The 57671-nt window shown below is 38.5% G+C and carries 54 protein-coding genes and 3 pseudogenes (2 of these 57 running past the window's edge); 16 read left to right on the top strand and 41 right to left on the bottom strand.

Annotated elements, in window-relative coordinates; translation table 11 throughout:
- Both A6754_RS03335 and A6754_RS03330 read right to left on the bottom strand, forming a co-directional pair.
- Positions 1-779: the 5' portion of an alkaline phosphatase gene (locus A6754_RS03335; RefSeq protein WP_066442502.1), read on the bottom strand. It extends 913 nt beyond the left edge of the window; 779 of the gene's 1692 nt are visible here — the first part of the coding sequence; it begins with the start codon at positions 777-779; the stop codon falls past the left edge of the window.
- Positions 780-1097: 318 nt separating this feature from the next.
- Positions 1098-1661: a DUF7686 domain-containing protein gene (locus tag A6754_RS03330; protein WP_066442501.1), complete on the bottom strand. Its 564-nt coding sequence runs from the start codon at positions 1659-1661 to the stop codon at positions 1098-1100.
- A 431-nt stretch (positions 1662-2092) separates the two neighbouring features.
- Between A6754_RS03330 and A6754_RS03325 the strand changes: the two genes are divergently transcribed.
- The 6 genes from A6754_RS03325 to A6754_RS03300 all read left to right on the top strand — a co-directional run bounded on the left by A6754_RS03325 (position 2093) and on the right by A6754_RS03300 (position 8084).
- Entirely contained in the window at positions 2093-3106 is a 1014-nt protein-coding gene (locus A6754_RS03325; protein ID WP_257297396.1) for an SIS domain-containing protein, read from the top strand.
- Positions 3107-3241: 135 nt separating this feature from the next.
- A complete protein-coding gene (locus tag A6754_RS03320) occupies positions 3242-4507 on the top strand; it encodes an ABC transporter substrate-binding protein (protein ID WP_066442500.1) in 1266 nt (421 codons plus the stop codon).
- A gap of 130 nt (positions 4508-4637) precedes the next feature.
- Entirely contained in the window at positions 4638-5522 is an 885-nt protein-coding gene (locus A6754_RS03315) for a carbohydrate ABC transporter permease (protein ID WP_066442499.1), read from the top strand.
- Between the two features lie 2 nt (positions 5523-5524).
- Positions 5525-6376, top strand: a complete 852-nt coding sequence (locus tag A6754_RS03310; RefSeq protein ID WP_066442498.1) for a carbohydrate ABC transporter permease — start codon at positions 5525-5527, stop codon at positions 6374-6376.
- 55 nt (positions 6377-6431) lie between these two features.
- Positions 6432-7244, top strand: a complete 813-nt coding sequence (locus A6754_RS03305) for a PfkB family carbohydrate kinase (RefSeq protein WP_066442497.1) — start codon at positions 6432-6434, stop codon at positions 7242-7244.
- An 81-nt stretch (positions 7245-7325) separates the two neighbouring features.
- On the top strand, positions 7326-8084 hold the full coding sequence (locus A6754_RS03300) for a GntR family transcriptional regulator (protein ID WP_066442496.1): 759 nt from the start codon (positions 7326-7328) through the stop codon (positions 8082-8084).
- Positions 8085-8182: 98 nt separating this feature from the next.
- Here A6754_RS03300 and A6754_RS03295 read toward each other — a convergent pair whose 3' ends face one another.
- Together A6754_RS03295 and A6754_RS03290 are read right to left on the bottom strand one after the other, a co-directional pair.
- Entirely contained in the window at positions 8183-8746 is a 564-nt protein-coding gene (locus A6754_RS03295; protein WP_066442495.1) for a DUF7686 domain-containing protein, read from the bottom strand.
- An 83-nt stretch (positions 8747-8829) separates the two neighbouring features.
- Entirely contained in the window at positions 8830-9393 is a 564-nt protein-coding gene (locus tag A6754_RS03290; protein ID WP_066442494.1) for a transposase, read from the bottom strand.
- A gap of 276 nt (positions 9394-9669) precedes the next feature.
- Between A6754_RS03290 and A6754_RS03285 the strand changes: the two genes are divergently transcribed.
- The 3 genes from A6754_RS03285 to A6754_RS03275 all read left to right on the top strand — a co-directional run bounded on the left by A6754_RS03285 (position 9670) and on the right by A6754_RS03275 (position 14981).
- A complete protein-coding gene (locus A6754_RS03285) occupies positions 9670-11025 on the top strand; it encodes a sodium/glutamate symporter (RefSeq protein ID WP_082851594.1) in 1356 nt (451 codons plus the stop codon).
- Positions 11026-11238: 213 nt separating this feature from the next.
- On the top strand, positions 11239-12240 hold the full coding sequence (locus A6754_RS03280) for a GTPase (protein ID WP_066442493.1): 1002 nt from the start codon (positions 11239-11241) through the stop codon (positions 12238-12240).
- Positions 12241-12536: 296 nt separating this feature from the next.
- Positions 12537-14981 carry an EAL domain-containing protein gene (locus A6754_RS03275; protein WP_066442492.1) on the top strand — a complete coding sequence of 815 codons (2445 nt, stop codon included), beginning with the start codon at positions 12537-12539 and terminating at the stop codon, positions 14979-14981.
- Between the two features lie 122 nt (positions 14982-15103).
- On the opposite strand, the gene araB is transcribed toward A6754_RS03275, so the two are convergent.
- The 18 genes from araB to A6754_RS03180 form a co-directional block, all read right to left on the bottom strand.
- A complete protein-coding gene (gene araB / locus A6754_RS03270) occupies positions 15104-16780 on the bottom strand; it encodes a ribulokinase (protein WP_066442491.1) in 1677 nt (558 codons plus the stop codon).
- 2 nt (positions 16781-16782) lie between these two features.
- Positions 16783-17388 carry a KpsF/GutQ family sugar-phosphate isomerase gene (locus tag A6754_RS03265; RefSeq protein ID WP_156495677.1) on the bottom strand — a complete coding sequence of 202 codons (606 nt, stop codon included), beginning with the start codon at positions 17386-17388 and terminating at the stop codon, positions 16783-16785.
- A 17-nt stretch (positions 17389-17405) separates the two neighbouring features.
- Positions 17406-18092, bottom strand: a complete 687-nt coding sequence (locus A6754_RS03260; protein WP_066442490.1) for a fructose-6-phosphate aldolase — start codon at positions 18090-18092, stop codon at positions 17406-17408.
- A 17-nt stretch (positions 18093-18109) separates the two neighbouring features.
- Entirely contained in the window at positions 18110-18787 is a 678-nt protein-coding gene (alsE, locus tag A6754_RS03255) for a D-allulose 6-phosphate 3-epimerase (protein ID WP_066442489.1), read from the bottom strand.
- Between the two features lie 31 nt (positions 18788-18818).
- Positions 18819-19385 (bottom strand): 6-phospho-3-hexuloisomerase, encoded by a 567-nt coding sequence (gene hxlB / locus A6754_RS03250; RefSeq protein WP_066442488.1) that lies wholly within the window; start codon positions 19383-19385, stop codon positions 18819-18821.
- Between the two features lie 14 nt (positions 19386-19399).
- Positions 19400-20026, bottom strand: coding sequence for a 3-hexulose-6-phosphate synthase (gene hxlA, locus A6754_RS03245; protein WP_066442487.1), 627 nt, complete (start codon positions 20024-20026; stop codon positions 19400-19402).
- Between the two features lie 56 nt (positions 20027-20082).
- On the bottom strand, positions 20083-20754 hold the full coding sequence (gene rpe / locus A6754_RS03240) for a ribulose-phosphate 3-epimerase (RefSeq protein WP_066442486.1): 672 nt from the start codon (positions 20752-20754) through the stop codon (positions 20083-20085).
- A 19-nt stretch (positions 20755-20773) separates the two neighbouring features.
- Entirely contained in the window at positions 20774-21712 is a 939-nt protein-coding gene (locus tag A6754_RS03235; RefSeq protein WP_082851593.1) for a PfkB family carbohydrate kinase, read from the bottom strand.
- A 16-nt stretch (positions 21713-21728) separates the two neighbouring features.
- Complete coding sequence (locus tag A6754_RS03230; protein ID WP_066442485.1) at positions 21729-22781, bottom strand: ABC transporter permease; 1053 nt, start codon at positions 22779-22781, stop codon at positions 21729-21731.
- Positions 22782-23819, bottom strand: a complete 1038-nt coding sequence (locus tag A6754_RS03225; RefSeq protein WP_066442484.1) for an ABC transporter permease — start codon at positions 23817-23819, stop codon at positions 22782-22784.
- 18 nt (positions 23820-23837) lie between these two features.
- A complete protein-coding gene (locus A6754_RS03220) occupies positions 23838-25316 on the bottom strand; it encodes a sugar ABC transporter ATP-binding protein (RefSeq protein ID WP_066442483.1) in 1479 nt (492 codons plus the stop codon).
- A gap of 137 nt (positions 25317-25453) precedes the next feature.
- Entirely contained in the window at positions 25454-26536 is a 1083-nt protein-coding gene (locus A6754_RS03215; RefSeq protein ID WP_066442482.1) for an autoinducer 2 ABC transporter substrate-binding protein, read from the bottom strand.
- 72 nt (positions 26537-26608) lie between these two features.
- Positions 26609-27166 carry a 6-phospho-3-hexuloisomerase gene (gene hxlB / locus A6754_RS03210; protein WP_066442481.1) on the bottom strand — a complete coding sequence of 186 codons (558 nt, stop codon included), beginning with the start codon at positions 27164-27166 and terminating at the stop codon, positions 26609-26611.
- Between the two features lie 200 nt (positions 27167-27366).
- Positions 27367-29028 (bottom strand): helix-turn-helix domain-containing protein, encoded by a 1662-nt coding sequence (locus tag A6754_RS03205; RefSeq protein ID WP_066442480.1) that lies wholly within the window; start codon positions 29026-29028, stop codon positions 27367-27369.
- Positions 29015-30886 carry a sensor histidine kinase gene (locus A6754_RS03200; RefSeq protein WP_156495675.1) on the bottom strand — a complete coding sequence of 624 codons (1872 nt, stop codon included), beginning with the start codon at positions 30884-30886 and terminating at the stop codon, positions 29015-29017. The genes A6754_RS03205 and A6754_RS03200 overlap by 14 nt, the downstream gene beginning before the upstream one ends.
- Complete coding sequence (locus A6754_RS03195) at positions 30846-31877, bottom strand: autoinducer 2 ABC transporter substrate-binding protein (protein WP_066442478.1); 1032 nt, start codon at positions 31875-31877, stop codon at positions 30846-30848. Before A6754_RS03195 ends, A6754_RS03200 begins: the two co-directional genes overlap by 41 nt.
- Before the next feature lie 337 nt (positions 31878-32214).
- Positions 32215-33525 carry a PD-(D/E)XK nuclease family protein gene (locus A6754_RS03185; RefSeq protein WP_180320186.1) on the bottom strand — a complete coding sequence of 437 codons (1311 nt, stop codon included), beginning with the start codon at positions 33523-33525 and terminating at the stop codon, positions 32215-32217.
- Between the two features lie 70 nt (positions 33526-33595).
- On the bottom strand, positions 33596-34126 hold the full coding sequence (locus A6754_RS03180; protein WP_257297395.1) for a restriction endonuclease: 531 nt from the start codon (positions 34124-34126) through the stop codon (positions 33596-33598).
- A 614-nt stretch (positions 34127-34740) separates the two neighbouring features.
- Between A6754_RS03180 and A6754_RS03175 the strand changes: the two genes are divergently transcribed.
- On the top strand, positions 34741-35322 hold the full coding sequence (locus A6754_RS03175; RefSeq protein ID WP_066442476.1) for a competence protein ComK: 582 nt from the start codon (positions 34741-34743) through the stop codon (positions 35320-35322).
- A gap of 139 nt (positions 35323-35461) precedes the next feature.
- Positions 35462-35884: a VanZ family protein gene (locus A6754_RS03170; protein ID WP_066442475.1), complete on the top strand. Its 423-nt coding sequence runs from the start codon at positions 35462-35464 to the stop codon at positions 35882-35884.
- A gap of 122 nt (positions 35885-36006) precedes the next feature.
- On the opposite strand, the gene A6754_RS03165 is transcribed toward A6754_RS03170, so the two are convergent.
- From A6754_RS03165 to A6754_RS03140, 6 genes and pseudogenes are all read right to left on the bottom strand, one after another.
- A complete protein-coding gene (locus A6754_RS03165; protein WP_066442474.1) occupies positions 36007-36246 on the bottom strand; it encodes a hemoblobin-interacting domain-containing protein in 240 nt (79 codons plus the stop codon).
- Between the two features lie 332 nt (positions 36247-36578).
- Positions 36579-37682, bottom strand: coding sequence for a plasmid pRiA4b ORF-3 family protein (locus tag A6754_RS03160; protein ID WP_066442473.1), 1104 nt, complete (start codon positions 37680-37682; stop codon positions 36579-36581).
- A gap of 276 nt (positions 37683-37958) precedes the next feature.
- Positions 37959-38156, bottom strand: coding sequence for a hypothetical protein (locus tag A6754_RS03155; protein WP_066442472.1), 198 nt, complete (start codon positions 38154-38156; stop codon positions 37959-37961).
- A 107-nt stretch (positions 38157-38263) separates the two neighbouring features.
- Positions 38264-40636, bottom strand: a pseudogene (locus tag A6754_RS03150) (Tn3 family transposase); the annotation flags it as partial.
- On the bottom strand, positions 40618-40848 hold the full coding sequence (locus A6754_RS03145) for a universal stress protein (RefSeq protein WP_066442471.1): 231 nt from the start codon (positions 40846-40848) through the stop codon (positions 40618-40620). The gene A6754_RS03145 and the pseudogene A6754_RS03150, both read right to left, overlap by 19 nt.
- Positions 40849-40871: 23 nt before the next feature.
- Positions 40872-42337, bottom strand: a pseudogene (locus A6754_RS03140) (SulP family inorganic anion transporter).
- Positions 42338-42515: 178 nt separating this feature from the next.
- Between A6754_RS03140 and A6754_RS03135 the strand changes: the two are divergent.
- Complete coding sequence (locus A6754_RS03135; RefSeq protein ID WP_066442470.1) at positions 42516-43064, top strand: recombinase family protein; 549 nt, start codon at positions 42516-42518, stop codon at positions 43062-43064.
- Positions 43065-43314: 250 nt separating this feature from the next.
- On the opposite strand, the gene A6754_RS03130 is transcribed toward A6754_RS03135, so the two are convergent.
- Genes A6754_RS03130 through A6754_RS03110 form a run of 5 tightly spaced genes read right to left on the bottom strand, consistent with a single transcriptional unit; the run spans position 43315 to position 47064 of the window.
- The gene (locus A6754_RS03130; RefSeq protein ID WP_066442469.1) at positions 43315-43494 is read right to left on the bottom strand and encodes a hypothetical protein; all 180 of its coding nucleotides are present in this window, start codon (positions 43492-43494) and stop codon (positions 43315-43317) included.
- A complete protein-coding gene (locus A6754_RS03125; RefSeq protein ID WP_066442468.1) occupies positions 43494-44210 on the bottom strand; it encodes an ATP-binding cassette domain-containing protein in 717 nt (238 codons plus the stop codon). Before A6754_RS03125 ends, A6754_RS03130 begins: the two co-directional genes overlap by 1 nt.
- Positions 44211-44221: 11 nt before the next feature.
- A complete protein-coding gene (locus A6754_RS03120; RefSeq protein WP_066442467.1) occupies positions 44222-46012 on the bottom strand; it encodes a hypothetical protein in 1791 nt (596 codons plus the stop codon).
- Between the two features lie 49 nt (positions 46013-46061).
- Positions 46062-46736, bottom strand: coding sequence for a DUF1129 family protein (locus tag A6754_RS03115; protein ID WP_061794358.1), 675 nt, complete (start codon positions 46734-46736; stop codon positions 46062-46064).
- Positions 46708-47064, bottom strand: a complete 357-nt coding sequence (locus A6754_RS03110; protein ID WP_061794357.1) for a PadR family transcriptional regulator — start codon at positions 47062-47064, stop codon at positions 46708-46710. Before A6754_RS03110 ends, A6754_RS03115 begins: the two co-directional genes overlap by 29 nt.
- Before the next feature lie 339 nt (positions 47065-47403).
- Between A6754_RS03110 and A6754_RS03105 the strand changes: the two are divergent.
- Positions 47404-47859 (top strand): annotated as a pseudogene (locus A6754_RS03105) (Tn3 family transposase); the annotation flags it as partial.
- Positions 47860-47903: 44 nt separating this feature from the next.
- Here the strand turns inward: A6754_RS03105 and A6754_RS03100 are convergent.
- Both A6754_RS03100 and A6754_RS03095 read right to left on the bottom strand, forming a co-directional pair.
- Positions 47904-48320 (bottom strand): hypothetical protein, encoded by a 417-nt coding sequence (locus tag A6754_RS03100; RefSeq protein WP_066442465.1) that lies wholly within the window; start codon positions 48318-48320, stop codon positions 47904-47906.
- Positions 48321-48627: 307 nt separating this feature from the next.
- A complete protein-coding gene (locus A6754_RS03095; protein WP_066442464.1) occupies positions 48628-48930 on the bottom strand; it encodes a hypothetical protein in 303 nt (100 codons plus the stop codon).
- A 392-nt stretch (positions 48931-49322) separates the two neighbouring features.
- Between A6754_RS03095 and A6754_RS03090 the strand changes: the two genes are divergently transcribed.
- Both A6754_RS03090 and A6754_RS03085 read left to right on the top strand, forming a co-directional pair.
- Entirely contained in the window at positions 49323-50369 is a 1047-nt protein-coding gene (locus A6754_RS03090; RefSeq protein ID WP_066442463.1) for a tetratricopeptide repeat protein, read from the top strand.
- A 15-nt stretch (positions 50370-50384) separates the two neighbouring features.
- Complete coding sequence (locus tag A6754_RS03085; protein WP_066442462.1) at positions 50385-51275, top strand: hypothetical protein; 891 nt, start codon at positions 50385-50387, stop codon at positions 51273-51275.
- A gap of 119 nt (positions 51276-51394) precedes the next feature.
- Here the strand turns inward: A6754_RS03085 and A6754_RS03080 are convergent, their stop codons facing one another.
- Positions 51395-51847: a helix-turn-helix domain-containing protein gene (locus A6754_RS03080; RefSeq protein ID WP_066442461.1), complete on the bottom strand. Its 453-nt coding sequence runs from the start codon at positions 51845-51847 to the stop codon at positions 51395-51397.
- 295 nt (positions 51848-52142) lie between these two features.
- The gene (locus A6754_RS03075) at positions 52143-52880 is read right to left on the bottom strand and encodes a hypothetical protein (RefSeq protein WP_066442460.1); all 738 of its coding nucleotides are present in this window, start codon (positions 52878-52880) and stop codon (positions 52143-52145) included.
- Between the two features lie 539 nt (positions 52881-53419).
- Between A6754_RS03075 and A6754_RS03070 the strand changes: the two genes are divergently transcribed.
- Positions 53420-54100: a nuclease-related domain-containing protein gene (locus A6754_RS03070; RefSeq protein ID WP_066442459.1), complete on the top strand. Its 681-nt coding sequence runs from the start codon at positions 53420-53422 to the stop codon at positions 54098-54100.
- A 43-nt stretch (positions 54101-54143) separates the two neighbouring features.
- Here A6754_RS03070 and A6754_RS03065 read toward each other — a convergent pair whose 3' ends face one another.
- The 4 genes from A6754_RS03065 to A6754_RS03050 form a co-directional block, all read right to left on the bottom strand.
- Positions 54144-54980, bottom strand: a complete 837-nt coding sequence (locus A6754_RS03065; RefSeq protein WP_066442458.1) for an NERD domain-containing protein — start codon at positions 54978-54980, stop codon at positions 54144-54146.
- Positions 54981-55278: 298 nt separating this feature from the next.
- Positions 55279-56271, bottom strand: coding sequence for a carbohydrate kinase family protein (locus A6754_RS03060; RefSeq protein ID WP_066442457.1), 993 nt, complete (start codon positions 56269-56271; stop codon positions 55279-55281).
- Between the two features lie 14 nt (positions 56272-56285).
- Positions 56286-56924, bottom strand: coding sequence for a DUF624 domain-containing protein (locus A6754_RS03055; protein ID WP_066442456.1), 639 nt, complete (start codon positions 56922-56924; stop codon positions 56286-56288).
- Positions 56925-56942: 18 nt separating this feature from the next.
- A protein-coding gene (locus tag A6754_RS03050) for a glycoside hydrolase family 32 protein (protein ID WP_082851797.1) crosses the window boundary here: on the bottom strand, positions 56943-57671 show its 3' portion. The gene runs 654 nt beyond the window's last position; 729 of the gene's 1383 nt are visible here — the last part of the coding sequence; its start codon lies off the right edge, out of view; its stop codon occupies positions 56943-56945.

The following is a 57671-nucleotide window of genomic DNA, read 5'->3' as shown; positions in this document are numbered from 1 at the left end:
ATTAAGAAAAACCCATCTTGATCTTTGCTTAGTGTATCAATCGCAAACTCAGTCATATCGGTTAAACTAGGCTCTTCTTGATTAACTCTATCAATATCGTAAGTTAGTGCTGCATCTGCAAATAAACCTAGAACTTTGTTGCCAGTCACAGAATCTAATTCGGATTTTTTTGTTACATATTCATAACCAGCTTCTTTTGCTTCTGCTACTAAATCGCGATCTGTTTGATTGCCGCCGTCTTTTTCAAGCGTAAACATGTCGCGTCCGCCGCCAAGGATCACATCTACATTATTAATATACTGCTGTGCAAGAACTGCTTCGTTTCCTCTTGATGGATCATGAGAAGTGAAAACCGCCGGAGTTGCATGAGTAATACGTGAAGTTGCTATTAACCCAGTCGCTTTATCTTTATTGCGGGCAGCATCTAAAATGGAATCCGGCTCTTTTCCATCTGGAGTTACCGCAATCTTGCCGTTATCTGTCTTATATCCTGTTGCCATTGCCGTACCTGCTGCAGCTGAATCCGTTACACTTGTATCTGCAGAGTACGTTTTCATCATACCTTTCATATAACGTTCAAAGCTAAGCTCTTCCCCTTTGAAAATACGAGATGCTGTCAAATAGCTCGCACCCATTCCATCCGGGATCATTAAAATAACATTCTTAGCTGTACCTTTCTCTGCAGCACTTGCTGCTGATGTTGGGATGCCTGCTGAAAGAACAACAGATGTTGCTACTAAAGCTCCTACCGCTTTCTTCCAAGAAAAGTTCTTCTTCATTTCTCAACACTCCCTACTATGTATTAGTTATACATTCCAATCCTAGCAATTATTTGTAAATAATAGATTTCAGAATTGTAAGCGTTTGTGGATAAATCGTAAAGGTTTTGTTTAGTCGGGACTTTGGGCGGGGGTTGGTTCGGGGGCCTGTTCGGGGCGTTGTGCGGGGCGTTGCGGAGCGTCACTGTGACGCCCCGAAAAATCCCGATTTTTGTCGATTTATTCAAGAACAAAAAAAAGAAACTAGCATAATAGCATGCGCTATTGCTAGTTTCTTCTATATAAATGTTTATCTTAGTCATATTTCCAAACAGAATACTAGTCAATTTCATCTGTCTGATCATACATTTTTACTTTTATCTGAAATCCTTCGTAAGACATAATTAGTCTGCCCACTTCTTCCCATGTGTAGGCTCTTCCATCAATAATAATGAGCGGAAGACCTTCTGCGATTTCATCATACTCAATTCTTCCAGCAAAATGATCTTTCGTCAATGTCTCATATGGCTGGCCGCTTAGAAAAACTTTAGATACAATATATTTCTCTTTAATTCCTTTTTTTGTTTTCTCAATTAATCTATTGAGCAATTGCTGCTGATCATCCTCCAGTTCACCGTGGACAGCAAATGTATAACCAAACTCAATATTCTCCTTTGCCTCCATGAAGATTCCAATGGGGTGTAATCGAGTCTCTACAAGAAAAGTTCGAACAAATCCTTCAGAATCCTTTAACGAAAATGATTCCAGCAACTCCTCTAGCTCAACCTCCAGTTCACCAGCCATGTATTCGTTATAACAATCATTACATAAACTCAACTGATCATCTTCTATTGATAGATGTATTTTAACCTCTCTCAATCCACAAGCATCACACTTAGCCATAGAATTCACCTGCTTTTTTTAACTACATTTTATCATATATGCATTTATCTAATTCCGACATAATTCGATGAATTTCGGGTCGTCACTGTGACGCCCCTAGACGAAGAAGGCCGCAAAGAAGTTATGGGTTAAAATTAAACATTAATTATCGACAAAAAATGATGAAAAAGGAGATATATTTATTTTGTTAATTATCGTTTTAAAACGTATGTGATTCCATTGAATTTTTATTAAAATTGCCTGCTGACTCTATATTGAAACCTAAAACCCTGACCTTTGTCTTGCGGATGGCGTCATAAAGATCGACAATTATCGCCAAAATGCGGGGCGTCACTGTGACGAATAAAGATATTGACAATTAACAATATTCAGTTTTATGATACTAATTAATATAACGTCATATGATGTTATAAATTTTCGGAGGTGGAATGATGAAACAAGAAAGTGGAGTATTGGTGAGTAATAAGTCTATGAAGCCGGAACATGTGGAGCAGCTCGAGAATGTGATTGAGGCTGTGAAGAGCAGACAGATTAAGAATGTTTTCTTTATCGCTTGTGGAGGTTCGATGGCTTCTCTGTCACTGGGTGATTACTTTTTTACGAAAGAAACAAGTGTCGCATCCTTTGTCTACACATCAAATGAATTCATCCATCGTAATCCAAAGTCTTTAGGCCAGAACAGCCTAGTTATTCTCAGATCTCATTCTGGAACAACTCCTGAAACCGTGAAGGCTGCAAGCTTTGCCAGACAAAAAGGTGCCTTAACGGTTGCCATCTCAATGGAAACAGATTCTCCTCTTTGTCAGTCTTCTGAATACATTGTTCACTACAACTATAAGGATGGCTCAGATGCGATCGACGGAGAAACAGGAATGTTCTATAGCCTAATCTTCCAGCTTTTAAATGTATTTGCACCAAATGAAAAATTTGCTCGTGTTGTTGAAAAATTAGCCCTCCTCGAAGACCTATACACAAAAAACAGAGAAAAATTCGCCGAAGTAGCAGATACCTTTGGTAAAAAGAACAAGCGTGAAAATATCATCTACACAATGGCCAGCGGAGCCTACATCCACCAGGCATATTCGTTTACAAGCTGCCTGTTGATGGAAATGCTTTGGATTCATTCCAACGCCATTCATTCCGGTGAATATTTCCACGGTCCTTTTGAAGTGACAGATTTTGATGTGCCATTCCTTTTAATACTAGGTGAAGGACCAAGCCGTCCACTCGATGAGCGCGCTTTAAGCTTTGCGAAGAAGTTCAGTGAAAAAGTCGAGGTTGTGGATGTAGAAACGTTAATATATGAAGGAATTGACGAGGACCTTAAAGAATATTTTGGTCCAGCGATCATCGGTGTTGTGCTCCGTTTATATGCGGATGCTTTAGCAGAGCATACAGGCCACCCGCTGTCGGTCAGACGGTATATGTGGAAAATGGACTATTAATCTCTTAAAACTTCATGGATGAAGGGTTTTTTTAAAAAAAGTGCGTAATAGGCAGGGAAAACATCACGGAATCCGCCTATGAGATCTAGACAGTCACTCGCTGCCGAAAACCGCCATATTTGGGGGAGGCTTATCATGAGAGGGAGAAAATATTGGGTCTTACTGCTCGTAATCGTATCAATATTGTCCGCCTGCAATTCCAGCGATGGAGCCAGTTCAAGTGAAGGAAAAACGGAAATTGACTTTTTCCACCGGTGGCCAAATGAACCTAGAAAGTCCTTTTACGATCAAAAAATTGAAGAGTTTATGGAGCAAAATCCTGATGTCCATATTAACGTTGATTATGTGTTAAATGATTCCTACAAAGAAAAAATTAAAGTGCTTGTCTCCAACGACAACCTGCCTGACATCTTTTCATCCTGGTCTGATTCATTTGCGAAGAACCTGGTATCCTCAGGGAAAATCTTGTCTGTCGATGATATTTTAAAAGAAGATACCGAATGGTCATCCAAAATTGTAGAGTCCCAGTTTGAAGGATTTACTTTTGATGATGTAACATACGGTGTTCCATTTACAGTTGACGGAAAAGCTTTCTTCTATAATAAGAAGGTTTTTGAAGAGCATGGCATTGAGATTCCAAAAACTTATGATGAATTTATTGCTGTTTTAGATGACTTACAAAAGGCTGGCTATGAGCAGCCATTAGTAGAAGGACTAACAAATACATGGGCCATCTCCCATTACTTAGGCACGATCTTTCAAAGATTAGTAGACCCTGAAGTGCTAGCAAAAGATTACAGCTTGGAAAATGCCGAATTTACAGATGAAGGTTATATCAAAGGACTTGAGGTATTCCAAGAATTAACCACTTATATGGGCGATGTCTCGACTGCAATCGATCATGAAGCTGCCCGAAATATGTTCGGCAGCGGTGAGGTTCCGATCCTGTACATGCAATTTGCTGAGATTAAACTTGTAGAAGAAATTGGAGATGTAGAGTTTGGTTTCTTCGACTTCCCTTCTTTTAAAGATGGCAAAGGCGATCAAACCGCTTTAACTGGTGCACCTGAAGGCTGGATGTTAAGTAAAAATGCCCCTGAGGAAGCAGTTGAATTCTTGAAATTCTTAACTTCTGATGAAACCGCTTTCGACTTTACTGAAACGGACGGACAGCTTAATGCAATTGAAGGATCAGTAACAGCTGAAAATGCAAATGAAACGAGTTTGGAAGCTTATGATCTAGTTCTAAATGCCACATCGGTTTCACCGTGGTTCGATAATGCTCTAGATATCAATGTAGCAGATGTATTTATGCGAGGCAGTCAAGGCCTTGCCACAGGCCAATCGACTCCAGCTGATATCTTGAGCGAGGTGCAGCAGACTGTAGAAGGCATGAAATAGAAAATTTAGCTTGATCGATAGAGATACACACATATATAATATCTTAAAAATTCAAACAAGCTCCTTTCTTCTCCGGAAGATTGGAGCTCTTCCTCAAATATTACATTATATCCGAAAGTAGGTGTAAAGGGTGGTCAGCAGAAAAAACAAATGGATTCCTTTCCTATTTCTTTTACCAAGCCTCTTATTTTTAGGAATTTTCATCTATATCCCACTTATTCAAAATTTCTATAATAGTCTCTTTGAATTTAGCGTTTTTTCTCAAACAAAGGAATTTGTCGGATTGAAGGCTTTTAAAAACCTTTTCGAAGATCAGATTGTAACAACCGCGTTTATCAACAACATTAAATATGCTGTCATCTCCGTGCTGTTTCAAGTCTTTTTTGCACTAGTATTAGCAGCTATACTAGAAGATAAACTCTTTCGTAGAGCAGCTCCAGTATTGCGGATTATTTACTTTGTCCCTGTTATGATTTCCATTTCTGTTATCGCCCTTTTGTTTGGTTTCATATATAACCCGCAGATCGGAATCTTGAATAGCTTCTTGGAATTAATTGGTCTTGAGAATTTGGCCAAGCCGTGGCTAGGCAATAGCACCACTTCTATTTATGCCGTCATAGCGATGTCGCAATGGCAAAGCATCGGCTTCATTACAATGCTCTTTATCGTTGCGATTCAGAAAATTCCAAAAGAATTATATGAAGCAGCCGATATTGATGGTGCAGGCAAAATCAGAAAGTTTTTCAACATTACGGTTCCACAAGTAAAAGAAACGATGTTTGTTAACCTGCTCATAACCGTAACCGGCTCTATGCTCGTTTTTAATGAGCCGTATATTTTAACAAATGGCGGACCTGGCTTTAGTTCTATGACTCTAGCAGTTCATATGTATCAGGAAGGCTTTGTAAAGGATAATATGGGCTATGCCTCAGCAATTGCAACACTCATTTTCATCTTAACAGCTATTTTTGCTGTCATTCAAATCAAAGTCTCTGGCACCGGAAAGGAGGAATAATGATGTTTAAACGGAGAAATCATTTTGGCAATGCTGCCTCATCCTTTTCCCGGAACATCACATTTCTAGGTCTTATCATATTCTCGATAATCATACTCTATCCTCTTTACTGGATGGTGATCTCTTCTTTAAAAAGTTATGACGAGATTTATAACAATGTATGGGGATTGCCTGATGTATGGCATTTCGAAAATTATGCTACCGCTTGGTCTTTAGGAATTTCAAGCTATTTTCTCAACAGTGTATTTGTAACAGGTGCAACGATCATTTTAGTCGTACTAATTGGTTCTATGGCTGCATTTGCGTTATCAAGATATAGATCCAAATGGATTGATGTCTCCTTATATATGATTATCGGCGGATTAATGATGAATCCGCAGGTTGCATTGATTCCCCTATTCGAACTGCTGACATGGATGGACTTGATTAATACAAGATGGGCGCTGATTTTAATCTATGTAGCTTATCGTTTGCCGCTAACAATTATCTTAATTCGCGCCTTCTTCTTAAGCATTCCGCGAGAGCTTGAGGAATCGGCGATTATCGATGGATGCAGTGAATTTAAAATTTATACGAAAATTTATCTTCCATTATCCATTCCAATTCTTATTACGACAGTCGTTTTAACAGCTTACTTTGCTTGGAATGAGTTTTTATTTGCAACCGTTTTTATTGATTCAAATGATTTAAAAACAATTCCTTCTGGGCTGATGAACTTCAGAGATGCTCTCCGCACAGATTGGGGCGTACTCCTTTCGGGCATGGTGATCGCATCGATCCCGATGATCATTCTGCTGATTTTTCTGCAGAAGTATTTGGTTAGAGGTTTGTCTGAGGGGTCTGTTAAAGGATAGCACACACATATAATCTGTTAAAGGATAGCACACACATATAATAGGAGGAAACACGATGAAACTGATTGCGATTGGTGATAATGTAGTAGATTGTTATTTGGACCAGGATATTTATTATCCTGGCGGAAATTGTGTGAATGTAGCTGTCAATGCCCGGCGTAATGGCGCAGAACAGGTTTCCTATATTGGAATTTTCGGGAATGATGAGAAAGCAGACCATATAAAATATGCCTTGAAACAGGAGGAAGTAGATTTTCAGCATGCCAGAACCGTAATGGGCATTAGCGGCCAGCCTCGGGTTACACTCAAGCATGGAGACCGTATTTTTATCGGCGGTCCAAAAAACACGGTACAGCGGATGTTTAAGCTTCAGCTTACAGATGATGAATTAGATTATATTTCGAAATTTGATCTTTGCCATGTGAGCTGTTATTCTTCGATGGAAAGTGAGCTTGAAAAGCTTTCAAAGGTTATTAAGATCTCATATGACTTTTCCAGTCGAAAGGAATTAGATTATATACGTTCGATCGCTCCCTATATACAATACGCCTTCTTTTCAGCAGCAGAATTAACGGAAGCAGAGTTAACTGTTTTTATCGAGGAATTAACAGCGTTGCCATTTGAGATTTTTGCAATAACGCGAGGCAGTGAGCCGGCATTATTTTTTCAAAATGGAGTTCAATATGAACAGAAGATAAACCCTATTTCAATTGTGGATACGATGGGTGCAGGTGATAGTCTCATTGCAGGCTTTCTTGTAAACTATATCAACGGAGACAGTATGGCATCTGCTATTGATAAAGCCACTCTTTCTGCTGAGAAGACGTGCGGGATGTATGGCGGATTCGGATACCCTAAAAAAATGTAAAATTATTGTATTCAATCCTCTCCTCATGTAGAGTAAAATTACAAAGTAATAGAAGAAAAAACAGCTATAGGAGAGTATGAAATGAGCCATGAAAAACCGGATGTACAAATAGACGGCCCAGTCCCCCTATACGAGCAAATTAAGGCTGGAATTAAAGAATATGTGAAAAAACACGACCTTAAGGCCGGACAAAAAATACCGAATGAAGCAGAGCTTTGTGACCTATTCGACGTTAGCCGCATTACCATTCGAAGAGCGATCAAAGAACTCGTTGAAGAAGGATTTATTGAGATTATTCGCGGCAAGGGCACCTTTGTTAAAATTGCAAAAAAGGATCTTCATCTTTTAAACCTTAAAGGATTTACAGAAGGATTATCAACCGGGGAAAAGGAGAACAATATTCAAAAAGAGATAAAATATAAAGAAATCATTGAAGATACGTCGGAGATTGCCAAAGCATTCGGCACTGGACACACTTCCTTCTTAAAACTGATTCGGGTGGTAAAGGATTCCCACGGCCCTTTCAGTGTTGATTTCGCCTACTTCCCCACCAACCTATACCCTGGCATAGAAAGCAAAATCACAGACGATACATCCACCTTTGCTATCATCAGAGAACATTATCACATCAAATTCACCAAAGTAGAAAAAGAAATAGAATACAACCTGCCCACCCAAGAAATATGCACATACCTGGGCATAAGCAAAACCACCCCCGTCATCCTAGTAAAAAAAGTCATCTACGGAACCTACGGAACACCTGTGCACTACTCCAGATACTACCTAATTGGAGAACGAGTTAAATTTTATATTGATGCAGAATACGACGTGTCACAGTGACGCCCCGAGTTTTGTCGAATTTTCGCAAACAAAAAAACTAGCAGTATAGCATATGCTACTGCTAGTTTTTTTGTTTAGTCATACTCCCCAACAAAATACTAGTCAATCTCATCTGTCTGATCATACATTTTTACTTTTATCTGAAATCCTTCGTAAGACATAATTAGTCTGCCCACTTCTTCCCATGTGTAGGCTCTCCCATCAATTATAATGAGCGGAAGACCTTCTGCGAATTCATCATACTCAATTCGTCCAGCAAAATGATCGTTGGTCAATGATTCATATGGCTGACCGCTTAGAAAAACCTTAGATTCAATATATTTCTCTTTGATTCCTTTTTTTGTTTTCTCAATTAATCTATTGAGCAATTGCTGCTGATCATCCTCCAGTTCACCGTGGACAGCAAAAGTATAACCAAACTCAATATTCTCCTTTGCCTCCATGAAGATTCCAATGGGGTATAATCGAGTCTCTACAAGAAAAGTTCGAACAACTCCTTCAGAATCCTTTAACGAAAAGGATTCCAGCAACTCCTCTAGCTCAACCTCCAGTTCACCAGCCATGTATTCGTTATAACAATCATTACATAAACTCAACTGATCATCTTCTATTGATAGATGTATTTTAGCCTCTCTCAATCCACAAGCATCACACTTAGCCATGGAATTCACCTGCTTTTTTTAACTACATTTTATCATATATGTCATTTATCTATTTTCGACATGGTTCGAGGAATTTCGGGGCGTCACTGTGACGCCGGCCAAGGTTTTTCTTTCAAAAACTGAAAATACTGCTCCCGCCTTTCTTCTTTTGTTCCCTCAAAACAATCTAGAATGCAGTCAATGTTTAGGTAGCGTGGTGTTTCCATATCAGTTATAAAGTATTGCATGCTGCTCCATGGGTATTGATCAGGACTTTTCACCATAAGGGCTTCTACTGGATTCAGGTGAATATAGCGGCTAACCGCTAACAGCGATCTTTGGTCAACCAGGATGTCATCAAAAAATCTTTTTTCATAGACATGACCAGTCAGTTTATATTTCGTATTGTAGTAGTTTGCGTATTTTTTATTAATCAGGGCCATTAATTTGCTGATGGAAATGATTTGAGAACGGAGCTGCAGGTGGTAGTGGTTGTTCATGAGGCAATAAGAGGTGATTTCGAAGGGGTATTTGTCGTAAATGTCTTCCAGATTGTAAAAAAAGACATCATAATCTTCCCAGTCCATAAACAAAGGATCCCGGCGGTTTCCTCTGCTCACAACATGATAATGACATTCTGGTACGTATATTCTTTTTTTGTACGGCATTAAACTGTTTCCACATCCTTTTTGAAATGTTAAATTTGATTAACTTGCTGGGAATTTTTTTAGCATGAAACATATTAAAGAGGAAACAACTAATTGGGGAGCATAGCTTATACATTCAACAGCAACGTTTTAACTCCTCTATTGCTTTGCATAAATCTTCATTACATGGAGGAATATCGACAAAAACCACGATTTTTCGGGTGGTCACTGTGACGCCCCGAATAAAATAATGTATACTTAAAAGTGAATCTAGTTTACATAAAAGGGGGAGTCAGGTTGACAGAATTCACAATTTGGGGTTTTTTGGTTGATTTCAGTTTGATGTCCGGGTTGATTTTACTTGGAACAATTTTAAGAGCGAAGGTTAAATTCCTGCAGGCGTTGTTCTTGCCAGCCAGTATTATTGGAGGATTTATCGGGCTAGCTCTTGGTCCATTCGGCGCAGATCTTCTGCCATTTTCCGATCAATTTTCTTCATACCCAGGATTATTAATTGCCTTTATTTTTGCAGCCATTCCAATTGGCGCAGCGAAAGTACAAATTAGAGAGATTATCCATCGGGTTCGGGAAATGTGGTCTTACTCCATGCTTCTGACTACATTAATGTGGGGCGGCGGTGCTCTATTTGGTCTAGTTGTCATTAATCAAGTATTCCAAGACTTGCCTAGCGGATTTGGGATTATTTTAGGAGCCGGCTTTGTGGGCGGGCACGGAACAGCCGCAGCCATTGGAGATGGCTTTGCACAATATGGCTGGGACGAAGCCATGACGCTTGGCATGACATCTGCAACGATCGGTCTATTAGTAGCTGTCATCGGCGGACTTATTCTTGTTAAAAGAGGAACTCAAAAAGGACATACACAATTTATATCCAGCTTCAAAGACCTTCCAACTGAACTGCGTACAGGGCTAATCCCCGCTTCAAAACGCGTACATATGGGTACAGAAACCATTTCTCCTAGTGCTATTGATCCTTTAGTTCTGCATATTTCGATCATGTTTTTTGTAGTTGGGGCAGCTTACTGGCTGACAGAAAGACTGGGCGAGCTTATTCCGGTCATTTCGATTCCATTGCTAAGTGTTGCCTTTGTGGTCGGGCTCATCTTCCAATTTATTATGCGTAAAACAAAAGCAGATTCCTACATCGACCAGCGAGTGATGGATCGGATCGGCGGAAGTGCTACAGATTATTTAGTTGTGAGCGGTATTGCTTCAATTAATTTAACGGTCGTTCTTGATTATGCTGTTCCACTGATTTTACTTTTTGTATTCGGTATCATTTGGGCTTACCTCATGTTCCGCTTTCTTGGACCGAACATTTTTAGAAACTACTGGTTTGAGAAATCTTTATTTGGATGGGGCTGGAGCACGGGAACGGTCGCAATGGGCTTAGCATTATTGCGCATCGTTGATCCTGAATTAAAAAGCAAAACCATTGATGATTATGCCTTGGCCTATATCGGCATGGTTCCGGTAGAAGTCGCCATCATCACCTTTGCACCAATACTGGCATTCTCTGGCTTGCCATGGGTCACACCGATTGTCCTTCTGATTACCGCAGCTATAATTGTTGTAGTTCATAAACGAGCTGGGGTTTGGGGCAGGAGAGTGTTGGATTCGAAGCAGGAATAAGTGGGTTTTGGGTGGGTTTTGGGGACAGGTTCCTCGACCCATTTTCTCTGTGGGTTTAAGGGACAGGTTCCTTGACCCAAATTTCTCGCATGGTTGAAAAACAGCCTTCCCACTAGATGGAAGGGCTGTTTTTTCGACAAATTCCGGGGCGTCACTGTGACAAGTGCAAATTCCGAGCAAATTTGCTAAAATTTTGTAAAAGGAGTGACGAATATGACAGATTTTAAATTCAATGAAAATGATTTCAATAAAGCCTATGATGATGAGATGAAAAAAGTAAATGAACAGCTTGAGAAAGAAATTGTTTTTGCCATGATTGGTGATGTTAATGCAGGGAAATCTTCTACATTAAACCGATTAATTGGGGAAGAAGTCGCTTCTGTTGGTGCCGAGCCAGGAGAAACTGTCATTGTGAAGAAGTATCCATACAAAGACAAAATCATATTTGCGGACACACCTGGACTTGATGATATAAATCATAAAAATTCCGAAGAAACTTTGAAGTTTTATAAAGAGGCAGATGTCATCTTATTTTTCCTAAATGCTGCAGGAACGGTATTTTCCGAAGGTGAAAAGAAGCATTTTGACAATATAAGAAAAGTTAACAAGAACATCATCTTTGTTTTGAATAAAATAGATGCTGCTGAGGATATTCCTAATCTTGTAAAATATGTACAAGATAAAACAAACTACGATTTTAAAGTGACACCGATTTCCTCAAGAACTGGGCAAAACGTGGATATGCTCAGAAATGCTATTTTGGACATCCTCAAAGAGAAAAATAAAGACATTCTCTTTGCCAGGCAAATCAAAGAAAAGTCTTCGACTGCGAACAAATGGATTCTAGCAGCTGCTTCATCTGCCGCCGCTGTAGGTGCGGTGCCACTTCCTGGGTCAGATATTATTCCGCTCACCAGTATTCAAGTGGGGCTAATGGTAAAATTAGCAACATTATACGAAAAGCCCCTCTCTAAAGATCGGGCAAAAGAACTGGCCATCGCAACATTCGCAGGCAATATTGGCAAAAGCTTATTCAGACAAGCAGTGAAATTTGTTCCTGGCGCAGGCTCTGTGGCAGGTGCAGGCATAGCCGGCAGTATGACACTCGGATTAGGATATGCCATTAAATATGCGTATGAACATGACATTGAACTGAATGCCGAAATCTTAAAAACTCTTTCCAAGTCTTTTATGAAGGATAAGGTTGAATCTTAAAAAAGCTAACAGATGTTAGCTTTTTTATTTTGAAGGTGGGTTTCGGGCCAGGTTCCTTGGCCCAGTTTGCGGTGGTTTTTTAGGGACAGGTTGGTTCCTCAATCCATTCGGTCTTGCATTTCTTTTCTTTTATTCATACCATTTAGACCCCAACACCGTTCGACAAATTCCGGGGCGTCACTGTGACGCCCAAACCAAACAGGAACAATCTTCCACCCCATATTCTACTAAATTAATTATATAATGTGCTAAGGACAAAAGTACCACTTACGCATCTAAGATCAGGAGGATCGTCCATGGTGAATTTACTATTTTATTTACTTGTTTGCTGTGTGATTTGTGTTTCTATATTGAATATAAATATATATGTAGCAAGTGCGAGTGCTGGGAAGAAGTTGCAAGAGGTATTTTATATGCTATTTTTAGCTCTCCAATGCAGCGTAATTATTTCCTTTATTCCATACATATCTCTTTTAAGTATGAAAGTCATTAAATTATCAGAAGAAAGTATATTTCTTACTTTACAGAGTAGTATTTATACATATACTTCTAGCTTCATTATCTTCTTGCTATTGAATACACTTGGAAAATTTACGATATATCCATCAAGAGTCGTAACCAATCAAAGGAAGGGAATCCTCGGCTATCTTTTATTAAGTGGGATGGTTGCCTCTTTTATTTTACTTTATATACATTATTTGCTGGGGAGCGTTTATTCTATCTCCATTCATATGAACGGCAAAATAATTACTTACTCTTTGGTACTCTTATCAGCAGCAATTTATAATATTGCAAGGATTTTCGAGCACCTTCATATAGACAGATTAATGCTCAATCGAACAAACACTTATGCAAAGAGTTCTGTTTTCTTTATCATATTTAGTATTTCTTACTCTTCTATTATTTATCTTTTTATAGAAAGTCTAGTTTATGGATTAAACTACTCTATGACAATCATTTCTTTAAGCAGCTTGCTTATATTGTTTATTATCACCATCAATTATATTGAAAACCAGATGATCTATCAGCATGGCCTTGTAGAGAAACAAAATATGAAATTAAAAATAAAGGAACAGCAATATCGATCATTATTTCAATACAATCCTGATGCTATTTTCATTTTAGATTTGGAAGGGAATCTGAAAGATGTGAACCCCTCTGTTTTCTCTTTAACAGGCTACACCTCAGAGGAAATTCTGCAGTTCAAAATAAGTGAGATATTGTATAAAGATGAAACAGAGAGAATAAGAACACTCCTTCATGAGATAAAAAAAGGAAGCAGCATTGGTTTTGAGACCTTTATCATTGCTAAAAATAGAGAGATCGTAAATCTCAAAGCGACAGCAACACAAATCAACATAGATGATTCTGTTACAGGCATATATGTCATTGCCCAGGATGTTACAGAACAAAATAAAGTTCAAAAAAGGGTGAACTTCTTGGCGTACCATGATGAACTCACCGGTCTACTGAACCGGCGGGCAATATATAAAGAAGTAGACGAGCAGATTAAAAAAGACAGCTTTTTTGCGACCATCCTAATTGATGTTGATTTGTTCAAAGATATTAACGACCATCTCGGTCATGCTGCCGGGGATACGTTATTGAAATTAATTACCATGAGATTAAAATATGCCGTCCAGAAAAATGGTCTAATTGCCAGACTTGGCGGGGACGAATTTCTAGTCTGCTTAACCGAGGTCACAAATGCTAACGAAGTAAAAAAAATAATAGAAGAGATTCAGCTAGAGATGCAGAAAACCTTTTATCTAGAAGGACAGCAGAAGGAAATTACGTTAAGTATGGGCATTTCCTATTATCCGAAAGATGGACAAGACTATCATAAATTAATAAAACATGCAGATATGGCCATGTATGCTGCAAAAAGAGCTGGCCGCAATAATTACTCAGAGTATAAAGAATCTCTAGAGAAAAATATGCTCTCCAAAATTACAATGTATGAGGAATTGAAAGTTGCGATTGAAGAAGAACAATTTGAACTATATTATCAGCCTAAACACAGTGCTAAAGATAAGAAAATCGTTGGTGCAGAAGCATTGATACGCTGGCAGCATCCTACTAAAGGCTTCATCAGTCCTGGCGACTTTATCCCATTAGCAGAAGAAACAGACTTAATCATTCAATTAGGCAAATGGATTATCAGACAAGCGCTTAAGCAATATAGTGATTGGGTAAAAGGAGCTGCAACCGAGTGTCATATATCCATAAATATATCTCCCAAGCAATTCCTTGATCCTAACTTTGTTCCTTATCTTATGAAAAGCTTGAAAGAATTCTCTGTTTCTCCATGCAAAATAGATATCGAGATCACCGAAAGTTTGGCGATTGAGAACACTGAACTCACGATTGAAAAAATCAAAATTCTCAAAGATCTAGGTGTGCAAATTACGATGGATGACTTTGGCACAGGCTATACATCCTTAACGATCTTATCAAAATTCCCATTAGATCGAATTAAGATTGATCAATCCTTTATTCGAGACCTGCCAAACCATCAAAGGCATGCAGCTATTGTCCAATCTTTGATATCAATAGCAAGAAACCTTGGAATCCAAGTAACAGCAGAAGGAGTAGAAAACGAAGATCAACTGCAATGTCTTCGTGAGTGGGAGTGCGATGAAATTCAAGGCTTTTTCTATAGCAGACCATTGCCGGCTAGTGCGTTTATTGAATATTGGGTGGAGCATAATAAGGATCTTAAATCCGGGGCGTCACAGTGACGCCCCGAAACGCCCCGAAATTTGTCGATGAATCTGTATCTACTATATAGAAACAGCACAAACCACTGTTTGGTTTGTGCTGTTAATGCTAGTTTTTTCTTATTTATGGCAATATCAAAGGTTTAAACAACCCCTGCAGCTTCATTGGAACGCAGTCCCTTCAATCTCTTCATAATCCCCTTAAACTCAACTCCAAAATAATGATAGAGAGTTTCATATTCCCTGTATAAGCTGTCATAGACTTTTGTGTTTTCTGGGATAGGATAGTATACTTTGTCATTTAGTTTGCCCATTGCCTGGCCGGCTTCGAAAACATCGTCATATCCCCCGCGTTCTGATCCGGCAGCTACCGCGCCAAAAATCGCGCTTGCTAGAGCGGGTCCCTGTGAGCCGCCTCCCACTTTAACTGGCATATTAATGACATCAGCGTATACTTGCATAACAAGCGGATTTTTCTGTGCAATTCCTCCTGAAGCAAAAAATTCATTAACAGGAACGCCATTGTTTCTAAATGTTTCAATGATTTTTCTTGTTCCATAGGCGGTGCCTTCAATAAGCGCACGGTAGATATCCTCTGGTCTTGTTTGAAGAGTCAGACCAACAATCATGCCTGTTAAATCAACATCAACAAGTGTCGAACGGTTGCCATTCCACCAGTCAAGAGCGATTAGCCCATTTTCACCCGCTCTCAGCTTTTCAGCCTTCTTGGTTAAGAACTCATGGATACTAACTCCTTCATTCTTCGCTTGTTCATGGTACTCTGCAGGAACACAGTGGTCTATAAACCATCCGAAAATATCACCGACACAATTTTGCCCTGCTTCATAACTGAAGAAGCCAGGAACAATTCCATCCTCTACAACACCGCAAATGCCTGGCACTTGGTGTTCTTCTTCACTTAAAATTAAATGACAGCTGGATGTTCCAATGATATCGAGCATTTTTCCGGGACCATCAATTTTCACCGCTGGAAAGCACACATGGGCATCAGCATGCGCGATTGCAACAGCAGTTCCTTCTTTTAAGCCCGTTAATTCTGCCGCTTTTTTCGTTATTTCTCCTGCTTTTTGTCCAATTGGCGTAATATCCGTGCTCAGTTTATCTTCTACTACATTTTCCAAACGAGGATCTAACGATTTAAAAAATTCCTGATCCGGATATCCGTCTTGTTTATGCCAAATTGCCTTAAATCCGGCAGTACAGGCATTTCTCGTATGAACACCAGTTAGCTGCCACACCGTCCAGTCAGACGCTTCAATGAAGTAATCAGCTTCGTCATAAATATGCGGCGCTTCATCTAATACCTGCCAAATCTTCGGGAAAATCCACTCAGAGGATATCTTTCCGCCATAGCGGCTGAGCCATTTTTCTCCTCTTTGTTCAGCCATTTCATTTAATTTATTTGCTTTATCCTGTGCGGCATGATGCTTCCATAGCTTTAAATAAGCATGTGGCTCATCTTTATATTTATCCATAAAACATAACGGAGTGCCATCTGCTTTAATTGGTAAAACAGAACAAGCAGTAAAGTCTAAACCAACGCCGATAACATCCACCGCTGAAACGCCAGATTGCTTCAGAACTGCTGGAATAACGGTTGACAGGACCTCTAAATAATCCTGCGGATGCTGAAGGGCCCAATCTAACGGCAATTTTTTCCCGCTCGGAAGTTCTCGGTCGATCACTCCATGCGCATAGTCATGTGAAACTGACGCTAATTCTTCACCTGTTACTACATCTACTAAAACAGCACGTCCTGAAAGGGTGCCGAAATCCAGTCCAATTGTATACTTTGACATCCTTATTCCCCCTTCTGGGTGAGAGCTTCTCCCACTTTTCCGCCAGGATGGATGACTGCAAACTGCTCTTTCGTAAAGCCTCTAAACCGTGTCATTGCAATAGCGATTGCGTCAAAAAGGGCAATAGTTGCAATCGTACTTGAAGTGGCCAGCATGTTAAAATCATCCGGTTCCTTTGAGACCTTTACTTTTAATAGGTAGTGAGATTGCCGGGCAATGTACGAGTCTTCCACTTCCGTTACAGCAATTATCGTCGCACCTTTTGTTAGGCATCCTGGAATCAGATTGTTGATCTCATGGGTTGCGCCGCCTTTAGAAAAGGCAATAACAATGTCCTCTTTTTGGACAACACCAAGTGCACCATGTACGGCATCTGATGGTGTTAAAAATAATGATGGGCACTCTACACAGCTAAGTGTATGTGCAATTTTTTTCGCAGCTGCCCCTGAGGTCCCGCAGCCTGTTGTAATGATTTTCCCTTGGCAATTCTTGATCAGTTCAAAAACCGTTTCAACCTGTTTATGATCAAATGTATTTTTCACTTCAAGAATCGCTTCGGCTTCTTTTGTTAACGTATCATTAACTGAATCTATCACATTAGCAAACAACCTAAACACACTCCTCTCTAGTCCAGCAAATTCAGAAAAGTATTTCCCTGTCCGTAAACTGCTTCCCAGTCCTTTTTGAAGTCACTTACTGCTGTTTCAATAAATGGTAGTTTAAGAGAATCTCCGAGAAGCATAGGGTCAACAGTTGCACAATGCGCTCCACAGTTAAACGCTTTCATAACTTGCCCGATATTTTTAAAACTGGCCGCCAATATCTTCGTCTGATAGCCGCCCTTTTCGATTCTGTCAGCAAAATGGCTAATTACATTTTCAGCATTTATATTTGTATTTTCCATTCGATTGTAATACGGTGCAAGATAGTCTGCGCCCGCCATGATCGCGTAGTCCCCTTGTGCCATAGTATAGATCGCAGTTGCTGTTATTTTAAACTGATCTTGTTTTAACTGTTTAATCGCTTTTAATCCCTCTTCATTGATTGGAATTTTAATATAAACTTCTTTGTTCAGTTTTTCCGTTATTTTATTGGCTTCCTCGATCATTTTTTCGGACGTCCTTGCTGTTAATTGAATATGCAGAGAGCGTTCCTCGCCAATAATGCTCTGAATCTCCTTAAAATGTTGAACCAGGTCACGTTTGCCTTCCTTTTTCAGAATGCTGGGATTAGAAGTAATTCCAACATAGGGAAAGATTCCGTTAAAATAGCGGATGTTATCTAGATTGGCTGTATCAAACATCAATTCCATTGGAAATACCCCCATTTCTATCGCTGAGTTGCTTCAGCAAAGTTTTGGTGCATTTTTTCACAGGCTAGTTCAATATTTTCGTCCAAATTGAATAACCCGGAGGATCCGAGAACATATACATCGGCACCCGCTCTGTTTAACTCTTTAAAGGTGCTTTTGTTTACTGCTCCATCTACTTGTATCTTGTATTTATAGCCTTTTTCTTCTCTTAATTTTGCTGCTTCTTTTATTTTTCCGATCATCTCATGAATGAATGGCTGTCCGGGAAAACCGGGATCCACCGTCATAATGGTTAATAAGTCGACTCTTCCTAAATAGGATTCGATATACTGAAGTGGGGTTGCCGGGTTAAGAACAATGCCGATCTTACAGCCAGCCTGCTGAATCATATTCAGGATCCGGAAAGCATGATGATTAATGGTTTCCGCCTGCGGAGAAATATAGGCTGCCCCGGCATTTGCACAAACCTCAATCCAATCTTCAGGATTTGTTGTTGCTAAATGTACATCCATCGGTTTTGTCACTACTTTTCTGAAAGCCTTCATGAGATCAGGTGAAAGAGAGAGATTCTTGCTGTAGTGGCCATCAATAATATCGATATGGTAATAATCCACAGCATTGTTTAATACCTTTAACTGATTTTCCACCTGTAAAAAATCCATACACATAAGAGATGCGGAGAACGCTGGCTGCATCATATCCCTCTTTTCAAAAGCACTCATAGTTCTATTCTAAATTGGCATGATATTGCCATAAGTCTTCGATTTCACTGTTTCCTTCTTCGAGCAGCATCATGGCTGTTATATCTCCAAACAGCAATAAGGTTTGTTCAAATAAGGATGTCATCGGTTGAAGAGACTGAATTTCGTCCGCTCTTTTCAACTTGCTGGCAACAGGGATTCGGACAAATAATTCTGTACATTCCGTCATGCTACTTTCCGGGTTGCTTCCGATATGGATAACGGTCGCCCCGATTTGTTTGGCTTTTTTCGCAATGGCTACAGGAAATAAGGTGTTGCCGCTCCCTGATCCAACAATCAAAACATCTTTATCTGTCATGGCGGGCTCTGTAATATCACCGACCACCACAGCATGAATGCCGAGATGTGCATATCGTTTACAGATGGCCTTTAAGGAAAGAAGGACGCGACCTACTCCGACAAAAAATACTTTTTCCGCGTTTTTCAATAGTTCGATATAATCCGAGACAATAACGGGGTCAACCGCCTGTAAAGCTTTTGTACATTCGCCCAGCACAATATTACACTTATCGTAGTAAACAGAGTGATTCATAAATATCCCCTCCTTTATCCCCGTAATAAATCTTTGATTTGTTTTGCTGCTTGTGATTTATTTTCCTGACCTGTTATACCATTTCCGACAATGATAATTTCGGGGCTGTATTCCAGCACCCTATGAACAGATTCCTTATTAAGTCCGCCGGCAATGGCACATCGCTCCGAACCCACACTGTCTTGAACCTTAGCCAACGAAGCGAACGGGCTTTGTGTACCTTGAACATCATGTGCCGTATGGACACAAATATAATCAACACCAAGTTCGACCAATTCTTTTGCCCGCTCTTCTAAATTGACCACACACATCATATCGGCTAACACTTTTCCATTCGCTTTTCTGGCAGATCTGACCGCACCTTGAATCGTTTCATTATGGGTAATGCCCATTACAGATACAATGGATGCTCCCGCATTAAAAGCAATATCCGCTTCAAACTCCCCGGCATCCATAATTTTTAGATCAGCAATAATCCTCTTGTCAGGGTATTGCTCTGACACTTTTTGAACCGGCTCCATTCCGTAGTGCATAATCATTGGTGTACCGATTTCAACGATGTCTATGAAGCTTTCCACTTCCCTTACTATTTGCAATGCCTCTTCTGTATTACATGTATCTAATGCCAGCTGCAGCTTCATAACTTACCTCCTTTGTTTCACTATACTTTTTAAAAAATGCATTTCCCTAATTAAAATTAAGATCTTATGATCTCCCGAAACCTCTTACAATTCTCCACAATCGAGTTCTCTTTACTAAACACGCTTGATGAGCCGCCTACATAAATATCTGCACCTTTTTCATACATGAGCTTGGCATGATCAAAGCTCACATTGCCATCAACCTCTATTTCAATTTCCGAGTAACCCTTTTCGTTCAAAAGTGCTCTCAATTTTTCAATTTTATCTAGCATGCTTGGAATTAGCTTCTGGCCAGCAAACCCTGGGTTAACGGTCATGATTAACACCATATCCAGATCAGGAAGCAAGTTCTCAATAACACCAATAGGTGTGCCCGGATTCAGCGCTAAGCCTACTTTCACGCCTAAATCTTTGATCATTCCAATCGCACGATGAATGTGGATAGTAGATTCGTAATGAATACATACAATATCCCCGGCTGTCAGCATATCCAAATATTGAAGACTTTCTTCTGGCTGATTAATCATCAGATGAACATCCAGAGGAATGTCTGTAATCCTTTTTATCGACTTGATAAAATCGAAGCTCAGTGTAATATTCGGCACAAAGTGGTTATCCATAATATCAACGTGTAAATAATCGACCCCTGCTTCTTCAAGCAGTTTTATATCTCTTTCAACATTCAAAAGATCCACACACATGAGTGAAGGTGCTATTTTGCCCACCATTTGGTTTCCTCCCATTCTATTAATCTGTAATGAGTTGGTTTTGTAAAAATTTCTCCACTTCTTCTGCTGTTGGAATCGAGATCTGTGCTCCTTTTCGTGTTACACAAAAAGCGGCTGCCGCGGACGCATACTGAATCGCCTCATCAAGACTTTCTCCCAGACAGATTTTGTTCACTAATGCAGCATTGAATGTATCGCCTGCACCTGTGGAATCAATGGCGTTCACTTTATAAGCCGGATACATTCTGGCCGTTTTCCCATCATATAAAAAAGCACCGCGGCTTCCCATTTTCAAAATGACATACTGAGGATTTGCTCTTTCATATAATTGTTTTGCTGCTTCCATTGCATCTGCCTCATTTTCGACAGCTATGCCTGTCAAAGCTTCTGTTTCCGCTTCATTTGGTGAAATGATATAAATTCCTTTTAGTCGATCCAATGAAATGTTCATAGCCGGACCGGCATCTAAAAATACAGGAATATTGCGTTCACTTGCTAGTTCATACGTTCTATAGACTGTTTCTAACGGCATCTCCAACTGCATAAGGGCCATGTCAAAACTCATCTCGCTGAGTGCTTTTTCAACGTCCTCGGGACTCAGTTTGTTATTTGCGCCAAGCGATACATATGAGAAATATCGCCCAAGGTCATCAACCATAATGGTCGCTAAACCTGTTTGATCATTCTTGTCTGCTACAACATAGCCGGTGTGAATTCCGACTCTTTCTAGCTCTGTAATAAGGGAATGACCATTATGATCATTGCCGACTCTGCCAACCATCGTGACATTCGCTCCCTGCAGGGCGGCCGCATAGGCCTGATTCGCACCTTTGCCGCCAGTTGCATATTTGTAAGCTTCACAGCCTACGGACTCTCCAAATTGAGAAATCCTCGGAATGCCATACAAATTTAAATCCATATTCATGCTTCCAACTACTAAAATATTAGGTTGCTTCAAGTGGATATCCCCCCAGCTATTGCGATGTCAGCCGCATTAATTTAGCTTCGCTTTTCTTATTTAATACATGGTTAACAATCAGTACTAGAATAAGAGCAATTCCCCAAATCATATCGCGATAGAAGTTACTAATCTCCGGAAACATATTTAAGTAGGATGACATAAGCTGGACGGTAATAGTAGCTAAGAAGATACCTAATATCTTACCTGCACCGCCATCTGGGTTAATTCCTCCTAATACAGCGATCAGAATGGTCAGCATGACAAAGCTTGAACCAAAGTCTGCTTTTGCCGAGTTAATGCGCGCAAGGCTTAATAATCCAGCAGATGCTGCAATAACGCCCGACAGCATATAGGCTCTAATGATAATCTGATTATTTTTTATGCCTGCAAATTTAGATGCCTTTTCATTTGTGCCTAACAAATATAATTTCAAGCCATATTTCGTTTTACCAATGTAATAGGCAACAATGGCAACAATTACGATATAAACGATGAAGGACATAGTGAAGATTCCAAATACATTTGTACGGCCGATTATCGCAAATGGCTCCGGCAGTCCGCTTACGATGCTTCCCCCTGTCACAATAATGGCGATTCCCATATACAGCTGCATCGTTCCCAGTGTTGCCAGCATCGCAGGAATACGCAATTTTGCAATTAAAAAACCGTTAAACAGACCACAAACAATTCCTGTTAATAACCCTAGTAAAATACCAAGTACAATAAAGAAGATTTGTTCAGGACCTGACACTGCTACAGCAAACTTCTGCATAAACAAACCTGCAACAATGGCACTGAGGTTGGCGATATACACAACGGAAAGATCAATTCCGCCTGCAATCATGGCAATTCCTACGCCAATCGCCATCAGTCCATATTCCACCATCTGCTTTTCCATCGAAAGAAAGTTAGCGACCGACAAAAAGGTACTCGGCTTGGTGATACTCGCGATGATGAAGATGGTCAGCATGATGATTAATAAACGCAGGATATTGCCATCCATTTTGATAAAAGAAAGTCTGGTTTTTGGAGCAGCTGGTTCATTTGTCTTTAGCGCAGTCTTCATTTAGGCCACCTCCACCTTTTTCCGCTTACTTCTTCTGAACCCTTTTAATTCGGCAATCTGGATCACAGATATGGCTGTACCGACGATGATGATGGCTCCAATAATGAATTTTTGCCAATAGATCGGAACACCAACGAGAATTAAACTATTTGTTACGATCGTTAAGAGCAATGTCCCTAATACGCATCCTGTCAGGGTGCCCACACCGCCCATTAATCGAGTACCACCGAGAATAACTGCAGCAATGACGATCATTTCCATGCCTGCAAATTCAGTCGGCAGGAAATACGTCGATTCAACGGAATAACATACACCAGCAATGGCTGCCAAACCGCCGTTTACCGTAAATACACCAAAGCGGATTTTCTTTACATTAAAACCTGCTCTTTCGGCTGAGGTTTCATCTCCGCCTACTGCAAATACTCCGCGTCCAGCCATCGTAAAGTTAAGGAATAAGTAAGTCAGAATATACAAACCGATGGCAATTAAGAAGGTCATCGGCAGAGAAGATCCTAAGCCTGTTTCTGCATTCGTTACTTTAATGAGTGATTGCTGGCCAAATTCGATCATAGATTCCGGAAGCTTAATACGGCCTGCTTCAAAAACACCAAGGAGGATGCCGCTGAAAATCGAGGTCGTTCCCAGGGTCACAATCAAACTTGGAAAGTTATATTTAGCAATAATAAAACCATTAATGGCACCCATGACGAGCCCGCAGGCAATGGCAACTAAAAATACGACAATAATGGATCCGGAATAGCCTGTTACCATCACGAATTGTGTTGCTAAATACCCGCTTAAGGCAGCGATCAACGGAAAGGAAACATCTGGCCCAGTACTGATGAAACCTAAGTAGGCACAGATGGCATAAATCAGCGGAACTGTCATCGAACGCAACAAATCCACGATGTTATTATTCGTAAAGAAAAGTCCTGACTTCGCCTGAATAAAAAGGCTCAGCAGCAAAATGATGATGAAAACATAAAACTCAGGACGCACAGCCAGCTTTTTAAATGACTTTGCTGTTAATAGATTCATCCTTCACACCCCTATCTTTTAAACATAGTTCGCTAAAGTCTTTACATTCAGATCTTCTTCTTTCACTTCAGCTGTAATTTGACCCTTTTGCATCACAAGCACGCGGTCACAAGTATTCACGATTTCAGTTGCATCATCTGATTCGATGATAATGCCCATCCCTGCACTCGCAAGCTTACGCAATAGATTGTGAATATCATATTTAGCACCGATATCGACCCCAACAGTTGGTCCATTTAGTATCAAAACCTTTGGGTTGGAAGCAATCCATCTGGCCAAAAGAACCTTCTGCTGATTTCCGCCCGAAAGAGTTGATACTGGAAACTCATCATTCTTTGTAGCAACCCCAATATCCCGAACCCATTTGGCAGATTCATCATCCAGCAGCTCACTGTTGACGACTCCAAGCTTGTTCGATAATTCATCTAATCTGGTAATCGCAATATTTCTTTTGATGGACTGTGGCAGGAACAACCCCTCTGTTAGTCGATCCTCCGGCACAAGCGCAATGCCTAACTCCTGTGCTTTTGTCGGATTAGGAATATTTACTTTCTGATCTTCTATTAATATCTCACCTTCATCTGGTCTTAATAGGCCAAATAGCGCAAGTGATAACTCCGTCCGTCCAGATCCAAGCTGACCGGTAATCCCTAGAATCTCGCCTTTTCTTAATGTAAAACTCACATCATTAAAGCCTCGTGCAGATAATTGTTTAGTCTCCAGGACTGTTTCACCCAGGTTCCTCTTCTTGCCTTCTGTCACCTCTGCAAAATGGCGCCCTGTCATATGAAAACTAAACTTCTTCTCATCCATCTCTGATACAGGACAAGAAATAACATTCTCTCCGTTTCGGAAAATGGTAACCGTATCACATATCTCAAAAACCTCTTCCAATTTGTGTGATACAAAAAGAATCGTTACACCTTCATCTTTCAGTTTGTTAATGATTTCAAACATTCTTTTTACTTCTTTTTTAGTTAATGCGGTTGTGGGCTCATCCATAATAATTAACTTCGCATTATCCAAAAGGGCTCTTGAAATGGCGATTAACTGCTTATCTGCAACTGGCAGCGTTTCTACTAAAGCATCCAGATCCACATCAAAGTTAATTTTCTTGATGGCCTCCTCAGCAATTCTTCTAAACTCTTTCCTGTTCACGAACTTCTTTTTACTTGCCAGCACTTTATTAAAAGCCAGGTTTTCAATGACAGTAAGATTAGGAAAAACAGAAAAATCCTGGTAGATGATTTGAATGCCTTGTTTAATCGATTCTGACGGGGTCATGTGGTCCACTTTTACTCCATTTACTTCAATCTCTCCGCCATCCGGCTTATGCACACCAGATATCACCTTAATAATGGTCGATTTACCGCAGCCATTTTCGCCGGCTAAACAATGCACTTCGCCTTTTTTAATCTGCAGTTCTACCCCTTTTAAGGCATGGACTCCTCCAAAATATTTATGTATTCCTTTAACAGAGATCATATTTTCAGACAATGTAATCCCTCCTCGAATCTGAGCTTGAATATTTTTATAAAATTTAATGAATGAAAGAAATACCGCATCACTGTCCTCTATTAGAATTTTGCGATACGGTATTCCATAGTTTTCAATTAGGTTAATGCCAGAAAATTTTAGAAATCGTAATCATCAATATTGCTATCATCCAGTTTCAGTGGAGCATTACCAACTAGCATTTTATTTGTTCCTTCTATAACCTGAATACTTTCATATCCATCAATTCCCAGGTCAGTGCCTTCAGCAACTTCTTCACCAGCTAAGATCTTAGCTGCGACTGAAACCATCGCATAACCGGCAGCAGCAGGATCCCATAGCTGAAGCTCATTGATAGTTCCAGCTTTGATATAATCAGAGAATTCGTTAGGAGTACCTACCCCAACAATGCTTACTTTTCCAGATAGCCCCAGCTCTTGAACCGCGTTTGCGATTCCCGGGCTATCCGTTGACGCTACTCCTGTAAACCCTTTCAAATCTGGGTATGCTTTTAAAAGCTCTTTCGCTTTTTCATAGGCTACGTCTACACTTTCTTCTGATTCAGCACTCGGCACTTCTCCGCCATTGATTAATTCCATATTGGGATAGGATTCTTCCTGGCGTGCTTTTTGAGCTTCAGCATATTCCATGTGCGTTGTACTTGTCGTGTAGCCAACCATCATGGCATATTTCCCTTCTTCACCCATTGCAGCTGCAAGTGAATCCATCATGCTTGCACCAAAATCTTCTGATGTAAAGGCTTCGATATCAAACAATGTGTTCTTTTGGTTCGATGCTTCATGTGTTACTACTGCAATCCCTTGTGATAAAGCATTCTGCAAAGAAGCTTCGATTGCACCAGGATCGATTGGCACTACTGCAAGAGCATCTACACCTTGAGCGATTAAATCTTCAATTACTTGTACTTGTGAAGCAGCATCAGCATTTGCTGGTCCTTTTTGAATCACATTGATATTCATTTCTTCGCCAAACTCATTTACGCCAACTTCCATTCGCTTGAACCATGCCGCCGTATTATCTTTTGTAACAACACCAATTGTCCACTCAGATTGCTCTTTGTCAGACTTATAGCTTGCAGGATTCAGAAGGTTTTCATTTGCCGCTCCGCCTGATCCTGAATCACCTGATCCGCCGCTTTCTGTCGAACAAGCTGCCAGAAATAAACTCATAATCACAAATAATGCAAAATACTTTCTCTTCACCCTTAACCCCTCCTGATACTTGGTTTATATATGAATTCAGCTGTGAAAAAACAAAACAGCTGCCCGTGAAGGCTATTCAAGATTGGCATGATTGCCAAACATCTGATCCGAATGAGCTGATTTATATTCCATAAGCTCGAGTATTAAAATATCCAGACAGATCAATAAGGATTGTTCAAAAAGTGTGCCCATTGGCTGAATCGATGTGACCTCACTCGTCTTTTCTGATTTAGGTGTAGGACTCGAAATCTGAATGACTTCATCAGCCATTTCACCTAAAGTAGAGTCCACAAAAGATGTTAGCGTTATCATTTTTAAGCCAATCTTTTTGGCTTTTTGCGCATATGTAATCAGACTGCCCGTCTCCCCAGAACCAGTACCCACCATGAGTAGATCTCCTTCGCTCGCTCCTGGTGTGGTAGCGTTTCCAATTACATGTACTTCAAACCCTAAATGCATCAGCCTCATCGCAAATGCTTCCATCATAAAACCGGATCGGCCGACCCCTTTGACATAAATCCGAGGTGCTTTAACAATACACTGAAGAACTGCCTTCAATTCATCATCTTTGATGCTTCTGATAACAGTAGCCAGCTCAGCTGCAACTGCCTCCAATTTGCCTGTTCCCATTTCACCCTCTCCTTCCGCTTCAGAGCTTTATCTGCTTTCGATACTTACACTATATAAGCCGCAGAGTTTATTTTGTAGGAGATAAACGTCAGATTGGGAGGTCATTCTTCGGGAGTGAAAAAAACCTTGCCGATCGGCAAGGTTTCAATAAAAAAAGGATGATTCAAAGGCTGGGTACTCCCTTCAAATCATCCTTACTATTAGATAATCTCCTTCATCGTGGAGATGCGTTTAAAAAATGCTTCACGGTATTGTGATGGTGTATTGCCATGCCACTTTTTGAATAGTTTGCTGAAATATTTCGTATCATGATATCCGACTGCATCTGAAATATCATAGATCTTCAGATCAGGAATCTCCAGCAATTCCTTCGCCTTTTCAAGACGCTTTTGTGTTACATAATCCAATACGGTGATTCCTGTATTATTCTTAAAATATTCACAGAAATAAGTAGGATTCATATAAACCAGATCTGCAATTCTTTTAACCGTAATATTTTCTCCAAGATGCTCATCAATCCACTTTTTAACCTGCTGGATGGAATCAGGCTGCTTATTCGATAATGATTGAATTTTATTCATCATGCCAATAATCCAGCATGCTGTTTCTTCTTTAAGGTGATCAAAACTTGTGGCATATTTCATCATATTCATTGCTTCTGTGAGAATATAAGGTTCTACACAGTACCCGTCCTTATCCATCCACAAGTTTGTAATTTTAATAAATAAATAGTGAAGCGCTTCTTCCACCAAGCTAGGTGAAGAGAGATGATCCAGTTCATCAAAAAATGTCTGCAATGCTTCGTCAGCTTTTTTGTTATTCTCCTGCTCGATCCAGTGCATAATTTGCTGGGCGCGTATATAAATAGATGGAGGTATTCCTTTTGAGCTTTTTTCTAACTCATTTTTTATTAAGTCTGATCTGAAGATATGATTTCCGCCCTGGATGATGCGAAATTGTAATAGGGACAGCAATTTATTTTTATTGCTCAATAGTTGCCTTATATCCTCAAACTCATTTCCCACTGCTATTGAAACAGTATATGGTGTATAAATATTTATATTTTCCTGCACAATGTTCAATACTTGATAAGCTGTTTCCGAGAAAGAAAAATCACTTTCTTTGCTATTTTCATTGAGCAACAGCCAGTAATTATACTTGCCATTATGCCACCACCATCTTCGCACTTGATCATCCTGCAGTTGATGCATTAACGTTTCTTCAATTATATTTTCAATCGCAAAATTCCACACATCATATTCCCTTGATTGTAACTGTTTATTTTTCGCTTCAGCTTGGTCCACACTTATATAAGCTAATCTATATTTTCCATTCGGAAACTCATTATCCCAATTCAGCATCGAGACATCGGTATGATCCATCCACGTCATCTCACTTAATAATTGCACCTGCTTCGTATAGGTGACGAGTGATGCCTTTTTATATACAACTTCCAGTTCATGCTGCTCTTTTCTTTTGTTCATGATTTTCTCTTTTACCTTATCTAATTCAGAACGGAATTGCTTTCGGTCAATGGGCTTTAAGATATAATTCACAGCACCTTCACGAATGGCACTCTGCAAGTATTGAAAATCATCAAAACCGCTAATAAAAAAAGCAAAGAAAGAATGTGATTTCTTTAATTCTCTGATAAAAGATAACCCATCCATTTCAGGCATTTTCACGTCCGTAATCACAAGGTCTACATGAATGTGATTATTGATAATATTTTCATAGGCTTCTCTTCCATCTGAATAAGTTCCAACAATTTCCCATTCCTCGCCAAATGACTTTACTAAACGTTCAATTCCCCGGCGAATCCGTGCCTCATCATCAACAACAATGGTTCTAATGTTTTGCATCTCCGTATACCTCCCCGCTATCCGAATACTCCGCAACCTCACGTTGCTCCACTACCTTTGTACGTATCATCACTTCTGTCCCATTTCCCTCGGTACTATTTATACTGACACCATATGGATCACCAAACATGGTTACAAGTCTTGCGTGAACATTGGTAATGCCAAATCCAGAATCACGCTTAATCATCGGTTCAGATTGCAGCAGTTTTCGAATTCGAGTCAATTCTTCATGACTCATTCCTGGTCCATTATCCCTTATTACATAGACAATACCTTCTTCATTATGATGAATAGATTCCTTCCTAACACTCAGCTCAATGGTCAATTCTCTGCGTTTCTCTAATCCATACTTTATGGCGTTTTCCACAATAGGCTGCAGGATAAATTTAGGTGTATAATACCTCTCACTATCGATAGTTTCGTTAATTTGAAAAGACAGGCGCTCTTCAAACCGAAATGTCTGCAGACTTAAATAGTCTCGGATATGGGCAACCTCTTTTGTAATGGGAATAATTCGTTCTTTATTGCTTAAAGAAAAGCGCAGCATTCTTCCTAAGATGGTTACCATATCAACCACAACCTCTGAATCTCCATCCTCAACGGCCATACCGATCGTCTCTAAGGTGTTGTACATAAAATGGGGATTGATTTGGGACTGCAGCGCATAAAGCTCCGCATTCTTCTGCCGGATCTCTTTTTCATAGTTCTTCTGAATCAGTTCTCTTACTTGTGTGATCATCGAATCAAAGCTTTGCGCTAAGTAGCCTACTTCATCATGAGAGTTAATGGGAATCTGAACCTGAAAGTTTCCCTTTTCAACCTCTTTCATCAAGTTTCCCAAGGTCTTTATAGGCCGTACTACTGTTAATGCTAAATATATGGAGATTAAGGTAGCGACTAGAACGAGAATGATAAACATAACAATAATCACATTTGTTACAATATCGGTTCTCTCCGTTAAAAATTTCGTCTCAATACTGTGAGCAAGAATCCAGCCCATATTGGCTGATTCATCTACGCTGGTTAATGTGTTATCACCGTAGTCGGTATGAAAACTCCCACTCAAAGTTGGAAATCCTTTAATCTCATTATATGTTTGTCCAATTCTATCTATATCGGTATGGTAAATAATCCTGCCTTCGCTGTTCATCAGCCAAATATCCGCTTTATCTTCATGATCCAAGTTTGCAAATACCCGCTCTATAAAAGCAGTTTCAACCGCAAATACTAAAGTTCCAATCGTCCTGCGATTATCAACATCAATGATGTCTTTTTTTAATAAAAAATAGGGTGTATTGTCCTGAAAAACTAAATTACTTTGATAGGGAAGCAGGATCTCCATATCCCCTTGGAACATGATCCCGTCCTGTTCGTTTATATTTTCAATATCGAATCCTTTGTAAGACGTACGAGAATGTTCAAATATATGATGATTTGAGACTAAAAAAACACCTAAAATTTCATTGCTGTTATTGCCCAAAAAGGTTCTTGAAAAGAAACTTCGAATAATATAGCTGTCTCTATTTAACTCTGCCTGACTTTCATAATTTTCTTTTCTAAGAATGCCCATTACATTATCTGAGTTGTAAATCAAGTCAGGAAGTGAGGCTAACTCTTTGAAATTATTTTCGATGTTCTCATTCGACTGATGCAATAATCTAGGAATATATTCGCCGATCTGCTCCTCAATAGACTCCGTATACTGCACATACGCAATGGATCCTAAAAATGCCATTGGCAATACAGTAAGCAATATGTAAGTAATGAGCAGTTTGGTGGATAAGTGAAAATTTTTAAATTTAAAATGGCTAAATCGTTTAAAAGTCATATTGATCGATATTTTCCTTTGTAAAGTCAATTGGAAGCCCCATAATAATCATCTCTTCATTCACCTTTATTGTGCCTACATCTGGAATAACCTGCCCATCATATGGAAGGATATCTTCACACAGGTCCTTGGCTAAGCTAACCGTTAAATAGCCAAGTTTTTGAGGACTCCATAAGGTATTCACCTGCACGGTTCCATCTTTAATATCCTCTTTAATTAAATTGGGTGTTGTTGTTCCGATGATCACAATTTCCCCTTTTTTATTCAGCGTTTTTACTGCTTCTGCTGCAGCGGGAGGATTAAGCGTTGAAATAGCAAGGATCCCTGCTAAATCGGGGTATTTTTCGATCATCTGAACGGACGAGTTGTAAGCCTTTTCATAATTTTCATCAGTCGCAATCGTTTCTAATAGATGCAGGTTAGGGTAATACTCTTCATTCTGAACCTTTATCCATTTAATCCAGTCATTTAAATTGGCTGATGTTTCGGATCCTGTCAGGATGATATAATTTCCTGACTCATTTGTTCTCAAAGCTAATGAATCCATAAGATGCCTCCCCAAAATTTCAGGATCCAGCATATTAATATAGAACTCTCTAAATTCAGGATTGGTATCTGAATCCCATGTAATCACCCGAATGCCCTTTTCCTTTGCTTTTTGTAAGACAGGACCAAGCTTTTCGGGATCATTTGCTGAAATGGCCAGCACATCCACTTCACTCAAAATCATTTCCTCAATGATCTTTTCCTGCCCTTCCCAGGTAGCATCCACAGGCGCCTCGATCATGACCTCTATCCCCAAGTCATCTGCCGCTTCCTGCACCCCTTCCCGTACAGCATGATAATAGGAAATTCCACTAATTTTTGAAACAATTCCGATTGTATAAGACCCGTGCTGCTCCTTTTCCTGTTCTTCTTCTAACAGTTTATTATCACTACTATAGATGACCTCAAATTGCTGCTTCCCACTGCAGCCAGCACTAATCATAACTACAAGAACAGTGATAAAAATCCTTAACATATTGACCCTCCTTACTATTTCTAATTTACAACTGTTATGGAAGTATAAAAATTTAGGTACAAATACTCTTTTTATATACTTATATGGTAAACGTTTTCAAAATATTAATCTTAACCCTATAGTATAACAATCTCTTTACAATGAACAGATTATTTGGAATATTGGGTGGGTTTTTGGGGACAGGTTCTTTGTCCCATTTTTGGGGTGGGGTTTGGGTGGGTTCTCGCCCACTTTTCTCTTTTCGTTGAAAAACAGCCTTCCCAATAGATGGGAAGGCTGTTTTTTCGACATGTTTCGGGGCGTCACTGCGACGCCCCGAACCCAATGGACAGATTGCTTAAAATCGCTTCAACTCTCCAATCGTTCTCTCCAAGTCAATCGTTCCATCGCTTTTAGTCCAGAGATAGTCATTCCGCTCAGCCACCGTTACTGTTTTACCAACCCCTAATCTAGCTGGTTTCCGCAACTGTAAACAGCTTTCTTCTGATTTTTCAAGAATGCCTTTTAATGCCTTCTTAGCTGTTGGATGTGAAACTCGGCCTTCTTCTTCTGTTGCTTTCAATTTTACACATAGTCGCTTTTGTTCAAGCTGCAACAGATAAGGTGCAAAGGATGCTGATCTCCACCAGAATCCCCAGAATCCGCCTTGCTTATTTGAGACATATCCCCAATTCCCATTTATTTCTTTTTGAAGCTCTTGGTAAAATCCTTGCCAGGCAAAAGCGTCCCACTCTTCTATCCGTTTTGTTCTAAATGCAGCCACACTGTTTTCGATATGCTGCAGGTGTATTTGATAGTCTGTAAAAATAGAATTGCTCACCCTATTAGCGATTCCTCTATTTAAAACTTCCAGCATCATACTTCTTGTAAATGACTTATACCCTGCCCCTTCAGGTGAACGATAGTGACTTTGATCCGCTATTTTAAAATAAATCGGCAGCTGTATCAGCTCAGGGTATGCTGCTTTAACAGCCTCCCGATAGCGCAAAAGCTGATTAGAGTGATCTTTAGTATATGTTTTATCTTCTATTAAAATCGCAAACTTATTGTTTACAATCGCAAGAATATCGAGCGATTTAAATTGACGTTCAAGTTTAACCGAGTCTATGACTGGCACAGGAAGACCATGCAGGTTAAAAATGGCGGTCATAAAGTCTAAAGATGCTTTGTGCAGAGCATGATCCAATGTTCTATAAGGCTGTTCACACCAGCTCATCAGCCAGCATAAAAAAGCATCCTGAGAAAGCTCACTTGTTGCAAACTGAAATAAATTCGGCTGTTCTAAATGAGCTGCCCGGGTGTCCCTTGCCTTTTCAAGCAGTGACTGAACATCGTGATTACCAGCATAGTCTTCCCAGCCGCCACGCGACAATAAAGACATATAATGCATCGGCGGCCACAAAACAGAGTCAATTACTTCCAATATTCTCCCCTGTTCATTGGGATACAAAAGCAGTAATCGATCTTCCCCTTGCTGAGCGATTATAGTGGGACCGTCCACCGCTTCACGCATATAGCCACACTTCTGTTGACAGACCATAACCGGCAGTACATCCACCGTAACACCGCCGTCGTTGTTTTCCTGTATATCTTCCCATGAACCTTCCATTAAATCCGCATTACATCTTGGACATTTGGTTTGCTGCATTGATGTACCTCCATTCCCATTATTCATTCGACAAAAATCACCAAATTCCGGGGCGTCACTGTGACCGCTATTACGCACCCTTCTTCATCTCTAGCATCCACCCCATCAACTCTTTCCGGTCTATCAATTTAACCTGATTAGAGTTTGCCAGTTTTTTAGCTTGCTCGGTAAAGAAGCTATTCGTCATAACCCAGCATTCATCTGCTCTATAGTGTGATTTGGCGGAAGCAATTTCTTGTACAGCTTTAACACCCACATTTTTCTTATACCTTTTAGCTTGAACTATAATTCTCTTCTCTTTTGTTGTTAACACTAGGTCTGCACCATAGTCTCCAGTGGCAGGTGTTAGTTGCACCTGATATCCTTTTGTCCTTAGCAGCGTTTGAAGATATTCTTCAAACATTCTTCCTGACATAGTATCAACATCTAAAATACCTGACTTTCTTAACTTTTGTTCTCTAAGGAAGTTAACGAGTAGAGCAAAGATAAACAAGCCTCCAAATAATACGGCTAGTCCAATTGATAACAAAGGTTCAGCAGTAAGCATAGCCCACATGAACTCTAAGCCCATTTTAAATCCATCAAAAAAATTCAGATCCATTTCTTCTCTCCTTTACAGTTAAATATTACATTTTCACTTCTATAAAATACCAATTTAAACATATTTACCTATTTCTATTTTACTATATCAATTCAATCAATTCCCTATATCTTCTAGACATAATTCGACACTTCTTATTGATTGAATACTATTGCCTAAGTTTAAATAAAAATAGGCGCCCACGGCTCTATATAAAGTTTGCACATAATCGACAAACTTCGAGCAATTCCGGGGCGTCACTGTGACCAGTCAGACCGCACAACACTACACAACCACAACATCCCCAAACAAACCGCACAATCCCCCTCTCAATCCGTCTATATTTTCACAAAATTGTAACTAATTAACGAGGTAAAATTTGGTATGTTAGACATAAGACATTTAGACTAGCTTATTCATATAGCAAGGAACACAATCTTACATATATTTGCCTTATCCATTCATAGAACAAAAGAAAGCTAGTCCAGATGCAATGCAGTTAATAAGGTGGTGGAATGTATACAAGAAATGATCCAATCATGAAAACGCAGTTGATGACCGCAGCCTAGGATGTAGTTGGCTTACAAGCCTTTAGAGACTTTTCAAAGGTTTTATACTAAATAGGAGAGTGAAAAATGAACATTCTTGATCGTTACGCAGTTAATCACCTTACTAGCTTAATTAAAGGTGAGCACTACATGTACGGACATTTATACACTCGAGTGATAGAAGGTAATCAGACCTTCTTAGTTCGTATGACACCTTTAGAAGTCCTCGAATACACCCTCACCTCTGTCGGCTCAGATTTGAAAGGCGCAACAAAGAGTGCCCGCATCATTCTTGGAAAAGGGTATATGACACCCATCATCGTGAACGCATACCAGGAAGTTTGTATGTTTCCTACTCACTCGCCAAAAAGCGAACACTGCATGTGGTTTAACCCTAAGCAAATTATCGACATTGAGAATAGCGGAAACAATGCCAATGTCATACTCAACTACCATTTCACAATTCTGGTGGAAGTTAATTATAATTCTCTTAAAAACAGAAGGTATGATGGATTTATCTTATTGGATTCCACCAAAAAGAATGGCATTAAAGTAAGAGATATCAGCACTGACGAAAAAACTAAACAGTACCCAATTATTCGTGAAAAAAGCGGCAAGTATAATTTCGACGTGTTTAAGAAAATGGATGACAACGAAGACGATAAATAATTTATAAGCAAAAAGTGAACCAGTTATCGGTTCACTTTTTGGTTTAAGATAAAAACTGCACTTGCGACTAATACGTCTAAATCCGTTCAATTATGTTCATAATGGGTATTTATAAAAAGGCAGGAGTTGACGGATTAAGATGAAACAACTAGGTTTAGCACTTTGGATAATCGTGATGTGCATAGGACTTTTCATAAATAACGTAGCAGCATTCTTTTTAGAGGGGCACCTCTCATTTCATATCAACCCCAATCCCTCCGCCGATCTGTATTTCCCTGTTTACCCTTTTATGCAAGCGAGCGCTTTTGAGCTTACTGGGCATGCGCTAATGTTTGCAACTTTTACATATCTATTATTCAAAAATATCCCGCGATTCACATTAACTTTTGGTTTCGCAATTCTTTTTGCGCTCATCACAGAGTTACTGCAGCCTTTTTTTGGCCGGGGAGCGGATTGGTATGATTTAGGTGCTGATTTTGTTGGGATCAGCAGTGTTTTGATTTTCCTTAAAATTGAAAAATCAATGGCTGGAGTGCAGCATATCACACCGAAAAATCACTAAGGGAAAAAGACTGAAGCCTACATTAGACGTAGCATGCTTTATGCTCCACGCTTCACTCATTAACACTAGTTTGTCAAAAAGAAAAACCCCACCAAAAAAGTGAGGTTCTTTCTTAAGACTGCTTATCTAGTTAACACTACATCTTCGTAGCCTTCAGCAGAGATGGTAATTGTATATTTAACACTTTCAATTGGCCATGTTCCTCCCAGATCTATTTGACCAGGAGTAACTATGCTGCTGTTAAGGAAGTTTTCTTCTAGTTCTTCATCATCTACAACTAGTGTGATTGATGTAAGAGCATTTCTCCAAGTTTCATCATCTGTAAATGTAAAAAGACATCTGCTGCCTAGATTTGGATCCACTATGGTAACGTTTGGCGCATCTAATAATATCGGTGTTAATTCAGGAACACTATTCTCGCTTTATGAATTATAACGAGCCTTCACCGCACGGGCGACTTTTATCGCATACGGCGATCCGTCAACTGTAGTTCTTTTTCCTTATTCCCCTAAGCTAATTATATTCACTTTGAGAGAAAAGTCACTACAAATTTCGACAAATTACGGGAGTATTTTTTTCTCGTCTTAATTTTGTTCACAAAGTTTAACTAGCCTGTTAATAAAACTATTAGAAAACCTCTATCGAATGACATTCAAAAAATCTTCCATCGCAAGATATCTGATAGTGCCCTCTCTCATCTCCTCCGCAACAACCAATTCACCCGCTCCAACTCAAACTCCCCATATCCCTGCTCTCTCCCCCACTGAAGCATATGCTGATAATCAGGATCGTCGGGATTCGCTAAGATAGATAGGAAATGTTCATATCCAAATGATCCGCCGACATCTTCTGGCGGAGTGTTGCCTTGCCCATCAAGACAGATTGGATATGGTGCATCATAGTCTTCAATCGTCTTCTCCACCTCTATTTCATGCTTCCAATCATCACCGAAGTCATAAGTGTAGGTATGGAATTGATGCTCAGGCAGGTACTCTGACAGCTTGATGTCTGTTTCCATCTTCATTTCATGCTGACTGGGGTTATAAAATGCCACTTCATCACAAGCAAGCGTCAGGACAGGTTTTGGAAAAGGTGACGCTTGGCCCGACTTCCCTCCCTCATAAAAAGTAAATTCATGAAGGTGATAGTCCTTCCATCCGAAGGCGGCTTGAAGAATCTCATGCAAGTCGGGAAATGTCCGATGCAACGGAACAACCAACCGACGCCAAACGGTGTGTCCCTCTAGCTGCAGGCTGACTTTTAATTGAACCGCTCTTAGTCGAAAGATCGATTCTCCTGCAAAAGTCGCAAGGTGTTGAAACAATTCTTCGTGTGGATAAAGGTAACCATTTTTTCCATCACTCACTAGAAACATACTAGCCAGTTTCCCCGCTTTTGGATTAGAGATCTTCTGATCATCCAATTCATCCTCATAAACCTGGACATACTCGCACCCTTTATTCAGACGTGCTACGTGAGTACGGTCCTTTGTCTTCGTATACGTAACCTTCCGAGCATGATTGAAATACCGCTCAATCACCTCTTCTTTAATTCCTTCTTCATGAAGGGCGTCAGAAATGGCTTCTTTCATCAGTTCGTCTATTCTTTTAAAATCCTTACTCTTTAATCCATATAAAACAACTGTATACCTTGTTAAATTATTGACCAATACAATCGTTTTCTTGCGATTAATGGTTAGCAAATTGGCATGCCAGGAAAAAAACGGCTCTTCTTCAACTGCTGCTTCTGCTTTAATATTCAGTTGGTCTAATAATTTTTTTGTGCATTGGATCAGCATATTTTTAACTCCTTAGTGACGGTTCTATTCTAATTTCTTGAATGATTACCAAAATTAAGGTGAATTGAAGAATCCATAGTTATGACTCCCTGTGATAAAGAATCCAGCTCCCTGCTGACTTTTGATTTAACCATACCACACAATTGGTGCCAAACCCGCATAAAAAAACCCCACCAAAAGGTGAGGTCAATTGAACTCAGTTTGTAACTAATACTGTTAAATCTTCTACATTATCTTGAACAGTTGATGTAAATGTAATAGTCCCATTACCGTTATTTACTGCGTATAACCATTAACACCGTTCACACCAATTTCTCCAAATACTTTGTCAGCCACTTCTTCAGCTGTATCTCCACCTTCAACTGCAACAATGAATGTTCGGAATCCAACTTGAACATAAATGGTACCTGTTCCAGTCGTTCCACTTAATTCAAGGGTTGCCATTTCAACGTTGCCGTTGCTGCCATCATGCACTTTCTTAAAAGGGGTCCTACCAACAAAACGCGGAAAACATACGCTAAGCAAAATTCGACATGAATAAAGCCGATTTTTCCTACGCTAAGGAATCATCGGCCTTTATTTTATCGGATAAGGGGACGGAGTGAATTTAAACTTGCTACTTTACTCGCATCAAAGTTGTATTCACCAAGAAAATTAATGTGTTCCCATCCTAACGGAGAAATATGTTTAAGTAAATCTTCTCTCAAATTTCCCTTTTCCTTCAATAATTTTGTTGCCTCTGTAAGATAAACGGTATTCCATACGCTTATAGCGTTTATTAGAATGTTTAAAGCACTTGCACGTTGTAGCTGGTCTTGTATTCCTCGTTCCCGTAATTCACCACGTTTTCCAAAGAATAAGGCTCTCGCTAAACCATTCATAGCTTCCCCTTTATTTAGTCCTCGTTGAATTCGACGGCGTAGTGTTTCGTTAGATATGTAATCCAAAATAAAAATGGTCTTTTCGATTCTCCCCATTTCTCGCAAAGTAGTTGCAAGTTTATTTTGTCTCGCATACGACCCTAATTTTCCCATAATAAGTGAACCGGACACTTTTCCTTCTCGAATAGAATGAGCTACACGTAATACGTCATCGAAATTCTCTTGAATCATTTTAGTATTAATACGACCACGGAGTATATTTTCTAATTTGGGGAATTCATTTGGCGTTTGGATGGTGAATAGCTTAGAGTCAGCTAAATCACGTAGCCTTGGTGCAAAACGAAATCCTAGTAAATGACTCAATCCAAATACTGAGTCGGCGTAGCCAGCTGTGTCTGTAAAATGCTCTTCAATATTTAAATCTGTCTCATGATGAAGTAATCCATCAATAACGTGTACAGCATCACGAGCATTGGTATTAATGACTTTCGTATAAAAACTTGAAAATTGATCACTAGTAAATCGATAAATTGTTGCTCCTTTTCCAGACCCATAGTGTGGATTGGCATCGGCATGTAACGATGAAACAACAACCTGTACACGCATTCCATCAGAAGAAGAGGTACTTCCATCTCCCCAATATGAAGCTAGTTTAAGCTTATGTTGAAAATTTACTAATGTAGCTTGTGCACGACTTATAGCATCATCGAATAAACGCCACTGCGCTGCATTAGCCATTTGATGATAGGTAACTCCTGGTGTGGCTTCTGCCATTTTAGTAAGTCCTATGTTAGTTCCCATTGCCATGAGAGCAGCCATGAGAACTACTTTTTCCTCTCCCTTTGGTGGACCATTGGTTGAGGCATGTATCAACATTTCGTCAAATCCTGTCCAGTGTGCTACCTCCATTAAAAGATCAGTGAGCTTTATTCTCGGCAACATATTATATAAAGACAGGCTAAACGCTCTTGCTTCTTCGGGTGTATTCTTCTCCAAACGGTCCACTCGGATCTTAGCCTTTTCGATATTTACTCCTTCCAGAGAATCAAGATTATTTGAAACCCATGTAAGGCGTTGAGCTAGTGACTTTCTTCTTTCTTCAAGATATTCATCTGCCGATGAATGAACGGCTAGTTTAGTTTCCGTGAGACGAGTTGTTGTCCACTCTTCTTTAGGAACAAGATACTCTTCAAAATCTTTATGAAGTCTACTACCGACTACAGATATATCGCCGGATCGAATATGATTTTTTAGCTCTGTTAGTGCAGCCATCTCATAATAGTGTCGATTAATTACTCCATCTTCACCATAAACATGCTTCTTCCAACGTTTAGGAATAAAATCTACTGGGGCATCATTTGGAATTTTCCTTTTACCAGATTCATTTATTTCATTTAGGGTCTTCAAGGCTTGCAATAGTGGATCTGTACCTTGTGTAGAACGAAATTCAAAAGATTTAAGAAAAGTAGGAGTATATTTTCTTAGGTAAGAAAAACGATTTTCTAACAAATCTAGATAATCGTAATCCATCGGTCGGGCTAATTTTTGTGCTTCTTCGACGGAAGAAACAATTTTATCCCATGGCATAATCATTTCAATAGCATTAAATGGATCAAGCCCTTCATTTCTTGCTTGAATAAGTGCTGCACCAATATCTGCAAAATGCACGACTTTTTCATTCACTGCTTTTCCATTTTCTTTTTGCATTTCCTCTTGTGTTTTACGGCCCTTTGATTGTAAAATCATCATTTGTCGATCGTGAATTTCAATTGCTTGGTCAATTAGATCTTGGCTTAGTGTTACTAGATAGGCAACTAGAATTGCATATTTCTTCTTTTCTTTAAACCTTCGAAATGAGTGTGGTTCATACCGTGCTCCAATTCGAGATAATTGAAGTAACCGATTGGGATGGATTTGTTCTGTATTTATTTCTAATTTTAAATCTCGAATATATTCTAAGCGCTTTATTACTTTTAAAAAGGCTTCAGGTGAAGATTGGCCGGGAAGTTCCCTCAGCCATGCAAAAGGGGTTTTTCTATTGTCTACAAAGGGATCTATAAGTTTATCAATTTTTCTTCAATAGGAAGGAGTTTTTTTCGCCGTGACAGTTCTATTTCTTCTTTTCCTTGAGAATGAAGAACTTCGTTTTTCGATTTTGAAAAATCAGCTACATATACAACCTCAATCCTACATTCGTTGACTAATGAAGCGATTTTTATTACTTCTTGCGTTGCTCGTAATGAATGTTCCGATCCATCGACAGCTAATAGGATATTTTTATACACAATTTTTCACTCCTCCTGAAAAATTAATGTGTCGATAATTTTGCATTTGCATCATTATATATAGCTAATCTTTCCACGAGTTTTTTACTAGAAGAATTTAAACCTTGAATCGTTACTTTATTATTATTCTCATAAAATTTAATGACTACTTTATCAATAGCTCCCACAGCTGAATCATCCCAAACATTTGTATTGGAGAAATCAATAATAATATTTGTATTTTTTAAAGTGAAATCAAATGATTCTACAAAGCCTTCAACAGATGCAAAGAATAATGGACCTTTTACATTAAATATCATATTTTGATTTTCTTTTCGTTCAGTAACTTGTATCTTTGAAGTTTTAGCAACAAAGAATAATGCGCTTAATATGACACCTGCAATAACTCCTTGCGATAAATCATGCGTTGCAACAACAATACCAACTGACACCAACATAACGACTGCATCACTTTTTGGTGCTTTTCTTAAATAAGTGAAGGAAGACCAATCAAATGTACCAATGGATACCATGATCATAATACCCACAAGAACAGGCATCGGGATCTGAACAACTAAATCACCTAATACAATAATAAGGAACATCAAAAATACACCTGCAACTAAGGTAGACAATCTCCCGCGTCTTCCTGATTTTACATTAATCACAGACTGTCCAATCATTGCACAACCAGCCATTCCTCCAAAGAAACCTGTAATCATATTCGCGATTCCTTGTCCTCTCGACTCTTTATTTTTATCACTTTCAGTCCCTGTCATATCATCCACAATGGATGCTGTTAGTAAGCTTTCTAATAGACCTACAATGGCTAAGGCAAACGAATATGGAAAAATAATGGCAAGCGTTTCAAACGTAAATGGAACGTCTGGAATAAAAAATGCTGGCAATGACTGTGTAATAGCTCCCAAGTCTCCAACTGTACCTAATTCAACACCTGAATATATCGCAATAGCTGTTAGCACAACAATTGCTATCAATGGTGAAGGGATAGACTTAATAAATTTAGGTACTACAAAAAGAATGACCAGTGTAATTGCGACAAAAATATACGTCATGTTAGAAATTCCGATAAAGTGAGGCACCTGAGCCATGAAAATCATAATGGCTAATGCGTTAACAAAGCCAATCATGACTGCTCTCGGGATAAATTTCATTACTTTTGCTACTTTAAATACACCAAAAATCACTTGGAATACACCTGTTAATATGGTTGCTGCCAATAAATAATTCAATCCATGTTCTTTCACTAAAGGAACCATAAGTTACGCCATGGCACCCGTTGCAGCTGAAATCATCCCTGGGCGACCACCTACAAATGAAATAATAACACGGCTATACAAAAAGATGCATATAGGCCGACCATTGGGTCTACTCCTGCAATGATGGAAAAGGCAATTGCTTCAGGGATTAAGGCCAGTGCTACAACAATTCCAGCAAGGACATCTGCCCTTACGTTTGAAAACCATTCTTTTTTTAACTTTTCTACCACTATGTCTACACCTCATCTAAGTTATTTTTTGACTTTTAACTCTCATAAAAGTCGGGGCGATATTCAATAAAAAGAGTGTAACACCATTCGTCCCAAAAATGAACCTTTTTGGGACTATTTTTGTTAAGAAAATTTATGGTATCATAAGTAAAAGCAGGAATAGTTAGGAGAGCATGTAATGTTAATTGGTTATATGAGACCTTATCAGGACGATCTCAACTGTAAAATTCAGCTCGGAAATTTAACAAAAATGAATTGTGAAACGATCATTAAAGAAGACCATTCATCCGCCAAAAAAAGAATACAGCTTAAAAATATGATAAGTAATCTCAGCCAAGGTGATAAAATAGTTGTTACAAAACTTTTTACACTAGCTGATTCAACACGTCATCTAGTGGAGTTATTAGAAATAATCGATAGTAAAGGTGCCTTTATTTTTTCTTTATCTGAGGGAATCGATACAAGTAATAGGGCTGGATATTATTTCAGTGACATCGTGAAACACCTTGTTGATTTTCAAAGCGATGTAATAAGCGAAAAAACAAAAAAAGGATTGTATGAAGCAAAACAAAAAGGAATCATTTCAGGACGACCAAGAAAACCTGACGAAAATGTAAAACGTGCAATTGTTATGTATCAAAGTAAGAACTATAGTCTGACTGAAATAAAAGATGAAACAGGAATTAGTAAATCTACGTTATATAGATATTTGGAAAGTGAAAGTTAAATATTCTGTATTAATCGCAAAATAAAAAAGCCGATGATTCCTTAGCGTAGGAAAAGTCGGCTTTTCATTTCCATGAATTGTCTTAGCGTATGTTTTCCGCGTTTTGCTGGTAGGACCCCATCGCCATCAAGCTAACAATAACGAGTTACCCCAAAACGATAAAAACGAGTAAGATACACAAAATTTTCGTTCTGGGGTATTATGATCTCTTACCTTGATGGGCATGTGACGCTACCCCTAAATATAAAGATTATTTTACTCTCTTGTTTTTTGAACCCTTATATTCAATAAATGTGAAAGCTAATACGCCAATAAGAATACAAGAAATAACAATAGAATCTTTAGCATTACCATTATAAATTGAGAAAATTAATGGAATAATGGCAAATAAAGAAAATACTATAGTTCCTAAAATAAAAATTTTTTTCATTATTTCCCCCCATTAGTCTTCAATGTAGATATAAAATAATCTTCTAAAGTAGAATGATTTTCAGTTACCGAAGTGATTGATAGATTATCTTCTAGTATTTCACCATTATTAATCAATATGAGCGTATCGCAAAAATGCTGGGCTACTTCTAATTGATGCGTAGATAAAAGAATGGCATTCCCATTATTAACGTAATCCAGAAGAATTGCTTTGATTATCTTCATATTAATAGGATCAATACCTGAAGTAAATTCATCCAGCAATAAAAGTGATGGATTACTTAATAAGGTTGTAAATAAAGCAATCTTTTTCTTATTCCCCAAAGATAAATCCTTCACTTTTTTGTGCAGCTCGTCATCCATATCGTAACGATAGAGGCTTTCATATGGATTTTTCTTCTTTATTTGAAACATGTCAATCATCATCTCTACATACTCAAAACCTGTTAATTCTTCATATAGCAAGGGATAGTCAGGGATAAACATAACTGGATTGGTTGACTTATAAAGTGATTTTTCATTTTCATTTATAATGATTTGACCTGATTCATGTTCTAATAGACCCGCAGCTATTTTAAGTGTAGTAGTCTTACCTGCTCCATTTGGTCCTAAAAAGGCAACAATTTTCCTTTCCGGTACTACAAAACTTATATTTTTTAAGATTGGTTTCCCTTCAATTATTTTTTTTACGTTTTGAAACTCCAAAATACTATTCAATATAATCCCTCCTATAAAGAAAAGTCATCCAAACACTTAAGCCTTACTAATTTATGCTTAATAATTGTAACTAAGCTTCCCGAAAGTATTAAAAACAATACAGTGATTCCAATTGCGTTTATATGTAAATACTGTGAGATACTAATGAAATCGGACATTAAAAGTGCTATAGGTAACATTAAACAAGGGATAAAAATACCTACTGTTAAGTACCTGATAAGGTTCCGTACTGCTTTTTGATCTGGATAATCTTCTAATTGTTCAATATTTAAAAAGTTGTAATGCGGACTAATCACTGATGGTAAAAATATTATGATAGTTAATAAAAAATAAAATAATAGGTGAGATACCCCAACTATAATCGAAATATTTAAAGGAACTTGATTGATAATCATAAAAAGAATGTCACACACAATAAATAACGGAAGTGTAGTAATTAAAAATAATCGAAATTTATAAAGAAAAATTGACCAAGCATTTTTTTTAGACAAAAGATGCAAAATGATATGTTTGCCAACACTATCCATTGAGAACATTCCATTTAAGCCCCAGAACATTGTAAATACATAAAAAAATACAAAAAAGAAGAAATAAAAAGCTAGAATAAAATGATACATTTTATCGAATGGCTCAAAGACTTGAATAAAACTCGTAAATATGCCCAATTGAATCCAGAAAGACAATGGCCCTAGAAGTATAGGAAATCTATGAAAGAAATAGGTAGTACGAATATCATTTCTAATTAAAAAGGTTATATATGATTGTCTATTCACAATAGCACTTAGAGAAACAATCCACTTTTCATAAAAAGAAAATGGATAATAAATACCTTTAGATGGCTTACTTTTAGAAAAGGCAAGAAGGACTGTAAATCCAACAAATATAGTCAATATTACACTGAAAATTAGTAAGTCCTTTAAATCCAGTTCCCCCATGGCATAAGTTGCTAAGATACTATTCGGTAATAGAGAGAATGTAATTACATCTTTTATCGGTTCAAATAATTTTGCTAGAGAACTGGTGCCAAGTTGCATCCATTGGTAATATTTTTCAATATCAATTTCATTTGATGTTAGTGGGAAGTTTTTAATCCAAGGCACTAATCGATTACTCATATTTAAGGCTAGAACAAATAGAAAGCACCTTATCAGAATATTTGTAACTAGTCGTAATAAAAAATGATTTCGCTTCCTTTGTAAACACATATATTTATTATGGAAAATAGAACTTATTATTCCCAAAACTATAAAAAGCAAAAAAGTAATGAACAAAATTAAGATTATTTTTATTGGTGTTAGATTTAGTAAATACCCAAGTGATAATATGATTGGAACGTATGCCATTAGAAAAACTTTTGAATTCCAAGTTAAAGATTCTAAATAAATATAGATATTAGATTTATGTTCGCTAGTCTTTAGATTTATCATTAACCAGTCTCTATCTACAGCCTGTAGCTGCCATTTAGATGAAGCGATTCCGGAAATTATTGCATTTATAAATATAATGAAAAAAAGTAATGACCATAATAGATAATGATTTTCCCTTAAAGAATACAGAATTTGAAGAGCAAGGGTTGATAAGATTCCTGATGGTTGATCACTTACAGTTAATTTTTCATTTAGGATAGTTGTTTTAAAAAGTAAGTAACTCCCTCCTAGAAGGGTACTAAAGCTTATCAAACTCCATAATACTACCCAAACCCAAATATTTTCTACCTGTTTTATTTTTTTAAAAAAAATGAAATTGTTCATTTGACTTTTCCATCTAATTTTTAATTTCCATTTAATCCAATTAATTAACAAAAAAAGCCCACCTTTTTCTTTGCTTGAAAAGTACTAGATAAAACGTATTTTATGTAGTTATGCTTCTAACCAATTTACTAATAATAACCAACACGGCACCTATAACTAGATAAACCCACCATTCAAAATTAACCTCTGGTCCAAAGTCAGGCATTATCCTAGTTAAGAACATAATAAGTGCAAACGAACCTGCTCCAAAAAAACCGGCCTTCCAGAAGGCTCGTCTTCTTTGCTTTTTATTAACGAAAAGTGTCGAACGAATAAGTTTGAAAATAACGAACACTCCGAAAGCAGTAACAATCATAATTACAGTTAATAGCACAATACTATTACCAAGTGAAATAGTTTCATCTACTTTTGTAAACCTTTGTAAAACAAGGTTTACCATTCCATAAATTAAACTGAACCACCCTAGTAAATTGAACACTAGAGAAAACACATAAGGAATGACATTTCGTTTCTTCTCGTGCGGAAGTCCTGCTATTAGCTCATCTGCGTATTTTCGTGGGTGAGACCCAAATAAGTTAGTCGCTGTCTTTCCGTCTTCCTGTCCTTCTAAAAGATGATCAAGTAAATCCATTAGAAGTTCCTCACTTTCGTGCTCGGCTACTCGTAAATCGGTTCTGATATATAGTGAAAAATCCTCATATAATAATTCATTCTCGGCATTTAATAGCTTACGTTTTTCATTATTTTCATTGATTAATTGTTTTGTGCTTCGCATTGTTTTCACCTCTTTTTAATAAATTGCTAACTGGACTTGCAATCAGCATCCACTCTTTTGCAATCCGTTCAAGCTCCTCTGTTCCATTATCCGTTAAAAAATAGTATTTTCGGTTAGGACCTGAATCAGAAGGCCTCATTTCACTACGAATAAATCCGTTTTTCTGCAATCTCAGTAACACTGGATAAATCGTCCCATCACTTATATCAGGCAGTCCAGCTTTTTGTAGCTTTTGTGATAATTCATATCCATAAATGGCCTGCTCTTCTACGATCGCCATAACACATGCATCTAGAATTCCTTTTAACAATTGACTTCTTATCGTCAAGCTCTTCCCCCCATTACTTTGTAATACAAGATAGCGTTTTATAGCTAATTTGCATTACAAGATAGCTAATTACAATATATATAGATACTTTTTTATTGTCAAACAAAACCTCTATACTTTTTTTAATTTACACATTTAACATGCCAAATGAATTTTCCCTTTTAGCCCAGATAACATGCATTTTCCGTATTTTTTTGATACGACTCTTAAATGTTTTAATCAGTCTAACTGTACATTTTAAACCATAATCTTATATTTTCACACTACGGTTAGAACAACTTGTTTAGTTGTAGCTTTGAAAAAAGTTTGATCAAGAATGTCCCTTGATTCTTTTCTTTTATGGGGAAATTAGGGTCATATGCAAGACAAAATAAATTAGCTACTGCTTTACGAGAAATGGGAAGAATTGAAAAGACCATTTTTATTTTGGATTACATATCTAACGAAGCCCTACGTCGTCGCATTCAACGAGGATTAAATAAAGGTGAAGCGATGAACGCTCTTGCAAGAGCTTTATTCTTTAGGAAACGAGGCGAATTACGGAAAAGAGGATTGCAAGATCAGCTTCAACGCGCCAGTGCATTAAACATTTTAATTAACGCCATTAGCATATGGAACACTGTATATCTTACTGAAGCCGCAAAATTTCTGAAAGAAAAAGGAGCTTTACGAGAAGAAGACTTACTAAAACATATTTCCCCATTGGGATGGGAACATATTAATTTTCTTGGGGAATACACGTTTGATATGAACAAAGTAGCAAGTTTAAATTCACTCCGTCCCCTTATCCGATAAAATATAGGCCGATGATTCCTTAGCGTAGGAAAAATCGACTTTATTCATGTCGAATTTTGCTTAGCGTATGTTTTCCGCGTTTTGTTGGTAGGACCCCTAAAAGAAGCAGGATCTAAAATAGCTTGTGGTGTTACACCATCAAGTGCTGTTGTACCTGATTCTGTCCAAGAGAAAGACAGATCCGATTGATCTCCGCTAAGTGTTGATGTGATCATAATATCACTCTTAGCAGTTGAACTGTTGTATTTGCTAGTCACAACATAATTATCCAACACAAGTTGATTTGCGAATTCAGATGCCATCACAGTAGACATGCCATTGGCAACATCAAATGTTTGTGTTGTTGCTGGATTCGCAGTGATTACATTAAAAGTCGCATTCCCTTTAACAAGTTTTATGCTATTCGAAGTAAGCATGTAAGTCTCATTTTCAGCTTTTACACCTTGCTGTGCTACTGTCATGATACCTGTTACATTTGGACCGCTATTCTCGTCTTATACATTTTCTATATTGCTTTATAACGAGCCTTCACCATACAGGCGACTTTCATCGCATACGGCGATCCATCAACCGTAGTACTTTCTTCTTATTCCCCTAGCTTTATTATATTGATTATTGAAGAAAAGTCACTGACATATTTCTACAATTCTGGAGGTAGGTGTCACAAAATCAACAATCTTATTTCACATCACACATCGCCGTTACCGTACAATCCTCTCCAAATATGCATGAAAAAACCCCACCTTAAAGGTGAGGCTCATTCAATAATTAGTATGGATTTATAGCTGTTGTAACTTCAACAACATTTGATTCTACTGGTGTATCAGCATTTAATCCGGATAATTTCACTCTATAAGTCGTGTTATCATCCAATTGATAAACTGTGATCGTAGTATCTCCATGTTCAATTACATTATTGTTGTTACTTGTTGACAATACAATCCCGTCTACCCAAGTTTCGCCGTCATCAGTCGATAGTTGAACTTTAATATCAGTTAAACCTGATGGGACAATACTATTTAAAATAAAGCCATCAAAATAAACTTGAGCAGCCGTTTCGCCAAGACTCATATCTCCAACTACAGGTGTTTCTTCTTCGCTATTCTCGTCTTATGCATTATAACGAGCCTTCACCGCACGGGCAGCTTTCACTGCATACGGCGATCCGCCAACATTAGTACTTTTTTCTCATTTCCCCTATATCTATTATATATAACGTTAATAGATTGTCACTGCAATTTTCGACAATTTCCGGATAGCCCAAATACTATTTCCCAAGTTCTTCTCTTACAATCCCTTATCGCGTATTTAGTTCTTACTTTGGGTTAAGGAACCTGTCCCCTTAACCCACCTTGCCCCTTCCCCACTTCTACGATAAAATATGTGTAAAAATGGAGAATTTTTCATCATAAAATAAATAGAAAGAAACCGGCCTTTAAGAAGAGCCATAAAAGGGTGAGAACATGGAAACGTTGGCAAGACCGCCACTGATGCAGGAGATGGAAGTTCTTCCGGATCATAAGACAAGGGACTTTGAACTTAAGTTAACAAAGATGGCTGAAGGGCTGGAGGACAGTGAATATCACGAATTACACACCTTCCTCAGCCAAAATATTTATACAACCACTGAGAGTAAAGATATTCTCTTTTCTATTTTTGTGTTGCTGGCCACTTATGCACGGAGAATGAAGAATATCAGTCAGTTCAAGGATTTAGTTGAGGTTTATGGAGAGCACTTTGTTGATTATCCGCTCTATCCTCATATCCTATCTCTGTTATATAAAGAAATTGGAACAAATGAGGCCATTGAGCAGGAAATGGCTTTTGCCAGAGAAGCGACACAGAAGCTTCCAAATCAAGTCGGGGTCCTTCATCATTATGCTGAAGCAGTGGTCAATTCAAGAGAACAAGGTCTAGCTGTTAGCACGCAAGATCTAGAAGAAGCCTACCAGACGATCAACCGTGTGGTTCACCTTTCTCCTCGTTATGCAAAGTTTCACTCCACAAAAGGAAGGGTACTGGCAGCACTAGGGAAATACCCGGAGGCCAAAGATGCTATCCGAAAAGCTATCGATATGGAAGAATCTACGAAAAAGGATTATGCGATCCGAATTAATGATTACCTATACCATTTAAATCGCATTCAGACTAATGAGTTTACAGATATGTTTTCTGAGAAAATCACTGTTACGGAAAAAAGCTTAGAGGAATCAAAGGTTGAAGTAGAAGAATCAATCTCGAAGCTTAAATCCGAGAACCTTCAGATGCTTGGTTTCTTTACAGCGATCATTAGTTTTACCATCGGGTCCATGAATCTATTAGAAAATCGAACTTTTCTAGAGAGTGCGTTGTTAATCCTGATTCTCTCCAGTTCACTCGTATTAGCGTTCGTCGGATTCGGATTCCTTTTTCCAGTCAAAAAAACAAATCGGCGAAGCACCATTTGGGTTAGCCTAGCAGCGGTGATCACTATAATTGGTTCATTTCTAGCATACTATTTCATAAAATAGGCAGGTGACGGGAACATGAAGATTAGCACAGTGTATACAAAAGGAATTGGCGAAGTAAATGAAGATGCCATAGTCGTTAACAAGGGCGAGGATATTTTCGCCGTTATAGATGGAGCAACAGGTCTCGGTGGACTTTCAGGAGCGATTGCTGCAAATATTATAAAAGAAAGCCTGGAACAAGAGTCTGATCTTTCCCTGCTTGAGAGGGTAATAGACGGAAATACCAAGCTTCATCAGGCTGTTGAACAGCAATACAAGGACATTTCTTTTGAAGAAATCCCTAAATACAAAAGAAGCTCTTGCGGAATCAGCGCCATTCAAATTCATAGAGATTCGAAGGGAAACCCAGCCTTCCTTGAATATGTTTCAGCAGGTGACTGTATGCTGTTCTTGCAGTTCTCAGATGATTCCATTCGTCAAGTCACCTACGACCATCTCGACCGCTTAGACCTTACAGCCATCAGCAAAATTGAAGCCAAATGGAGAAAACTTGAAGAGACAGAACCAATTGAAACCCTTTCTCCTGAAAAAATAAAACAGAAACAAACTGAATTCAGACAGGAAGAAGAAGAACTCCTTCGTTCAAACCGCAATAAGCTCAATACATATGAAGGCTATGGAATCATTGATGGAGATGAAGACGCCATTGAGTTCTTAGAATCCGGGAAAATTCCTTTAATCGCCGTTAAACAGATTCTATTACTTTCCGATGGTTTAAAAGTCCATGATCATAGAAACTATCCTAGCAAAAACACCTGGATTCAGTCGGCTGATAAAGCCTTTGCCAATGGGCTTGAAGCACTGGAACAAGAGATTATCGAAACGGAAACAGAAGACCCGGCATGTATTTACTATCCACGGTTGAAGCAGCATGATGATAAGTCTGGGGTTTTATTGACGTTGTAGGCGGACATTGAGTACCGCAGATTCTGATTGAATTCAGGATCTGCGGTTTTTATTTGTTGAGGCGTTACATTGAAAAGTTATCAATGGGTTAAGGAACCTGTCCCCAAAACCCATTCATATTAATCCTCTTTATATTTATCTTTCACCACCCCGGATCCAATTCCTCCTCCAACCATCAGTAAAAGCGGTCCAAAATTCCAGAAAAATGAACCGTTCATGAATGTGAGTTCTAAAGCGGTAAATTTGTTTAATAGTATGATCCCTATCTTTAGAATTAAAAAAACAAACCCAATTAAGAATACAACATCAAACAAAAATTTTAGCTTCGGATGAGCTAGCTGTTTACTATCTTTAATGACCTTTTCTGTTAATTCCTCATCGCTCCGCAATAACTCATCAATGCTTATTTCAAAGAGATCACTCAAACGAATGATGATTTCAATGCTCGGATAATTCTGGCCATTCTCCCATTTAGAAACTGATTGCCGACTCACAAACAGTTGCTCCGCTAACTCCTCCTGAGACCAGCCTTTATTCTTTCTCTCCATTTTTAATTTTTCACCAAACACCATTTCATTAACCACCCTTTTAACATCTATGATTCCATATTGGTGAAAATTTTATAAAAAGTAAAGATCGTTGTCGTTGCGAGCTGATGCAACTATTGGGTGCGGGTGGAAAAACATTGGTATAATAGGGTTTTGCGACTTGGTAGGACGATCGAAGATTTTTTAGAGAGAGGTGAAGTGTTACTTACAAAAAGGATATGTAGATCATTAAAAGAAGGTATTTAAATGAAAAAAAGAGATGCCTGCAACATCTAAACATCTCAATCGACAACTTTTCAGCGGATCAATCACAAATAGTCTACTTTTTATTTGCTAACCATTGTAAAAATTTCCCTAACAAAGTGAATCCTATTATTAAATCAACATTCCAATAATCAAAATAACGGAGCATACCAAACACTACAGAACCCCAAGAAAATAAAAGATAAAGAAATTTACCTGCTGCTACTATTATAACGACTGCCGAAGCAATGTAACTAATCTTAGCTATGTTTAGTAATAAGAGTCTGGTTGACTTCTCTTTTTCTATAAAGTGCTCTTTTGCCATTTTCCTTGTTTTAACCAAATGGGTCCATCCCTCTAGTAACCAAACTATGCTCCAGCTTAACAAAGGGATTCTAATAATATATCCATAGGCAATCAGTATAGCTGGATCTATATTTGCATCCATAATATCAATTAAGAATACGAAGGTAATTGCCGCAAAGAATAACATACCCATTATTCCCAGTACCTTTGATACAAATCTAATTGGCTTAACATTCTTAGTGAGCATTGTATAAAAAACAAATACCGCATAAAATGACGCGAATAACCATTCCATATGAAAAATTAAAGTCACAAGCATAGTAAATACCACACAAATTGCAAAAATGTCTACTGGCTCAAGCTTTTTGACACCCATATTTCTTCTTGAACGCTTTTTTCGATATCCTACTATTTTAAAACGGGGTATCATAGTCTTGCCTTTATATCCTTTAGAACTGCCACCGGTGTACATCCCACCGTCAGATCCATCATATGATTCATCATCCATTTACATTTCCTCCTATAAGTTATTCTTGATGTTGTTTAGCTGTTTGTTGATCTAGGAGTTACTGCTCATTCGTTAAATAACCTTTCCAATTTTCATTTATAGAGTTAACAAATGTACTGGTTTTTACTTCTCCAGATTAAGAGACTGTCCGATATAATAATAGCATTCTCTAATACCAAATGAATGGAATGATCATTGGTAAATTCACCTAATTCTTTGGTGCTATTCTAAGAAGGCCAATGACTAGTTACTTTGTTTGTGGAGCATCAACCCCTCAAAAAAAACTCATCACTCATTAAGGTCATGAGCGCAATCGATAGAAAAAATTTTCCAAAACCCCTCCTAATACGAAACCTTCATAAAGGAAAATAAGTATATATACCAATACATAAAATTTCTATGAAGGATCTAAAAAAATAGATTGGATAATTACAGTAGTAGAAAAAACAAAAGCTGGAAAGAAGGTTTCACTGTTAATAGTAATCTATGCATTCTTACTTCCCCCCAACCAAAATTCAATAGAAACGGTGTGAAATTCTATGAAAATGGATATCGACAAAATTCTAGAAACTTTAAGGTATCAAAGTCTAGGCAATCCCGAAATCATGGCTAACTATTTTCAGGAGACAGGTTATACAAAGAGGGATTTGGATGAGGATGATGGAATTTATGGTGAATATTTAACGTATGAGTATTTGAATGATACGCCTGGGTATTCACGAACATTATGCAATTTATATATTGAGATAGATAACGGTTATATTAGTGAAATCGATCTTGTTTTTATTCATGAGACCGGTATTTATATTATGGAGTCAAAGAATTATAGCGGATGGATTTTCGGTCATGAGAAGGATCAATATTGGACACAGGTTTTGAAGAATGGGAAGAAAAATAAGTTCTATAACCCGATTAAGCAGAACCAAACACATATAAAGGCCGTGATGAAGGTGTTATATGCGTTAACAGATAAATTCATCTTTAATATCGTTGTTTTCAGCGAACGGTGTGAGCTTAAAAGTATTACATATGACAATCTCAACACCTCTGTTATTAACAGAGATGTATTGCCAACGTTTATGAGATACGAAGATGCCAATAGTCCGAAGCATTTGAACAAGAAAGAGATTGATGCACTTTATGACATGTTAAAACCATATACATTGGCCTCTGCTAAGGTGAAAGAAAAGCATAGAAAACAGTACAACTATTCAGGATAAGCGTCTTCGACCATCACATAAGGATGGTCATTTTTCGTTATTCTCAAGAAACCTTCGAGGTATACCTGCATTTCGGATAGCTGCTGCATCCGTAAAAGGCGCCATATTTCCCTTTTTTCATTGTTAAACTTCCACCACATTTCGGGCATTTATGCTGTTTAGTTTCTTCTTTTTCTTTCTGCATCTTTGCTTTGCGGTTATGTTTAATATCTTCTACATGCTTTCTCTTCATCTCTTTCTTTGCGTTCTGATCCGTAATGATTAATCTTTCAAGTGCTGCATCAATCTTTTTTAGCTGCGTTTCATTCAGAACCGCAGCATCCCATTCCTTGATGGCTTGTACTAATTGCGGAAATTGAATCACTTTTGCAGAGTGAAAGTCTTCTTTAAATTTGAAAGTTGAATTCTGAGAGAAAGCAATGATTGAGTAAATATAGGGAAAGTCTCCTTGATCGATGTATTTTTTTATGGTTTGGATATGACCATAGTTTTGCCAGATAGGATTGAGGAATTTCTCTTTTCGTTTATAAATGGTCTGTGTCCATTGCTTCTGTTTCTCCCCGCCAAAAATCCAGCCTTCATAATGCTTTGTTTCAATGACAAAGATCCCATATGGTGACGTCACAATATGATCCACCTGCGAGGTCCCGCCTTCTCCATTTGGCACATACAGATCATAATAGATTCTATAGCCCTCGCCGAGTTTAATCAGCTCTTTATTCACATAGCGCTCCCCTACTGCCCCTTTAATAGCCGGATACTGCCTTTTCAATACGAGGATGCCGGCTAACAGCAAGAACGGAATAGCAAAGGGAGCTAAGATGATTAGAATCGGTAAAAGAAAAATGATGGCTAGAATGATAACTAATGCTTTTTTCATGATAAACACTCCTTTCAAATTTTAATTCTTGATAATTTTACCATTAAAATGAGTAAATTAGCATATAATTGGACACTTGTCACAAAAAAGCAAAACACAAATTAGGCAAAGCGCAACTTCTCCATATACACATGAAAAAACCCCACCAAAAAGGTGAGGTCCATTCAAATCCTAATTGCGCATCCTTTTGGGTTGATGAACCTGTCCCCAAAACCCACTGTTACATACCTTGTCATTAGGTGGTAAATAGAACCAGCGGGTGTTGGACTCATTAAGCAGCAAGTACTTTAACACAATACTACTTTAAACCAGCGGGGGTCTGGCCCCCTAAAAACCTCACTATATCCCCCATCCCTGGCAAAGACGGAATCGCCCCCATAACAGATGCGGTGTAAGCACCGCACGCATTAGCAAACATCAGCATGTCTTGATGGTTTGATTGAATATACTCTACCGATCGGTCAACAGTTACACCGTTCTCCATTAATTTATACAAGCATGCTCCCATAAAGGCATCTCCAGCACCAGTTGTATCGGCTACCTGAACAGTAAAGCCTGGTGAGTCATAGTGCCCCTGTTTTGTATAAAGCTCTGCGCCATTGGCTCCTTTTGTATAAAGCACCACCTGTACATCCCCTACAAAAAGAGAGCGGATGGCTTCTTCTTTATCGGGTATCTCAGTGATAAATTCCAGCTCTTCGTCTGAAATCTTTAATAGATGAGTGAGGGGTAAGAACTCGTGTATGGCATTACGGCAGCTGGTTGGTTCTTTCCATAATGACAAGCGGACATTGGGATCAAAGCTGACTAGCCCACCTCGTTCCTTTATCGCTTGGATTGCTTTCTTATGGGCGTATTTCATAGGGCTTTCTACTAAATCAACAGAACCAAAATGGAGATAATCCTCTTCTGTAAACCATTCTTCTTTTATTTCTTGTTCAGTTAATAATAGATCTGCTGAAGGATTTCGGTAAAAGGAAAAATCACGATCTCCATCATTTTTCAGAGATACGAAAGCAAGGGCTGTGTTCGCTTCGTCTGTTCTATAGATTTTATCGACCTCGACCTTGCTGTTTTCTAATATACTTATTAGATAATCGCCAAAAGCATCATTACCCAGCTTTGTAATTAGAGAACTTTTTCCTCCTAATTTGGCAATTGAAGCTGACACATTGGCCGGAGCACCGCCTGCCACTTTTTCAAACGCAGTAGAATTTTTTAATGCTGTCCCTTTTTGGGTGGCAATAAAATCTATTAAAGCTTCTCCTATACAATAAACCTTCCCTTTCATGATTCACCTCTTCTCTATCTGGATACGAACATGGCCTCGTTCGTTTTCTGCGTTTGGGGCATTTCCCTCTCCATGTTTGCTGTGTACCTGTCCCCAAGTCTTACGACAATACAGGATACGAGAATGTAGGCAAACATTATGAAAATCGGAAATTGCCAGCTGACTAAAAGGCCTGCAAGCCAGAACATAATGGTGGCGAAGGAAGTTTTGAGGTCCTTCATCGCTAGGTAAAGGGCAACTTTGAAAAGTTTCCACCCCTTACTCTGATTTTGGATTAAACAGGGAAAAAGGGCAGTTCCGAGTAATAACCAGAAAATAACTCCGGTTGTTATGACTGAGAGAAAAAGAATATTCCAATTTGAATCGATTTGACTTATAACATATAAATCAATGGCTAAAATGATTCCTGCAACGAGCCATCCATTTACCACGAGTAGTCCCTGTTTAAAATAACAAGGGTACAACTGAAGAAAGCTGCGTAATACACTATCATTTTTATTTAGCTGCCATTCCCTAATCACCGCTAGGACCGTCAAGCAAGTCGGTCCAATGGTGATAATCGGAAGACATCCAACCACCCATATACCAGCCAGTATAAGAACATTGGCTATTTGACTAAGAAATCTCCCCGTTTTCCCATTCCAAATCCCCATTACACCTCAACCTTTCCTCTATAGCGAAATACGTTTCACTTTTATTTGTTTGGCGTTAATAGGTTCACCCATTCCACTTCTTATCGTCATCTCACTTATAGCATTGACTGGATAGAAGGTTTCTGTCATCACTGCACTTCCCCCGTTAATAAATACCTCAATAGATGTTCGATCAGCAATTATTGTCATATCTTCAACCTTTTCAAGAGGCATTACATCTACACTTGCAAAGTGTTCAGAGAAATCTATGAATCCACTATTGGTTCGATCAATCCGAAATTCCTTCGCTCTCTTATCAAACGCAAGTTTTAAACCACCTAATTCAATCGTAAACGAAGGTGCATTTTCCAGGTTCATTTCAAAGGTATAAGCCCCTGACGGCACATCCACCTTAATCTCTTCAAGGCACTCATTCGCTCGTTCAAGTACATTTTCTCCCTTTAACTCAATAGGTCTTTGTATTAAAACATACTCAGCCTCTCTTTTTATTAAAGAAAGTGTTCTTGGAATGGACATGGCACCCCTGAACTCATCAGTAGGAGTCTGATTTGCATATTGCCAATTTGACATCCACCCCACCCAGGTTGGTTCCTCTACACCACTCCAGGTCACTGCTGCATAAAAATCTCGACCCCAGTCAGCCCACTTAACATCTGACTCCTTTTGATCGGTTACAAACGTACGTCCATCAAACTCCCCGGTGAAATACTGAATAGCAGATCCGCCATTTGGTCCACCTGGGTTTAA

The organism is Cytobacillus gottheilii, assembly GCF_001636345.1.
Taxonomy (GTDB): domain Bacteria; phylum Bacillota; class Bacilli; order Bacillales; family Cytobacillaceae; genus Cytobacillus; species Cytobacillus gottheilii.
Note: the sequence above shows the minus strand (reverse complement) of the source record. Positions and strands in the feature narration are given on the sequence as shown.

Excerpts from the sequence above, each read along its gene's own strand:
- A6754_RS03330 (WP_066442501.1), bottom strand. The coding sequence starts at position 1,661 with ATGGCTAAGTGTGATGCTTGTGGATTGAGAGAGGTTAAAATACATCTA.
- A6754_RS03325 (WP_257297396.1), top strand. The coding sequence starts at position 2,093 with ATGAAACAAGAAAGTGGAGTATTGGTGAGTAATAAGTCTATGAAGCCG.
- A6754_RS03320 (WP_066442500.1), top strand. The coding sequence starts at position 3,242 with ATGAGAGGGAGAAAATATTGGGTCTTACTGCTCGTAATCGTATCAATA.
- A6754_RS03310 (WP_066442498.1), top strand. The coding sequence starts at position 5,525 with ATGTTTAAACGGAGAAATCATTTTGGCAATGCTGCCTCATCCTTTTCC.
- A6754_RS03305 (WP_066442497.1), top strand. The coding sequence starts at position 6,432 with ATGAAACTGATTGCGATTGGTGATAATGTAGTAGATTGTTATTTGGAC.
- A6754_RS03300 (WP_066442496.1), top strand. The coding sequence starts at position 7,326 with ATGAGCCATGAAAAACCGGATGTACAAATAGACGGCCCAGTCCCCCTA.
- A6754_RS03295 (WP_066442495.1), bottom strand. The coding sequence starts at position 8,746 with ATGGCTAAGTGTGATGCTTGTGGATTGAGAGAGGCTAAAATACATCTA.
- A6754_RS03290 (WP_066442494.1), bottom strand. The coding sequence starts at position 9,393 with ATGCCGTACAAAAAAAGAATATACGTACCAGAATGTCATTATCATGTT.
- A6754_RS03280 (WP_066442493.1), top strand. The coding sequence starts at position 11,239 with ATGACAGATTTTAAATTCAATGAAAATGATTTCAATAAAGCCTATGAT.
- A6754_RS03275 (WP_066442492.1), top strand. The coding sequence starts at position 12,537 with ATGGTGAATTTACTATTTTATTTACTTGTTTGCTGTGTGATTTGTGTT.
- araB (WP_066442491.1), bottom strand. The coding sequence starts at position 16,780 with ATGTCAAAGTATACAATTGGACTGGATTTCGGCACCCTTTCAGGACGT.
- A6754_RS03260 (WP_066442490.1), bottom strand. The coding sequence starts at position 18,092 with ATGGAATTGATGTTTGATACAGCCAATCTAGATAACATCCGCTATTTT.
- alsE (WP_066442489.1), bottom strand. The coding sequence starts at position 18,787 with ATGCAGCCAGCGTTCTCCGCATCTCTTATGTGTATGGATTTTTTACAG.
- hxlB (WP_066442488.1), bottom strand. The coding sequence starts at position 19,385 with ATGAATCACTCTGTTTACTACGATAAGTGTAATATTGTGCTGGGCGAA.
- hxlA (WP_066442487.1), bottom strand. The coding sequence starts at position 20,026 with ATGAAGCTGCAGCTGGCATTAGATACATGTAATACAGAAGAGGCATTG.
- rpe (WP_066442486.1), bottom strand. The coding sequence starts at position 20,754 with ATGGTGGGCAAAATAGCACCTTCACTCATGTGTGTGGATCTTTTGAAT.
- A6754_RS03230 (WP_066442485.1), bottom strand. The coding sequence starts at position 22,781 with ATGAAGACTGCGCTAAAGACAAATGAACCAGCTGCTCCAAAAACCAGA.
- A6754_RS03225 (WP_066442484.1), bottom strand. The coding sequence starts at position 23,819 with ATGAATCTATTAACAGCAAAGTCATTTAAAAAGCTGGCTGTGCGTCCT.
- hxlB (WP_066442481.1), bottom strand. The coding sequence starts at position 27,166 with ATGGGAACAGGCAAATTGGAGGCAGTTGCAGCTGAGCTGGCTACTGTT.
- A6754_RS03205 (WP_066442480.1), bottom strand. The coding sequence starts at position 29,028 with ATGCAAAACATTAGAACCATTGTTGTTGATGATGAGGCACGGATTCGC.
- A6754_RS03195 (WP_066442478.1), bottom strand. The coding sequence starts at position 31,877 with ATGTTAAGGATTTTTATCACTGTTCTTGTAGTTATGATTAGTGCTGGC.
- A6754_RS03185 (WP_180320186.1), bottom strand. The coding sequence starts at position 33,525 with ATGCAGCAAACCAAATGTCCAAGATGTAATGCGGATTTAATGGAAGGT.
- A6754_RS03180 (WP_257297395.1), bottom strand. The coding sequence starts at position 34,126 with ATGGATCTGAATTTTTTTGATGGATTTAAAATGGGCTTAGAGTTCATG.
- A6754_RS03175 (WP_066442476.1), top strand. The coding sequence starts at position 34,741 with ATGAACATTCTTGATCGTTACGCAGTTAATCACCTTACTAGCTTAATT.
- A6754_RS03170 (WP_066442475.1), top strand. The coding sequence starts at position 35,462 with ATGAAACAACTAGGTTTAGCACTTTGGATAATCGTGATGTGCATAGGA.
- A6754_RS03160 (WP_066442473.1), bottom strand. The coding sequence starts at position 37,682 with ATGCTGATCCAATGCACAAAAAAATTATTAGACCAACTGAATATTAAA.
- A6754_RS03135 (WP_066442470.1), top strand. The coding sequence starts at position 42,516 with ATGTTAATTGGTTATATGAGACCTTATCAGGACGATCTCAACTGTAAA.
- A6754_RS03130 (WP_066442469.1), bottom strand. The coding sequence starts at position 43,494 with ATGAAAAAAATTTTTATTTTAGGAACTATAGTATTTTCTTTATTTGCC.
- A6754_RS03115 (WP_061794358.1), bottom strand. The coding sequence starts at position 46,736 with ATGCGAAGCACAAAACAATTAATCAATGAAAATAATGAAAAACGTAAG.
- A6754_RS03100 (WP_066442465.1), bottom strand. The coding sequence starts at position 48,320 with ATGACAGTAGCACAGCAAGGTGTAAAAGCTGAAAATGAGACTTACATG.
- A6754_RS03095 (WP_066442464.1), bottom strand. The coding sequence starts at position 48,930 with ATGAGTCTTGGCGAAACGGCTGCTCAAGTTTATTTTGATGGCTTTATT.
- A6754_RS03090 (WP_066442463.1), top strand. The coding sequence starts at position 49,323 with ATGGAAACGTTGGCAAGACCGCCACTGATGCAGGAGATGGAAGTTCTT.
- A6754_RS03085 (WP_066442462.1), top strand. The coding sequence starts at position 50,385 with ATGAAGATTAGCACAGTGTATACAAAAGGAATTGGCGAAGTAAATGAA.
- A6754_RS03080 (WP_066442461.1), bottom strand. The coding sequence starts at position 51,847 with ATGGTGTTTGGTGAAAAATTAAAAATGGAGAGAAAGAATAAAGGCTGG.
- A6754_RS03075 (WP_066442460.1), bottom strand. The coding sequence starts at position 52,880 with ATGGATGATGAATCATATGATGGATCTGACGGTGGGATGTACACCGGT.
- A6754_RS03070 (WP_066442459.1), top strand. The coding sequence starts at position 53,420 with ATGAAAATGGATATCGACAAAATTCTAGAAACTTTAAGGTATCAAAGT.
- A6754_RS03065 (WP_066442458.1), bottom strand. The coding sequence starts at position 54,980 with ATGAAAAAAGCATTAGTTATCATTCTAGCCATCATTTTTCTTTTACCG.
- A6754_RS03060 (WP_066442457.1), bottom strand. The coding sequence starts at position 56,271 with ATGAAAGGGAAGGTTTATTGTATAGGAGAAGCTTTAATAGATTTTATT.
- A6754_RS03055 (WP_066442456.1), bottom strand. The coding sequence starts at position 56,924 with ATGGGGATTTGGAATGGGAAAACGGGGAGATTTCTTAGTCAAATAGCC.